General features: G+C 69.6%; 48 protein-coding genes (1 of these 48 running past the window's edge). 17 read left to right on the top strand and 31 right to left on the bottom strand.

What is annotated here, in order from left to right:
- The coding region (locus VF106_RS21345) for an MMPL family transporter (RefSeq protein WP_330841539.1) at positions 1-1756 on the top strand (1756 nt) is incomplete at its 5' end.
- Between the two features lie 112 nt (positions 1757-1868).
- Positions 1869-3560 (top strand): coiled-coil domain-containing protein, encoded by a 1692-nt coding sequence (locus VF106_RS21350; RefSeq protein WP_330841540.1) that lies wholly within the window; start codon positions 1869-1871, stop codon positions 3558-3560.
- 56 nt (positions 3561-3616) lie between these two features.
- On the opposite strand, the gene recG is transcribed toward VF106_RS21350, so the two are convergent.
- The 4 genes from recG to VF106_RS21370 all read right to left on the bottom strand — a co-directional run bounded on the left by recG (position 3617) and on the right by VF106_RS21370 (position 9187).
- Entirely contained in the window at positions 3617-5782 is a 2166-nt protein-coding gene (recG, locus tag VF106_RS21355; protein WP_330841541.1) for an ATP-dependent DNA helicase RecG, read from the bottom strand.
- 48 nt (positions 5783-5830) lie between these two features.
- Positions 5831-6151 (bottom strand): thioredoxin, encoded by a 321-nt coding sequence (trxA, locus tag VF106_RS21360; RefSeq protein ID WP_330841542.1) that lies wholly within the window; start codon positions 6149-6151, stop codon positions 5831-5833.
- Positions 6152-6155: 4 nt separating this feature from the next.
- The gene (locus VF106_RS21365; protein WP_330841543.1) at positions 6156-6527 is read right to left on the bottom strand and encodes a MerR family transcriptional regulator; all 372 of its coding nucleotides are present in this window, start codon (positions 6525-6527) and stop codon (positions 6156-6158) included.
- Between the two features lie 212 nt (positions 6528-6739).
- Positions 6740-9187, bottom strand: a complete 2448-nt coding sequence (locus tag VF106_RS21370) for a DAK2 domain-containing protein (RefSeq protein ID WP_330841544.1) — start codon at positions 9185-9187, stop codon at positions 6740-6742.
- A gap of 188 nt (positions 9188-9375) precedes the next feature.
- Here VF106_RS21370 and rpmB point away from each other — a divergent pair, with 188 nt between their 5' ends.
- Positions 9376-9567, top strand: a complete 192-nt coding sequence (gene rpmB / locus VF106_RS21375; protein WP_075124203.1) for a 50S ribosomal protein L28 — start codon at positions 9376-9378, stop codon at positions 9565-9567.
- A gap of 64 nt (positions 9568-9631) precedes the next feature.
- Here the strand turns inward: rpmB and VF106_RS21380 are convergent, their stop codons facing one another.
- The 5 genes from VF106_RS21380 to VF106_RS21400 form a co-directional block, all read right to left on the bottom strand.
- Entirely contained in the window at positions 9632-9778 is a 147-nt protein-coding gene (locus tag VF106_RS21380; RefSeq protein WP_330841545.1) for a hypothetical protein, read from the bottom strand.
- 818 nt (positions 9779-10596) lie between these two features.
- On the bottom strand, positions 10597-11274 hold the full coding sequence (locus tag VF106_RS21385; RefSeq protein ID WP_330841546.1) for a uracil-DNA glycosylase: 678 nt from the start codon (positions 11272-11274) through the stop codon (positions 10597-10599).
- Between the two features lie 23 nt (positions 11275-11297).
- Positions 11298-11819: a gamma carbonic anhydrase family protein gene (locus VF106_RS21390; protein WP_330841547.1), complete on the bottom strand. Its 522-nt coding sequence runs from the start codon at positions 11817-11819 to the stop codon at positions 11298-11300.
- The gene (locus VF106_RS21395; protein ID WP_330841548.1) at positions 11801-12271 is read right to left on the bottom strand and encodes a GNAT family N-acetyltransferase; all 471 of its coding nucleotides are present in this window, start codon (positions 12269-12271) and stop codon (positions 11801-11803) included. The genes VF106_RS21390 and VF106_RS21395 overlap by 19 nt, the downstream gene beginning before the upstream one ends.
- 7 nt (positions 12272-12278) lie before the next feature.
- Positions 12279-13256 carry a thiamine-phosphate kinase gene (locus tag VF106_RS21400; protein ID WP_330841549.1) on the bottom strand — a complete coding sequence of 326 codons (978 nt, stop codon included), beginning with the start codon at positions 13254-13256 and terminating at the stop codon, positions 12279-12281.
- A gap of 102 nt (positions 13257-13358) precedes the next feature.
- Between VF106_RS21400 and VF106_RS21405 the strand changes: the two genes are divergently transcribed.
- Together VF106_RS21405 and VF106_RS21410 are read left to right on the top strand one after the other, a co-directional pair.
- Positions 13359-13592, top strand: coding sequence for an Lrp/AsnC ligand binding domain-containing protein (locus tag VF106_RS21405; RefSeq protein ID WP_330841550.1), 234 nt, complete (start codon positions 13359-13361; stop codon positions 13590-13592).
- A 19-nt stretch (positions 13593-13611) separates the two neighbouring features.
- Entirely contained in the window at positions 13612-14178 is a 567-nt protein-coding gene (locus VF106_RS21410; protein ID WP_330841551.1) for a DUF3515 domain-containing protein, read from the top strand.
- Positions 14179-14187: 9 nt separating this feature from the next.
- On the opposite strand, the gene VF106_RS21415 is transcribed toward VF106_RS21410, so the two are convergent.
- A complete protein-coding gene (locus tag VF106_RS21415; RefSeq protein ID WP_330841552.1) occupies positions 14188-15288 on the bottom strand; it encodes a D-alanine--D-alanine ligase family protein in 1101 nt (366 codons plus the stop codon).
- A gap of 11 nt (positions 15289-15299) precedes the next feature.
- Positions 15300-16781: an aminotransferase-like domain-containing protein gene (locus VF106_RS21420; protein WP_330841670.1), complete on the bottom strand. Its 1482-nt coding sequence runs from the start codon at positions 16779-16781 to the stop codon at positions 15300-15302.
- 30 nt (positions 16782-16811) lie between these two features.
- Between VF106_RS21420 and VF106_RS21425 the strand changes: the two genes are divergently transcribed.
- Entirely contained in the window at positions 16812-17486 is a 675-nt protein-coding gene (locus VF106_RS21425) for a pyridoxamine 5'-phosphate oxidase family protein (RefSeq protein ID WP_330841553.1), read from the top strand.
- On the opposite strand, the gene VF106_RS21430 is transcribed toward VF106_RS21425, so the two are convergent.
- Positions 17452-17901, bottom strand: a complete 450-nt coding sequence (locus tag VF106_RS21430; RefSeq protein ID WP_330841554.1) for a cysteine dioxygenase — start codon at positions 17899-17901, stop codon at positions 17452-17454. The genes VF106_RS21425 and VF106_RS21430 overlap by 35 nt on opposite strands.
- Positions 17902-18154: 253 nt before the next feature.
- On the opposite strand from VF106_RS21430, the gene VF106_RS21435 reads away from it, so the two are divergent.
- Together VF106_RS21435 and VF106_RS21440 are read left to right on the top strand one after the other, a co-directional pair.
- Positions 18155-18748 (top strand): ECF RNA polymerase sigma factor SigK, encoded by a 594-nt coding sequence (locus VF106_RS21435; protein ID WP_330841555.1) that lies wholly within the window; start codon positions 18155-18157, stop codon positions 18746-18748.
- Positions 18748-19470, top strand: a complete 723-nt coding sequence (locus VF106_RS21440) for an anti-sigma factor (RefSeq protein WP_330841556.1) — start codon at positions 18748-18750, stop codon at positions 19468-19470. Before VF106_RS21435 ends, VF106_RS21440 begins: the two co-directional genes overlap by 1 nt.
- A 1-nt stretch (position 19471) precedes the next feature.
- On the opposite strand, the gene VF106_RS21445 is transcribed toward VF106_RS21440, so the two are convergent.
- A complete protein-coding gene (locus VF106_RS21445; RefSeq protein WP_330841557.1) occupies positions 19472-20470 on the bottom strand; it encodes an NAD(P)H-dependent glycerol-3-phosphate dehydrogenase in 999 nt (332 codons plus the stop codon).
- Positions 20471-21148, bottom strand: coding sequence for a lysophospholipid acyltransferase family protein (locus VF106_RS21450; protein WP_330841671.1), 678 nt, complete (start codon positions 21146-21148; stop codon positions 20471-20473). It lies immediately after the preceding gene.
- Between the two features lie 162 nt (positions 21149-21310).
- On the opposite strand from VF106_RS21450, the gene cofC reads away from it, so the two are divergent.
- The 3 genes from cofC to VF106_RS21465 are packed head-to-tail and all read left to right on the top strand — an operon-like array spanning position 21311 to position 24969.
- A complete protein-coding gene (gene cofC, locus VF106_RS21455; protein WP_414639040.1) occupies positions 21311-21886 on the top strand; it encodes a 2-phospho-L-lactate guanylyltransferase in 576 nt (191 codons plus the stop codon).
- A 7-nt stretch (positions 21887-21893) separates the two neighbouring features.
- On the top strand, positions 21894-24095 hold the full coding sequence (locus VF106_RS21460; RefSeq protein ID WP_330841559.1) for an RNA degradosome polyphosphate kinase: 2202 nt from the start codon (positions 21894-21896) through the stop codon (positions 24093-24095).
- Positions 24082-24969 carry an NUDIX hydrolase gene (locus VF106_RS21465; RefSeq protein WP_330841560.1) on the top strand — a complete coding sequence of 296 codons (888 nt, stop codon included), beginning with the start codon at positions 24082-24084 and terminating at the stop codon, positions 24967-24969. Before VF106_RS21460 ends, VF106_RS21465 begins: the two co-directional genes overlap by 14 nt.
- Before the next feature lie 630 nt (positions 24970-25599).
- Here the strand turns inward: VF106_RS21465 and VF106_RS21470 are convergent.
- The 3 genes from VF106_RS21470 to leuC all read right to left on the bottom strand — a co-directional run bounded on the left by VF106_RS21470 (position 25600) and on the right by leuC (position 28436).
- Complete coding sequence (locus tag VF106_RS21470) at positions 25600-26232, bottom strand: HU family DNA-binding protein (protein ID WP_330841561.1); 633 nt, start codon at positions 26230-26232, stop codon at positions 25600-25602.
- 153 nt (positions 26233-26385) lie between these two features.
- On the bottom strand, positions 26386-26985 hold the full coding sequence (leuD, locus tag VF106_RS21475; protein ID WP_330841562.1) for a 3-isopropylmalate dehydratase small subunit: 600 nt from the start codon (positions 26983-26985) through the stop codon (positions 26386-26388).
- Between the two features lie 2 nt (positions 26986-26987).
- The gene (leuC, locus tag VF106_RS21480; RefSeq protein WP_330841563.1) at positions 26988-28436 is read right to left on the bottom strand and encodes a 3-isopropylmalate dehydratase large subunit; all 1449 of its coding nucleotides are present in this window, start codon (positions 28434-28436) and stop codon (positions 26988-26990) included.
- An 87-nt stretch (positions 28437-28523) separates the two neighbouring features.
- Between leuC and VF106_RS21485 the strand changes: the two genes are divergently transcribed.
- The 3 genes from VF106_RS21485 (at position 28524) to VF106_RS21495 (ending at position 32508) form a co-directional block, all read left to right on the top strand.
- Positions 28524-29225, top strand: a complete 702-nt coding sequence (locus tag VF106_RS21485; RefSeq protein WP_330841564.1) for an IclR family transcriptional regulator — start codon at positions 28524-28526, stop codon at positions 29223-29225.
- Positions 29226-29349: 124 nt separating this feature from the next.
- Positions 29350-31212, top strand: a complete 1863-nt coding sequence (locus tag VF106_RS21490) for a Calx-beta domain-containing protein (RefSeq protein ID WP_330841565.1) — start codon at positions 29350-29352, stop codon at positions 31210-31212.
- 21 nt (positions 31213-31233) lie between these two features.
- Positions 31234-32508, top strand: coding sequence for a DUF5919 domain-containing protein (locus VF106_RS21495; protein WP_330841566.1), 1275 nt, complete (start codon positions 31234-31236; stop codon positions 32506-32508).
- 1 nt (position 32509) lies between these two features.
- Here the strand turns inward: VF106_RS21495 and VF106_RS21500 are convergent, their stop codons facing one another.
- From VF106_RS21500 to VF106_RS21515, 4 genes are all read right to left on the bottom strand, one after another.
- Entirely contained in the window at positions 32510-34033 is a 1524-nt protein-coding gene (locus VF106_RS21500) for a hypothetical protein (RefSeq protein WP_330841567.1), read from the bottom strand.
- A complete protein-coding gene (locus tag VF106_RS21505) occupies positions 34026-36110 on the bottom strand; it encodes a hypothetical protein (protein WP_330841568.1) in 2085 nt (694 codons plus the stop codon). The genes VF106_RS21500 and VF106_RS21505 overlap by 8 nt, the downstream gene beginning before the upstream one ends.
- Positions 36111-36492: 382 nt before the next feature.
- Positions 36493-37431: a sporulation protein gene (locus tag VF106_RS21510; RefSeq protein ID WP_330841569.1), complete on the bottom strand. Its 939-nt coding sequence runs from the start codon at positions 37429-37431 to the stop codon at positions 36493-36495.
- A 594-nt stretch (positions 37432-38025) separates the two neighbouring features.
- Positions 38026-40368: an SGNH/GDSL hydrolase family protein gene (locus tag VF106_RS21515; protein WP_330841570.1), complete on the bottom strand. Its 2343-nt coding sequence runs from the start codon at positions 40366-40368 to the stop codon at positions 38026-38028.
- A gap of 163 nt (positions 40369-40531) precedes the next feature.
- On the opposite strand from VF106_RS21515, the gene VF106_RS21520 reads away from it, so the two are divergent.
- The 3 genes from VF106_RS21520 (at position 40532) to VF106_RS21530 (ending at position 44123) form a co-directional block, all read left to right on the top strand.
- The gene (locus VF106_RS21520; protein WP_330841571.1) at positions 40532-41989 is read left to right on the top strand and encodes a phospholipase D-like domain-containing protein; all 1458 of its coding nucleotides are present in this window, start codon (positions 40532-40534) and stop codon (positions 41987-41989) included.
- A gap of 319 nt (positions 41990-42308) precedes the next feature.
- Positions 42309-42575, top strand: coding sequence for a hypothetical protein (locus VF106_RS21525; RefSeq protein WP_330841572.1), 267 nt, complete (start codon positions 42309-42311; stop codon positions 42573-42575).
- Between the two features lie 21 nt (positions 42576-42596).
- Positions 42597-44123 carry a carboxylesterase/lipase family protein gene (locus VF106_RS21530; RefSeq protein ID WP_330841573.1) on the top strand — a complete coding sequence of 509 codons (1527 nt, stop codon included), beginning with the start codon at positions 42597-42599 and terminating at the stop codon, positions 44121-44123.
- 1 nt (position 44124) lies between these two features.
- On the opposite strand, the gene VF106_RS21535 is transcribed toward VF106_RS21530, so the two are convergent.
- The 10 genes from VF106_RS21535 to VF106_RS21580 form a co-directional block, all read right to left on the bottom strand.
- Positions 44125-44799, bottom strand: coding sequence for a hypothetical protein (locus VF106_RS21535; protein ID WP_330841575.1), 675 nt, complete (start codon positions 44797-44799; stop codon positions 44125-44127).
- Between the two features lie 56 nt (positions 44800-44855).
- The gene (locus tag VF106_RS21540) at positions 44856-45347 is read right to left on the bottom strand and encodes a cupin domain-containing protein (RefSeq protein WP_330841576.1); all 492 of its coding nucleotides are present in this window, start codon (positions 45345-45347) and stop codon (positions 44856-44858) included.
- Between the two features lie 7 nt (positions 45348-45354).
- Positions 45355-46299 (bottom strand): cysteine synthase A, encoded by a 945-nt coding sequence (cysK, locus tag VF106_RS21545; RefSeq protein WP_330841577.1) that lies wholly within the window; start codon positions 46297-46299, stop codon positions 45355-45357.
- A 21-nt stretch (positions 46300-46320) separates the two neighbouring features.
- Entirely contained in the window at positions 46321-46932 is a 612-nt protein-coding gene (gene epsC / locus VF106_RS21550) for a serine O-acetyltransferase EpsC (RefSeq protein ID WP_330841578.1), read from the bottom strand.
- Positions 46929-47840, bottom strand: coding sequence for a DMT family transporter (locus VF106_RS21555; protein WP_330841579.1), 912 nt, complete (start codon positions 47838-47840; stop codon positions 46929-46931). The genes epsC and VF106_RS21555 overlap by 4 nt, the downstream gene beginning before the upstream one ends.
- A gap of 16 nt (positions 47841-47856) precedes the next feature.
- Positions 47857-51855: an amino acid adenylation domain-containing protein gene (locus VF106_RS21560; protein ID WP_330841672.1), complete on the bottom strand. Its 3999-nt coding sequence runs from the start codon at positions 51853-51855 to the stop codon at positions 47857-47859.
- A 913-nt stretch (positions 51856-52768) separates the two neighbouring features.
- Positions 52769-53944: an MFS transporter gene (locus VF106_RS21565; protein ID WP_330841580.1), complete on the bottom strand. Its 1176-nt coding sequence runs from the start codon at positions 53942-53944 to the stop codon at positions 52769-52771.
- An 8-nt stretch (positions 53945-53952) separates the two neighbouring features.
- On the bottom strand, positions 53953-55626 hold the full coding sequence (tsrT, locus tag VF106_RS21570) for a tryptophan 2-C-methyltransferase (protein WP_330841581.1): 1674 nt from the start codon (positions 55624-55626) through the stop codon (positions 53953-53955).
- 138 nt (positions 55627-55764) lie between these two features.
- Entirely contained in the window at positions 55765-57408 is a 1644-nt protein-coding gene (mdlC, locus tag VF106_RS21575; RefSeq protein WP_330841582.1) for a benzoylformate decarboxylase, read from the bottom strand.
- 158 nt (positions 57409-57566) lie between these two features.
- Positions 57567-57671, bottom strand: partial view of a hypothetical protein gene (locus VF106_RS21580; protein WP_330841583.1) — the 3' portion only. It continues 192 nt past the right edge of the window; 105 of the gene's 297 nt are visible here — the last part of the coding sequence; its start codon lies beyond the right edge, outside the window; the stop codon is at positions 57567-57569.

The following is a 57671-nucleotide window of genomic DNA, read 5'->3' on the forward strand; positions in this document are numbered from 1 at the left end:
ACACCCCGACCTGCTCGTCGAGCAGGTCGGCGGCCGGTCGATCGGCAAGGGCATCAACGACCAGGTCGCGAGCGACCTCGCCAAGGCCGAGTTCATCAGCCTGCCGGTCACCCTCGTGATCATGCTGATCGCGTTCGGCGCGATCATCGCCGCCGGCGTGCCGGTGCTGCTCGCGATGTCCGCGGTCGGCGCGGCGTTCGGGTTGTCGGCGCTCGCGTCCCACTTCGTGCCGTCCGTCGAGTCGATCGGCAGCGTCATCCTGCTGATGGGCATGGCGGTCGGCGTCGACTACTCCCTCTTCTATCTGAAACGTGAGCGCGAGGAACGCCAGCGCGGCGCCTCACACACCCGCGCGGTCGAGATCGCGGCCGCCACCTCCGGACATTCCGTTGTGGTGTCCGGAGTCGCGGTGATCATCTCGATGGCGGGGCTGTACCTCGCGAACGACGCGGTGTTCGCCTCGCTCGCGACCGGCTCGGTGATCGTGGTCGCGGTCGCGGTGCTCGGCTCCCTGACCGTGCTGCCTGCCCTGCTCGCGAAGCTCGGCAAGCGGGTGGACCGGCCGCGCGTGCCGCTGCTGTGGCGGCTGACCAACCGCACCGGTCCGCCGCGGGTGTGGCCGAAGTTGTTGCGTCCCGCGCTGCGTTTTCCGCTGGCCACGCTCCTGATCTCGGTCGCGGCACTCGGCGCGCTCGCGCTTCCGGCGCTGGACATGAAGCTGAAGTCGACCGGCGAGGAGGACCTGCCGCGCAGCATCCCGGTGATGCGGTCCTATGACCGACTGACCGACGCGTTCCCGAGTGAGGGCACCAACCACGTCGTGGCGGTGCGTGCCGAGCCGGGGCAGGCCGGGCAGGTCAGGGAAGAGCTGACCGAGCTGTCCAGCCGGACACAGGACAACCCGCTGTTCGCGAACGTCACCGCACCCGTCATCGAGGTCTCGAAGGACCAACGGGTGACCACACTCCAGATCCCGACCCCGCACGCCGCGGGCACCGCGGACGGAAAGCGTTCGCTCGCCGAGCTTCGCGGCACGCTGGTGCCGGCGACCATCGGCACGGTGGGCGGCGCCGAGTACGCGGTCGGCGGCGACATCGCCGGCAACGAGGACTACGCGGCGAACCTGTCTGACCGGATGCCGGTCGTGATCGGTTTCGTGCTGCTGCTGACGTTCCTGATCATGGCGTGGACGTTCCGGTCGCTGGTCGTGGCGGCCACCGCGTTGCTGTTGAACTCGCTGTCCGCGGCGGCCGCGTTCGGAGCCGTCACACTCGTGTTCCAGCACAGCTGGGCGGAGGGCATCCTCGACTTCCAGTCCAACGGCGCGCTCGTCGCGTGGATCCCGCTGTTCCTGTTCGTGGTCCTGTTCGGCCTTTCGATGGACTACCACGTCTTCGTGGTGAGCCGGATCCGCGAGGCCGCGCGGGCCGGGGCGTCCACCAGGGACGCCGTCGCGTTCGGCATCAGCCGCTCGGCCGGTGTCGTCACGTCCGCCGCGATCCTCATGGTCTCCGTTTTCGCAATCTTCGCGACGCTGTCGATGAACGAGATGAAACAAATGGGTGTCGGGCTCGCGGTCGCGGTGTTCATCGACGCGATGGTCATACGTGTGCTCGTGCTGCCGTCGCTGATGGCTCTGCTCGGGAAGGCGAACTGGTGGCCGGGCAAAATCCAGCGCGACGCCGCGTCACCAGCACCTCTAATTGATGATCACCCGACCGAGCGGCTGCCGGCGGTGGTTTCACCAAGCTCCTGATTAGTCGGACCGAAGGCCTTCCCACCACTCATCGACGGTGGAGTGGCCTTCGGCCGCTTATCACCCGCCTGCCGGAGTGACCTGGGCGGGGGACCATCTAAAGTGTGGCACCATGCCCGAAGGCGAGTCCGACGCGAATCTGCGCGTTCCACGTTTTGACACCGTCCTGCGCGGTTACAACCCGCGTCAGGTCAACGAGCGTGTCACACGACTCTCGTTCGACCTGAGCCATGTGACGAAGAGCCGCGATGAGGCGGTCGCGAAGGTAGCGGAGCTGACGAAGGCGCTCGGCAGCTCTTCCCAGCAGCTACAGGACTCCAGAGAGCAGCTGCACCGCATCACCGTGAACCCGACCTCGACCGAGGCGATGTCGGAGCGGCAGCGGTTGATGTGGCAGCTCGCCGAGGAAGAGATCGCCGAGTTCAAGCGCGACGCCGACAACTACGACCGGTCGACGAGAGCTGACGCGGACGAGTACTCGCACTCCACGAGGGCAAAGGCCGACGCCCATGCCTCCGCCACCAGGGAGGAGGCCGACAACTACGCGGCCCAGACCCGGCGCGAGGCCGACCAGCACGCGGCCGAGATCCGCAAGAACGCCGACGCGTACACGGCCAAGACGAAGGCGGCGGCCGACGAGTACGCCACCGGCGTGAAGGCCGAAGCCAAGGCGTACGCGGCGGACCAGAAGGCCAAGCACGACGCGATCACCGCCGAGCTGACCGAGCGGCGCAAGCAGCTCGAGGCGGAGTACGCGAAGAACCACGCCACGCTCGAGAACGAGTACGAGCAGCTCAGGGCACGCAACGCCACCGAACACGAGCACCTGATGGCGGAGGCTCGCACGGAGATCGAGCGTGCGACGAAGGCCAACGAGACCCGGATCGCGCAACTGGACGGGGAGGCGAGGCAGCGCCGCGAGCAGCGCGACGCCGAGGCCCTCAAGCAGCGCGAGCTCATGGACGCGAAGGCCGCCGAGAAGCGGTCCTCGCTGGAGCAGGAGACCGAGGCCGCGTTGAACCAGCGCCGCGCGGAGCTGGAACGCGAGCTGACCGAGCGCGCCGCGGTGGCCAAGGACCGCGCGACGAAGATCGTGGGCGACGCGGAACGCGAGGCGACGAAGCTGCGCGAGACAGTGGCCGCCGAGCGCGCGGACGCCGAGCAGCAGATCGCGCAACGCGTGGCCGACGCGAAGGCCAGGGCGGCCAAGATCGTGGGCGACGCCGAGATCGAGGCCAACCGCATCCGCGAGACCGTCGCGGCGGAACAGGCTGAGGCGGAGAAGCAGATCACCGCCCGCACGCAGTCCGCTCAGCAGCAGGCCGCGAGGATCATCGAAGAGGCCAAGAAGCGCACCGACGATGCGGAACGCGCCCTGGCGGAGAAGAAGGCCTCGGTCGAGAGCAACCTGGTCGAGCTGGAGGCCATGGCGCAGCAGCAGGCGGAGAAGACGGTGGCGGACGCCGAGGCCCGCAGCCTGGCCACGGACAAGGCCATCGCCGCCAAGCGCAGCCAGGTCGAGCAGGAACTGAACGAGCAGCAGGCGAACGCGAAGATCCGCGCGGCGAAGATCGTCGAGGACGCCGAGCAGCGCCTGGCCGAAGCGGCGGACCGCATCCGTCAGGCGGACGATTTCGAACGCAAGGTGGCAGACCACGTGAACACGACGTTCTCCATCCTGGAGGACGCGAAACGCCACTTCGCGGCGGCGTCGAAGGCAACGGCACCAGCCGCGGCCAGCGCTCAGCCCCGTCCGGTACAGCCCCACCCGCACCCGGAGAAGGTGCGGGCCAACGGCAAGTAGCTCAAGGGTCGAGAGTCCCCGTCAGCCCCCGGCTGACGGGGACTTTTCGTCTCCGATCAAGCCTTCTCGAGATACTCCGCCTTCGTGTCGGTGACCAGCGACGCGACCATGCTCGCCAACCCGGGAAACTCCGCCAGATCCGGCGACCGGGAAACGAGTTCCTGAGCCTCGTCGCGCGCCTCGGCGATCACGTCCTCGTCGCGAAGCAACGACAGCAACCTCAGCCCGGACCGCTTCCCGGACTGTGTGGCCCCCAGAATGTCGCCCTCGCGGCGCATTTCGAGGTCCACCCGAGCCAGCTCGAAACCATCCAAGGTGGCCGCCACCGCGTCCAACCGCTCCCGGGTGGCCGTGCCCGCGAGGGCTTCCGTCACCAGCAGGCACACGCCGGCCGCCTTTCCCCGACCCACGCGCCCACGCAACTGGTGCAGCTGGGACACCCCGAACCGGTCGGCATCCATGATCACCATGGCCGTCGCGTTGGGCACGTCGACGCCCACCTCGACAACGGTCGTCGCCACGAGCACGTTCACCTCGCCGGCCGCGAACGCACGCATCACCGCGTCCTTCTCGTCCGCCGGTAAGCGACCATGCAGCACCTCCACCCGCAAACCCCGCAACGGCCCCGCGACCAACCCCTCCGCGACCTCCAGCACCGCGAGCGGCGGACGCCGGCCGTCGTCGCCCCCCGCGACGTCGTCCGACGACTCCTGGTCACCGATGCGCGGGCACACCACGTACGCCTGGTGGCCCTCCTTCACCTCTTCACGGATCCGCTGCCACGCCCGGTCCAACCACGCCGGCTTCTCCGCCGCCGGCACGACCGCCGTGTTGATCGGGGACCGCCCCGCCGGTAACTCACGCAGGGACGAGGTCTCCAGGTCGCCGTACACCGTCATCGCGACCGTGCGCGGGATGGGCGTCGCGGTCATCACCAGCACGTGTGGGCTGACGTTCTCCCCGGCCCGCGTGCGAAGCACGTCCCGCTGCTCGACACCGAACCGGTGCTGCTCGTCGACCACGACGAAGCCCAGATCGGCGAACTGCACGGTGTCCTGGATGAGGGCGTGCGTGCCGACCACGATGCCCGCCGCACCGCTCGCCACGTCCAGCAACGCCTGCTTGCGCAGTGCCGCCGGGAGGGAACCGGTCAGCAACGCGATCCGGGTCGCCTCCTCCGCCGCGCCCAGCTCACCGGCCTGCGCGAGGTCACCCAGCATGGCCGCCAGGGACCGCGCGTGCTGCGCGGCGAGCACCTCCGTCGGCGCCAGTATCGCGGCCTGCCGGCCCGCGTCGACGACCTGCAGCATCGCCCGCAGCGCGACGATCGTCTTGCCGCTGCCGACCTCGCCCTGCAGCAGGCGGTTCATCGGGTGGGCGTGTTCGAGATCGGCCGCGATCTTCTCACCGACCTCCTGCTGGCCGGCGGTCAGCGTGAACGGGAGCCGGCTGTCGAACGCGGCACGTAAACCGTCGTCCCGGCGCTTGCACTCCGGGGCAGGACGGTCGATCGCCCGGTGCCGGCGCTGCGCGAGGGCGAGTTGGACGGCCATCGCCTCGTCCCACTTCAGCCGCGCCCGCGCGGCCTGCACCGTCGGCCAGTCGATACCGGTGTGGATCTTGCGAACGGCGTCGTCGTAGTTCGCGAGACCTCGCCGCTCCCGCACCTCCTGCGGCATCGGGTCCTCGATGACGTCGAGCATCGACAGGACCTGCTTGACGCACTTCGCGATCTGCCACGACTGGATCGACGCGGCGGCCGGGTAGACCGGGATGAGGCCGGTGAACTGCTCGACGGTGTCGTCGTCGCTCTCCTCGTTGAGCAGCTGGTAGTCCGGGTTGGTGAGCTGCAGCTTGTTCCGGAAACGCGACACCTTGCCGGCGAACAGCGCGCTGATGCCCGGCGTCAGCGCCCGCTTGTGGTGCCGCTGGTTGAAGAACGTGCAGTCCAGCGTGCGGCTCCCGTCGGTGATCACCACCTCGCTGATCCAGCCCTGCTTCGTTCTCATCCGCCGCTCGTTGAACGTCAGCACACGCGCCATGACGGTCACGTGCTCACCGATCTCCAGCCCGGCGATGTCGGTGAGCTCGCCGCGTTCGGCGTAGCGACGGGGGACGTACCGGACCAGGTCCCCGACCGTGTGCAGGTCGAGGGCGCCGGCCAGTGCCTTGGCCGACTTGGCGCCCACTGCCGCCTCGAGTTTGCTGTCCATGGAGACCATCGAGGCGATTATGTCGCGCCCCACCGACAATCGTGGGACGGCCGCCGGTCAGGTTGTGCGCAACGCCTCGTCGAGTTCGTCCAGCAGGCGGGCCTTCGGCTTGGCGCCGACGATCGTGCGCACCGGTTCACCGTCGCGGAACAGCAGCATCGTCGGCAGGCCCATCACGCCGTACCGCTGGCCGACGGCGGGTTCCTCGTCGTAGTTGAGCTTCACGACCTCCAGGTCCGGCCGCTCCTGCGCGATCTGTTCGAGCACCGGCGCGACCATGCGGCACGGGCCGCACCACGTCGCCCAGAACTCGACCAGCACCGGCTTGTCCCGCGCGAGCACGCGCGTGCCGAACGTTTCCTCGGTGACCGACTCCATGTCCTCAGTTCTCCCCTGCGTTTCGGCGGGTCAGCGCGGCGTCCAGCTTGGCCCGCAGTTCGTCGCGCACCACGTTCAACTGCCGTAGGTAGGCCTCCACCTCGGCGATCTTGCGGCGGTACACGGCCACCGAGTCCGGGCACGCGTCACCCTCGTCGTGCCCGGCGCGCAGGCACTCCACGAACGGACGGGTGTCCTCGAGCGCGAACCCGACCTCCTGCAGCGTCTGAATCTCCCGGACCACCCGAAGGTGTGACTCGTCGTAGTCCCGGTAACCGTTCGTGCGCCGCGGGGCGTCGAGCAACCCACGTTCCTCGTAGTAACGCAACGCTTTCGTGGTAACGCCCGCGCAGCTCGCTAACTCGCTGATCCGCATGCGACCGACTCTAAACATTGCCCCCGACGGCAACGCCACTCGATCTGTCGGTGCCCCCTGACACGCTCCTCCCATGCACACGACACCTCGCATGCACCGGCCGACTGTTCCCCCGACGTTCGAGCCGCTCCTGCCTCACCTGCTCCGCAGCGCGGTGTGGCTCCTCCGCTTCTCGATCGCCCTCGACGGTGCCCTGCCCGGCAAGGCTCCGGTTACTCCACGCCGAGCACCAGCACCGCGTTGTGCTGTCCGCCCTGGTAGACGACCAGTTCCGTCTCCGGGTGCTCACGCCGGAGGAAGTCCTCGAGCTCCGTAGCCAGCTCGTCCGGTGCTTCGGCCCCGAGCAGGGCGGTGACCAGCTCACCGCCCACGGCCAGCATGCGCTCGACCACCCCGCACGCGGCACGGTCGAGCGCGGCGAGGTCGGCCGGGCCGGGCTCGATCAACATCACCTCACCGTCGGCGAACCCGAGCACGTCGCCGGCGTCGCAGGCGCCGATCCAGGTGATGGCGGCCTCGGTCGCCACCACGACCTCGCCACGCCTGGTGGCCGCGGCCGCCTCGGCCATCGCGACCACGTCGTCTCCAGCCCGACGGCGCGGATCGTGCACGGCCACGGCGGCCAGCACCTGCACCGACGAGGCACACGGCACCACGACCACGTCCTGCCCAGCGGCAACGGCGCGGATCGACGCCTCGTCGGCGGCCTCGACCAGTCCGGGGTCGGCGGGCAGCACGGTGACATGCGCGGCGGCGGTGCCGGTGATGGTCTCGAGCATGCGGTAGGCGAGCGACCCACCACGCTCGTCGTCCGGCTCGACGTGCACGACGGTGACACCTTCGCTGATCAGCAGGTCAGCGAACTCGCTACTACGGGAGGGCACGACGACAGCACGATCCTTGACGAACCGACTCGCCTCCGGCGAAGCCGCGTCGGCGAATCGAGCCACCCGGATCTGACGTGGCCGTCCCACGTCGATACCGGCCTCGATCGCGGCCCCGATGTCATTGCAGTGGACATGCACGCTCCACAGGCCGGCACCGTCACCGACGACGGACACCGAGTCACCGAGCCCGACGAGCGTGTCCCGCAACCGCTCGATGGCACTCCGGCCAACGCCGCCACCCCGGCCTCCCCCGGAACCGCCGCGATCGTCGACACCACGGTGATCCACCTCGCCGTGGTCGGCGCCACCGGACTCGTCGGCCGCGTCCTCGTCGCCGGCAGCGTCGCCGGCAGCGTCGCCGGCAGCGGCAGCGTCGTGGCTGGCAGCGGTCACGCCTGCCTCGGCGACGCCGGTGACGTTGGCAACCGGGATCACATGGGCGACACCAGTCACGGGAGCGGCACCAGTAACGGAGGTGATACCAGCAGCAGCGTCGCCTGCGGAGGCGGCGCCAACCGTCGCGGTTGTGGGTCGGGCATCCACAGGCCAGGCAGTGCCACCTGTGTCAGAAACGGCATGGCCTGCGGCCACCCGTCCACCGACGGCGTCCATGCTGCCTGCGGCGTCCCCACCATCGGGGGCACCTCCACCGCCGAGAACGTCGCCGCCACCGCCGAGAGCGTCCTCGCCACCGGCGGGAACGCCGCCGCCACCGCCGAGAGCGTCCTCGGCACCGGCGGGAGCGTCCTCGGCAGCGGCGGAGGCGTCGGCAGCGGGCGGCGCGGCCAAGGGCGGCGCGTCCGCGTCGGCTCCGGCTGAGTGCGCCGCACTCGCGCCGGGGGCGGTGCGGCCGACGCTGGTGCCCCGGGCGCCGTCGGTCGCGTCGTGGGCAGCGGCTGCGGTGTCCCGTGCAGCACTGGTGGTGGCGGCATGGCCGGCGGGGCCGTTCTCGGCGTCGGCGGCATCGTCGCCCGGCACGTGGACACCGGTGTCGGCATCGTTGTCCACAACCTGCTCCAGCAGGTACATGACCTCGTACGCGAAGGCGTCCGAGCCTGACTCACGGGAGGTGTAGAGGGAGCTTTCCTGGCCGCCGGTCGATGGCCGAATGGCTCGTTCAGCGGTGGCGCGCTGGGCGGCGGCGAGCGCGGCCGGTTGTCCGGTGACAACTGAAACCAGGGCGTCGAACAGCACGACGACGCCGCGACCGCCCGCGTCCACGACGCCGGCGTTGGCGAGGACCGCGAGTTGGCTCGGGGTCTTGTCGAGGGCTGCCGCCGCCTCGGTGGCGGCGGCCATGACCACGTCCTGCAGTGCGTCGGACGGCTCGTTCCGCGCGGCGGTGGCGGCCGCGTCGAGAACGGTCACCATCGTGCCGGGGGCCGGCTCGGCCATGGCCGCGTTGGCCAGTTCTGCGCCGCGGGTGAGTGCCGCGCGCAGTTGTGGGCCGAGCACGGCGTCGGCGTTGGCGAGGGCGTCGGCCGCGCCGCGGAGGAACTGCGAGACGATCACGCCGGAGTTGCCGCGCGCGCCGGTCAGCGCGCCGCGGGCCAGCGCGGCGAGGGCCGTCCCGGCGGTGGCTCGTGCCCTGGTCGGGGCGCGCAGGAGCGCGTCGAGCGCCGCGCGCATGGTGTGCAGCAGGTTCGACCCGGTGTCGCCGTCCGGGACCGGGTATACGTTGATGCTGTCGATGGCCTCGCGGTGCGCGTCGAGGGACTGCACGCAGGCCACGGCCCACCGGCGGACCTGGGCGGCGTCGAGCGCCTGGAGCATCGCGCCTCCACGGGCCGAACGAGTGGACATGCGGCAGACTAGTGGGCCGGTGTCGAGAGCCTCAGCGGGAGCCGTTACCCTGTGTTTGCTTGCCTGGCGCGAGCCGGGTCTTGCTGCCTGGCGCGGGCCAGGCCGTGAGCTTGCTGGCTGTTCGGCCAGTTTCCGTTGTGAAGAAAGGAGTGCCTGACGTGGCTGCCGTTTGCGACGTCTGTGGCAAGGGGCCAGGCTTCGGCAAGTCGGTCTCGCACTCCCACCGGCGCACCAGCCGCCGGTGGAACCCCAACATTCAGACCGTGCACGCGAAGATCGGTGTCTCGCAGCGCAAGCGTCTGAACGTGTGCACCTCCTGCCTGAAGGCGGGCAAGGTCACCCGCGGGTAGGACCGAAGCCAAGAACACACGAACCGGGCCCTGGCATCGCCAGTGGCCCGGTTTGTTGCGTCCGTCACTCGATGATCCTGGCCAGCTCGCGCCGTAGCACGTCGGCCGGACGCGGACGAACGTGCTGCTGGACGATCGTGCCGAGCAGCCACGACACGACCTGGTGCGCGGTCTCGTCCGGGTCCCGCACGTCCAGTACCTCGACAAGCAACAGCGTGCACCTCGTCGAGCATCCCGGCGGCCGCGTCGAGCGACGACCGTCGACTCGCGACCACCCGGTACTCGAACCACAGGAACGCCGCGTACGGCCGCTCGGCGAAGGTGGCGAGGTAGGCCTCGACCACCCGCCACAGCCGCTCGTCAGGTCGACGTGGTCGTCGACGGCCCGGCGCAGGATCGCGAGCATGGCATCCACGTGTCCCGCCACTGCTCGTCGACGATCTCGTTGATGTTGGACCTGCCGCAAGGCTCAGTCACCGTGATCGAAGACCCAACAGGCGCAACCCTCACCCTGTGGGAACCCCAAAACGCCCTAAAGGAAAGCCGCGTGGCCTCCGGCCCCCGTTTTCCAGCCTACGGCACAGCACCGACACTTCCGGCCGACGAACGTCCCCCTGTCCACAACCCCGCGTGTCCAACGCTCCAGACCCGCGTGTCCAACGCTCCAGACCCGCGTGTCCAACGTTCCGGACCGCCGAGTTCAACAAACGCGTCGCCCGTACGGCGACAGTCCGGCACCTGGGCACGTCGCTGACCGCCCCCGGGCATGTGAACTCAGCGGTCGTCCGAGACCCGCGTGATGCTCCAACCAACGGGACCGCCGAGTTCAGCAAACGCGTCGCCCTACAGCGCCAGTCCGGCGGCACGCCGTTGACCGCCCTCCGACTGTTGAACTCAGCTGTCCAGATTGTTGGACACGCGTGTCTGGAACGTTGGACACGCGCTGTCCACAGGTGGGTCGTGAGTGGACCGGAAATGTCGGGGGTCGCCGGTAGGCTGGAAAACGGGGGCCGGAGGCCGGCCCTCGAGTTACGGCAGCTTCCAGTCGATCGGGGTGCCGCCCTGCTTTTCCAGTAGCTCGTTCGCTCGGCTGAAGGGGCGGGAGCCGAAGAAGCCGTTGTGGGCGGACAGTGGGCTGGGGTGTGCCGACTCGATGCACGGCACCGGGTCCAGCAAGGGCTTCAGGTTGCGGGCGTTGCGGCCCCACAGGATGGCCACCAGCGGGCCGCCGCGCGCGGCCAGTGCGCGGATCGCCTGCTCGGTGACCTCCTCCCATCCCTTGCCCTGGTGGGAGTTCGGCCGGCCCGGCTGCACGGTCAACGCCCTGTTCAACAACAGCACACCGTGTTCGGTCCACGGGCCGAGGTCGCCGTTGGACGGAGCCGGGTGGCCGAGGTCCGCGCTGTATTCCTTGTAGATGTTCACCAGGCTCTTCGGCAGCGGGCGCACGTCCGGCGCCACCGAGAAGCACAAACCAATGGGGTGGCCCGGCGTCGGGTACGGGTCCTGGCCGACGATCAGCACCCGCACGTCGGCGAAAGGCTGTTTGAACGCGCGCAGCACGTTCTCACCGGACGGCAGATACTCCCGGCCCGCGGCGATTTCCGCGCGCAGGAACTCACCCATTGCGGCAATGCGGTCGGCGGCGGGCGCGAGCGCTTCCGCCCAGCCGGCCTCGACGATCTCGTGCAGCGGTCGTGCGGTCACCGGCGAGACTCTAGCCAACCCGGCTACGACAGCTTTCGCAGCCCTGCTTTGTAAACCGCGATCCGCTTTACGTAGTTCTCGACGATTCCCGACACCATGTCCGGAGGCACCGCATAACCCTCGCGCAGTTTTGCCGGTACACCCAGAGCCATGCGTCCCGCGGGCAGGTGGCCGTTGAACGACATCACGGCGCCCGCGCCGAGCACCGCGCCGTCCTCCACCACCGAACCGTTCAGCAGCACCGAACCGGACGCGATCATGCAACGTGCACCCACGGTGGCACCCTCGATGTGCGCGTTGTGGCCGACGACCGACTCCGGGCCGATGACCGTGTCGTGCCACTCGGTGCAGTGCACGACGGTTCCGTCCTGGACGGACGTGCGTTCACCGACCCGGATGGCACCCGACTCGCCACGCAGCACGGCCTGTGGCCACACGGACGCGAACGCGCCGATGGTGACGTCGCCGATCACCGTGGCGTCGGGGTGCACATAGGCGTCCGGGTGGATGTCCGGCTCGCGGTCGCCTAGCGCGTAGATGGGCATTCGACCTCCACCAGCTTTCCCAGGTGCACCGCCTCCGGCGCGCTCGCGTAGTACCCGAAGCTCGGCACCGGCTCGTAACCCGCCGACGTGTACAACGCGATCGCCTCGGGCTGCCGCTGGCCCGTCTCCAGGATGACCCGGCGGTACCCGGCCGCGAGCGCGGTCTGCTCCAGTTCGGCGAGCACGGCACGCGCCAGGCCGCGACCGCGGAACTCCGGTTTCACGAACATCCGTTTCAGTTCGACGTCCGTCTCGTACGCACGCCAGCCGCCACATGCGGCCGGCACGTCGTCGACGTACGCGATCAGGAACAACCCCCGCGGTGGCGCGAACTGCGCCGGGTCGACCGGCGTCAGGTCCTGTCCGCCGTAGCGCACCACGTACTCCTGCTGCACCTCGGCGATCAACGCCACTGCGTGGGGGTGGTCATAGGCCGTCACGTCGATCCGCAAGAAAACCTCACCGAAAATGCTGCCAACCAGTGCCGCCCTCGTACGGGCCGCCGTTGACGGTAACAGCACTTCCCCTGGTCACCGCACCGATCGTGCGCCAACCCGGCGGCACCGCCGCAGGATCGGGGAACGTCGCGGCGAGAGCGTGGTCCTCCCCGCCGGTCAGCACCCAGTGCACGGGGTCGGCGCCGAGCGCGGTGCCGACGTCGACGAGGCGCTGCGGCACCTCGATGAGATCGGTCCGCACGTCAATGGCCACATTGGACGCGACGCAGATGTGCCCGAGGTCGGCGAGCAGGCCGTCGGACACGTCGATCATCGACGTCGCGCCGGCCAGCGCGGCCTGCGGGCCGGCCTCGTACGGCGGCTCCGGCACCCGGTAGGCGCCGACCACCTGGACCGGCGACCGGAAGCCGCGGCCCAGTACGGCGAGCCCGGCCGCGGACCAGCCGAGGCGGCCGCACACCGCGACCACGTCGCCCGGCATGGCGCCACCTCTCGTGACGGGCGTGCGGCCCTGCATGTCACCGAGAGCCGTGACTGATATCACGATTTCCTTCGCGGTGACCACGTCGCCGCCGACCAGCCCGGCCCCGACGCTGACAGCCTCCTGCCACATGCCGGCGGCCAGTCCCTCCGCCACCTCCGCCCTGGTCGTACGTGGACAGGCGAGCCCCACGAGCAGCGCGGTCGGCACAGCACCCATCGCCGCGAGATCGGCCATGTTGACCGCGATCGCTTTGCGCCCAACGTGTTCCGGCGTGGACCAGTCGAGCCGGAAGTGAACGTTCTCGACGAGGACGTCGGTGCTGGCGACCACCCGGCCGTCGGCCGCGGCCACGAGCGCGGCGTCGTCACCGGGCCCGATGAGTGTGGTCGCCGGCTGTCGCCGTCCGGCCGTCACTCGGTGGATGAGACCAAACTCGCCGACATCCGCGACGGTCTCGGGTGGATCATGAGCTGGGCCTACTCTATTGTCGGCCACGACACCTCCGATAGTCGGATCCCCAAACGATCCAGAAGTGCGGTAATTTTTGCTGCTCACGTTCCTACCTCTTGAGGCCAGCTAGAGACGAAGGGGCACGCCGTGGTCCACGCATACATCCTGATTCAGACCGAGGTCGGCCAGGCCGCCGCGGTCGCCGGGAAGATCGCTCAGATTGAGGGCGTGACTACCGCTGAGGATGTCACGGGTCCCTACGACGTGATCGTCCGCGCCGAGGCGGAGAACGTCGACCTGCTCGGACAGCTGGTCGTGGCCCGGATCCAGAACGTGGACGGGATCACCCGAACGCTCACCTGCCCGGTGGTCCACCTCTGAGGCATGGTCTAGTGGGGGCGTGTCGGAGCAGCCCCTGTCACGTGTGACGTTGTTCGTGGCCGTCGGCCTTACCGCGGTGCTCGTGCTCGGTGTGATCATCTTGAGCCAGGTGCTGGGCGGCGACGAGTCCGAGGAGGCCGCGTCCACCACCCTGCCACCGCGCCCCACGGGCCCGATCGCGCTGGTCGGGGTCGACGCGCCGGACGCGAGCAACCCGGCCTGCGCGAGCCTGGTCGACGCGCTGCCGGCTGAACTGCCGAGCAAGGACGCGACGCTGAAGCGGCAACCCCTCGCGGAACCTGCTCCACCGGCCGCTGCCGCGTGGGCGGGTGACCGGGGTGAGCCGGTGGTGCTGCGGTGCGGACTCGCCAAGCCGGACGAGCTGCGGCCGACCGCGGTGCTGAAGAAGGTCTCGGAAGTGAACTGGCTGCCGATCGAGGGCGCGGGCGCGTGGACCTGGTACACAGTGGACCGACCGGTGTACATCGCGGTGACCATCCCGGAGGACACCGGCACGGGCGTGGTGCAGGAACTGTCGGAGACGATCGCGAAGGCCGTCCCGGCGACTGACCCCGAGGCGAAGTGAAGGTGCCCTTCAGCGGAGGCCGGTTCCTCGGGCTATGGCTGTGTCGACCAGGGTGGACAGCAGGGTTCGGTAGTCGACGCCCGTGACCGCCCACATCTTCGGGTACGCGGAGGTGGGGGTGAAGCCGGGCATCGTGTTCAGTTCGTTGATGATGACCGAGCCGTCCGGTGCTACGAAGAAGTCCACGCGGGCCAGGCCCTGGCAGTCGACGGCGTGGAAGGCCTTGACGGCCAGGGTGCGGACACGCTCGGTGAGGTCGTCGTCGAGTTTGGCTGGGATGTCCAGCTCGGCGCCCTCGTCGATGTACTTCGTCGCGAAGTCGTAGAACTCCAGGTTCTCGTCGACGATGCGGATCTCCGCCGGTAGGGACGACTCCACGTGGCCGTCGGGGAACTCCAGGACCCCGCATTCGACCTCTCGGCCGACGACCATGGCCTCTACCAGTACCTTCGGGTCGATCTCCCGGGCTGTGGCGATGGCCTCGTCCAGTTTGGACCAGTCGGTGACCTTGGTGATGCCGGTCGACGAGCCGGCTCTGGCCGGCTTCACGAACACCGGCAGGCCCAGGTGGTCCTTCTGCGTGTCCGTCAGTGTTGGCTCGCCGCGGTGCAGTACCTCGTAGGCACCCACCGGCAGGCCCTCGGCACGCAGCAGCTTCTTCGTGAACTCCTTGTCCATGACGACAGCGCTGGCCAGCACGCCGGCCCCCACGTACGGCAGGCCGACCATCTCCAGCAGGCCCTGGATCGTGCCGTCCTCGCCGAACGCGCCGTGCAGCACCGGGAACACCACGTCGACGGCCGACAGGATCTCGCCCTCACGGCCGCGTTCCAGCACGACCAGGTTCGCCGAGGTCGGGTCGGCTGGCAGGGTCAGCGCGGTGCCGGACGTGATGGTCGGCAGGCCGCTTCGGTCCTCGATCGCGAGGGTCGACGGGTCGGCGGGGCCGAGCACCCACGAGCCCTGCGGCGTGATGCCCACGGGCAGCACCTCGAACCGCTCGGGGTCGAGGTTGGCGAGCACGCTCGCCGCGGACACACAGGACACCGCGTGCTCCGTGCTCTGTCCGCCGAACACGACTGCCACGCGGATTCGCTCTTGGCTGGCCATGGGCCCCGACCCTACCCGGCCGGTGATCCCACCAGCTCAACCAGCACGGGCAGGGCTCGCTTCAACTGTTCGCGTGAACACGCGGCGTAGCCGAGGGCGATGCCGAACCAGCGGGCCTTGCCGACGTGGTGGCGGGCCAGCCCGTCGAGCAGGAGCCCTCGCTCGGTGGCCGCCCGGACCAGCACGCGTTCCGCCTCCGCCGACTCGACCGGCACCACGACGTGTGCGCCCGCGTCGTCGCCGAGTACCTGGACACCGCCGCGCACCAGCGTCTCCACCACGAGCGAGCGGCGTTCGGACAGTTCGCGGCGCAGCCGGCGCAGGTGGCGGCCGAGGTCGCCGTTGCGGGCCAGCTCCACCACCACGAGCTGCCCGGCGGGCGCGGGGCCGAGGCCCGTGGCGTCTCGGTGCGCCAGGACCGCGGTCACCACCGGTGGCGGGGCGACCAGCCAGCCGATGCCCAGCGTCGGGGTGAGGATCTTGCTGGTCGTGCCGAGGTGTACGACGACGTCCGGGGCCAGCGCGGCGAGCAGCGGCAGCGGGGCCACGTCGTAGCGCAGCTCGCCGTCGTAGTCGTCCTCGATCACGAGCCAGCCCTGCTCGCGGGCACGCTCCACCAGCGCGACCCGCCGGCCCGCCGACATGCGCCCGCCGAGTGGGTACTGGTGGGCCGGCGAGCAGTACACCGCACGCACCGAGGGTGGGATCGCGTCGACCAGCAGGCCGTCGGCGTCGACCGTGGCCGGCACGACTCGCAGGCCGGCGGCCCGCATCGCGCCGACGGCCCGCTGATAGCCGGGTTCCTCGACCGCCACCACGTCGCCGGGGCGCAGCACCGCACGGCCCAGCTCCGCGACCGCCGAGCTGGTGCCGCCCGTGGCCAGGAGCACGTCGATGGGCTCGGTCGGCGCGCCGTCGAAGTGGTGTGTCGTTCCTCGGGACCTGGTGTGACCACCGTCGCCCACGCGGAGGCCGCGGTGTCGCAGCAGGTGCTCGGCCACGGCCGCGCGGTACTCCGGGAGCCCGGCGCGGTTGGGTCGCACCATCGGCGGCACGTGGGCGGCCGCCCGCCACGCCCGTCGCCATGCGGCCTGCTCGATGCCGCCTGCCCACGGCGAGCCGGGCGTGAGGTCCACGGCGGTGTCCAGCGCGGTGTCGCGGCGGGCCGGTTTGGGGGTGGCCGGCAGCGAACCGGGTGGCGCGGTCGTGATGTAGGTGCCGGAGCCGTGCCGGCCCGCGATCCAGCCCTCGGCGTGCAGCTGCTCGTAGGCGGCGGCGGTGACCGTGCGGCTGACGCCCAGCTCACCGGCGAGCGCGCGGGTCGAGGGCAACCGGTCGCCGCTGCGCAGCCGACCGTCACCGGCGGCGGCGCGGAGCTGTTCGGCCAGCTGGACGGCGAGCGGGGTCGTGGACTCGCGGTCCAGCGTCACCGGGAGCGCGGGCGTCTCGGGCACGAAGTGGCCTTCCAGAATCGCGGGGTCGTGGCCCTTCAATGATGCCACTTTGCGAGCGAGGGTGGTCATATGAGTCTTTCGCCGACGCCGCGCAGCACCGTCCAACGCGGCAAGAAGAGGGCCGTGACCGACCGGGCCGCGCTCGCGCGGGTGCTCGACGCCGGGCTCATCTGCCATCTCGCCTACGTCGCGGACGACGGCACGCCGCGGGTGCTCCCGACCGGCTACGGATACGAGGACAACACGCTGTACGTGCACGGCTCGACCGGCGCGGCGAGCCTACGGGCCGGTGCGGGCGCGGAGGTGTGTGTGAACGTGACGCTGCTCGACGGCGTGATCTACAGCCGCGCGGTGTTCCACCACTCGGTGAACTACCGCTCCGCCACGATCCACGGCGTGGCCCGGCAGGTGACCGACCCGGACGCGAAGCTGCACGCCCTGCACGTGATCACCGAACACCTCGCACCCGGTGCGTGGGACCACGCCCGCGGCCCGAGCCCGCAGGAGTTCGCGAAGACCGCCGTGCTCGCGCTCGACCTCACGGAGGCGGCCGTGAAGATCCGCACGGGTGGGCCCGGTGAGGAGCCGGAGGACCTGACACCTGAACGGATCGGCGCGAACTGGGCAGGCGTGCTGCCGTTGGTCCGGAACTGGGGCACGCCGGAAGCGTGCGAGCACCTGCCGGAGCACGTGGAACTGCCGGAGTACGTCAGCCGGCGAGCTCCTCAGGCTGGGCCGCAATAACCCGCATTGCCCGCGCCGACCGGTAGACGTGGATGCTGATCGCCGGGTCCGGGCCGTCGTTGCGGACCCGGTGCGCGTAGCCGGGACCGAACACCCGGGACTGTCCCGCTGTCAGGGAAAGCGCGGTGCCCCGGTGCAGCACGTGCTCGGTGAGCGTGCCGGACACGATCGTGAACCCACCAATGGCGACGCCGTGGTCGTGCACGTCGGTTTCCTGCCCGGGGAGCCAACTCATGAGCCAGATCTCCTGCCCATCCGTGTAGTCGACGCGAGTGGCGAACCGCTCGTCGGGGTCGTAACGGAGCAGGCGCGCCCACCGGGAACGGTCGGCCGCATAGGCACGGGAGATCAGAGCGGGGTGAACGGTGGGCGCGACGGACGCGGACGCGATGGTGTTGGCAGGCACAGCGAACATGGGCGTGTTGACTTTCTCGGGAGCTGCAGGGCTGGTAGCAGGAAACTCACCGAGAGTGACACAGCGCGCTAGCGACTCGACGGAGCTGGAGATAGCCCCGTCGAAGGTTCGGCACGCGCATCAACACAGGGCAAAGGAAACCATTTTTCCCATCCGGCCACAAACGCGTCCAACCCGTGGGATCCTCTACCCCGCAATCGCCGGCAATCCGGGGTGTCGTCGGCTCCGAAGCACTGCCATGGGAGATGTGGTCATGGGCGATTGGGCCCGACGGTTGCGGTCCACGCGTGCCGAAACCCCCGTGAACGAACTGGGCCCGGACCTCATCGCGCGGGTCGCCCGCGGCGACGAAGCCGCGTTCTCGCAGCTGTACGACCTGCTCGTCGGCCCGATCTTCGGACTGGTGCGGCGAATCGTGCGTGATCCGGCGCAGTCCGAGGAGGTCGTCCAGGAGGTGATGGTCGAGCTGTGGCGGTCGGCGGCCAAGTACTCGCCGGAACGCGGCAGCGCGACGACCTGGGCCATGACGCTGGCACACCGCCGGGCCGTCGACCGCGTGCGGTCCGCGCAGGCCGCCGCCGACCGGGACGACATGGTCGGGCGGCGCGAGACCAGCCGGCCGTTCGACGAGGTGTCCGAGCAGGTCACCACGCGGCTGGAACAGGAACAGGTGCGCAGGTGCCTCGGCACCCTCACCGACCTGCAGCGAGAGTCGGTGGTCCTCGCGTACTACGGCGGACGGACGTACCGTGAGGTGGGCGAGCTGCTGAGCACACCACTGGGAACGATCAAGACTCGACTGCGGGACGGGCTCATCCGGCTGCGCGACTGCTTGGGAGTGGCCTGATGACTACTGCTGACATCCACGCGTTGACGGGGGCGTACGCGCTCGACGCCGTGTCGGGCGTCGAGCGGATGGAGTTCGAGCGCCACCTCGCCGAGTGTGACTCGTGCGCCCAGGAGGTCATGGAGCTGCAGGAGACCGCGTCCCGGCTCGCGCTCGCGGCTTCCGCTCCCCCACCGCCCGCGCTGAAGGCACGGGTGATGGACGAGATCCGGGCCACGCGCCAGGCGCCACCGGTGACGGAGCCGGTGCCACTGCGGCGCCGTTCCCTCGCCACGCGGCTGTCCACGGTGGCGGCGGCGGTGTTCTTCGTCGCGGCGGCCGGGCTCGGCGTGGTCGTCTTCCAGCAGAACCAGCAGATCGACGACACCCAGGCACAGATCGCGCAGATGGAGCAGATCCTGAGCGCGGACGACGCCAAGTTGGTGCCGATGGCGAACCCCGACGGCGGCAGCGTGAACGTGGCGGTGTCCTCGTCGCAGGACCGGATGATGCTGTTCAGCGAGGACCTGGCGAGCGCACCAGCGGGCAAGACATATCAGGTCTGGACGATCGCCGATGGCAATCCCCGCTCAATGGGCTTCCTTGAGCCGAACAACGGCAACGCGGTTCTGGCGGTGAGTGGCCTCAGCGACGCGGGCGCGGTCGCGGTCACGATCGAGCCTGACGGCGGTTCACCGCAGCCGACCAGTGATCCGATCATGTCGGGCTCGCTCACGTCCTGATTCAACGTTCCGGTTTGGTTTTGCGGCCGATCAGTTCGCCGGCCATCTCGCGGGGGTCGAAGCCGTCGTGGCAGACGCGGTGTACGACCTCCGTGATGGGCATCTCGACGCCGTGGCGCATGGCCAGTTCGCGGATGGAGGAGCACGACTTGACGCCCTCCGCGACCTGGCCGTGCGCGGCGGCCTGGGCCCGTGCCACGGTCTCGCCGCGGCCGAGGCGCTCGCCGAAGGACCGGTTGCGGGACAGCGGTGAGGAGCACGTCGCCACCAGGTCGCCCAGCCCGGCCAGCCCGGCGAACGTCATCGGGTCCGCGCCCAGTGTCGCGCCGAGCCTGGCGGTCTCCGCGAGCCCTCGGGTGATGAGTGTCGCGAGGGTGTTGTCACCGAAGCCAAGTCCGGCGGCCATCCCACAGGACAGCGCGATCACGTTCTTGCACGCGCCACCCAGCTCGCAGCCGACGACGTCGGTGTTGGTGTAGGGCCGGAAGTACCCGGTGGTGCACGCCTTCTGCACCGCGACAGCCCGGTCGTGGTCCGTGCACGCGATGACGGAGGCGGTGGGCTGCTCGGCGGCGATCTCCTTGGCGAGGTTCGGACCCGACACCACGGCGACCTGGTGCTCTGGCACGCCCATCACCTCGACGACGACCTCGCTCATCCGCTTGAGCGTGCCCAGCTCGACGCCCTTCGCGAGGCTGATCAGCGTGGACGACGGGTCGATCAGGCCGCGCCACGCGGTGAGGTTGTGCCGCAGGCTCTGGCTGGGCACGGCCAGCACCACGTCGGTGGCACCGTCCAGCGCCACCCTGGGGTCCGAAGTGGACGTGAGGTTGACCGGCAGTGGCACGCCCGGCAGGTAGTCCGGGTTCTCGCGCCGCTGCTCGATGGCCTCGGCCACCTCGCGGCGCCGTGACCACAGCACGACGTCCGTGCCCGCGTCGGCGAGCACCTTGGCGAACGTGGTGCCCCACGAGCCGGCACCGAAGACCGCGAACCGCATCTACTTCTTCTTCTTGGCGGACGGCACGTAGAAACCCGAAGGCGCCGGCTCGTCGCGGAGCCCGGCGAGCTGGTCACGCACGCGGCCCATGAGCAAGTCGGTCACCTCGCGCAGCAGCTCGTTGTTGACCTCCCGACCCTTGAACTCGGACAGGTCGACCGGCTCGGACACCTCGAAGGTGATCTTCTTGCGCGGGAACGGCCGGAACTTCTTCGTGTAGCCGTTGAGGATGTCCCTGGTCCCCCACCGGGCGACGGTGACCACGGGCACGCCATCGGCCAGGCAGTCGAGCGCGAGCCGCGCGACGCCGGTCCGCGACCGCATCGGCCAGCCGTCGGGGTCCCTGGTGATGGTGCCCTCCGGGTAAATCACCACGAGCTTGCCGTTGCGCAGCGCCTCGGTGGCGGCAACGAGACTTTCACCCGCGCTGGCGCTCCCCCGGTACACCGGGATGCTGCCGGCGCCGCCGATCAGGTACTTGAACACCGGCATGCGGAACAGGCTGTCCTTGGCGAGGAACCGGGGCACCCGGCCGTTGCGGTGCACGAACACCGCGTCGACGGGCGGGTCGATGTGGGAGATGTGGTTCATCACCAGCAGGACGCCGCCTTCGCGCCGGATGTTCTCCGCGCCGTTGACCCTGGTCCTGCCGAGCCAGGCGATGGGATAGAAGATCATCGCCGTCACCAACACCCAGAACCCGCTCTTCTCCAGTCGCGCCGGCACCAGTCCTCCTCCTCAGGCGTTTCGCAAGAGTATGCCCCGGCAGCGGCGCCCGGCTTCGAAGTCCTGCACGATGGTCGTGTGGAGCGTGGAGTTGACCTGGTCGTCCCGATCAAGATGCTGGACAGGGCGAAGACGCGGCTGCGTGGTGCCGTGCCGGCGAGTGAGCATCCCGAGCTCGTGCTGGCCCTGCTCCTCGACACGGTGACCGCGGCCGCCGGCGCGGACGGGGTGCGTCGGGTGCTCGTGGTCTGTGAGGACAAGCGGATCCCGGACGCGCTCGCCGGCACGGGGGTCGAGTGTGTCGACGAGCGAGGGCTGCCGGGGTTGAACGCGGCCCTCGCCTTCGGGGCGGAGCGTTTACTCGAGCCGGGCGGCACCGTCGGCGCGCTCCAGGCCGACCTGCCGGCGCTGCGTCCCACCGAGCTGTCCGCCGCGATCGCGGAAGCCGCCGGGCGACGGGCGTACTGCGCGGACCGGCCGGGCACGGGCACCACGCTGCTGCTGGCCGCTCCCGAACGTCCACTCGATCCGCGTTTCGGGCCGGGGTCCTCGGACGCGCACGCGGCCAGTGGCGCGGTCCGGGTCGGCGCCGCACTGGCTTCGCTGCGTTGCGATGTGGACACAAAGGACGATCTCGCGGTGGCGGCTGGCCTGGGCCTGCGAAAGTTCACCAGCTCGTTCGCCCAATAGCGTAAATATGCTGGACAATGGGGCCGTGAGCACCGACACGCGCCCTGAGAACAGCCCGGAGACAACCACAGCACCCGAGTCGTCCGATCAGGTGCCGGAGCCACGAGCGGTGCCGTCCTCCCCGCCCGCGGTGACACAGTCGGCCGCCGTCACCGACCTGCCCGACGATCGGTACTTCAACCGGGAACTGTCCTGGCTGGACTTCAACGCGAGAGTGCTCGCGCTGGCCGAGGACGAATCGCAGCCGCTGCTCGAGCGCGCGAAGTTCCTCGCGATCTTCGCCTCGAACCTCGACGAGTTCTACATGGTCCGCGTCGCCGGGTTGAAACGCCGCGACGAGACCGGCCTGTCCGTGCGCAGCGCCGACGGCCTGACCCCGCGCGAACAGTTGGCCTACATCTCCAAGCGCAACCAGGAGCTGGTCGAACAACACGCGGCCGCGTGGGAGAAGCGTCTGCGGCCGGCTCTCGCCGAGCACGACATCCGCATCGCGCGGTGGTCCGAACTCGACGACGACCAGCGGGGACGGCTCTCGAAGTACTTCAACGAGCAGATCTTCCCGGTGCTCACGCCACTCGCGGTCGATCCCGCGCACCCGTTCCCCTACATCTCGGGGCTGTCGCTGAACCTCGCGGTCACCGTGCGCGACCCGAACGGCGGTGGTGAGCGGTTCGCCCGTGTGAAGGTGCCGGACAACGTGTCCCGCCTGGTGCCGATCAACAACCAGCGAAACGACCGCAGTGCCTTGTTCCTCCCGCTGGAGGAGCTGATCGCGGCGCACCGGGACAACCTGTTCACCGGCATGCAGGTGACGGAGGTGCACGCGTTCCGCGTCACCCGCAACGCCGACCTCGAGGTCGAGGAGGACCAGGACGAGGACCTGCTGAAGGCACTGGAGCGAGAGCTGGCGCAGCGCCGGTTCGGCCCGCCCGTGCGGCTCGAGGTCGCCGACGACATGAGCGAGCACATGATGGAGCTGTTGCTGCGGGAGTTGGAGGTCGACCCGCACGACGTGGTGGTGGTGCCGGGGTTGCTCGACCTGTCCTGCCTGTGGCAGCTGATCGCGGTGGACCGCACCGACCTGAAGGACACGCCGTTCGTGCCGGCGACGCATCCGGCGTTCGGTGAGCGGGAGACGCCCAAGAGCGTGTTCGCGACCCTGCGCGAGGGCGACGTGCTCGTGCACCACCCGTACGACTCGTTCTCCACGAGTGTGCAGCGGTTCATCGAGCAGGCGGCAGCCGACCCGAAGGTGCTGGCCATCAAACAGACGCTGTACCGCACCTCCGGTGACTCCCCGATCGTGGACGCGCTGATCGACGCGGCGGAGGCCGGCAAGCAGGTCGTGGCGCTGGTGGAGATCAAGGCGCGGTTCGACGAGCAGGCCAACATCAAGTGGGCGCGGACGCTGGAGAAGGCGGGCGTGCACGTGGTGTACGGCATGGTGGGGCTGAAGACCCACTGCAAGACCGCGCTCGTGGTGCGGCAGGAGGGGTCGGTGATCCGGCGCTACTGCCACATCGGCACCGGCAACTACAACCCGAAGACCGCGCGCCTGTACGAGGACGTCGGCCTGCTGACCGCGGAACCGGCGATCGGCGCGGACCTCACGGACCTGTTCAACGTGCTGACCGGCTACGCGCGGCAGGACGAGTACCGCTCGTTGATGGTGGCGCCGTACGGGATCCGGCGCGGCATCGTCGAGATGATCGAGCGGGAGATCGAGCACCTGCGTGCCGGGCGCGCGGCCGGCGTCCGGATGAAGATAAACAGTCTCGTCGACGAGCAGGTGATCGACGCGTTGTACCGGGCCTCGCAGGCCGGTGTTCCGGTGGACATCGTGGTGCGGGGGATCTGCGCGCTGAAGCCGGGCATCGCGGAGCTGTCGGAGAACATCCAGGTGCGGTCGATCCTCGGCCGGTTCCTGGAGCACTCAAGGCTGTTCCACTTCGTCGGGTCTGACGAGCACTGGATCGGCAGCGCGGACATGATGCACCGCAACCTCGACCGCCGCGTGGAGGTCCAGGTGCGCATCACCGACCCGAAGCTGACCGCACAGCTGAACGCCATCTTCTCGTCGGCGCTGGACCCGCAGACGCGGTGCTGGGTGCTCGAGCAGAACGGCGACTGGGCGGCGTCCCCGGCGGACGGTTCGTCGGTGCGCGACCACCAGACCCAGATGCTCCTTGGCCACCGTGCGGTTGGCTAGCCGGGAGATCGCCGCGGCCGGCGCCGTGGTGTGGCGGGAACACGATGGTGTCGTGGAGGTGGCGGTGGTGCACCGCCAGCGCTACGACGACTGGAGCCTGCCGAAGGGAAAGCTGGATCGCGACGAGTCCGCCCGCCTCGCGGCGTGGCGGGAGGTGCACGAGGAGACGGGCGCACGAGTGGCGCTGGGCCGTTACCTCGGCAGAACTCGCTACCGGGTCCGGGCGGACCGCAAGGTGGTGGACTACTTCGCCGCGAAGTACCTGTCGGGTTCGTTCGTCCCCTCCGACGAGGTGGACTCGATGCGTTGGCTGCCGGTGACGTCCGCGGAAGCACTGCTGACCTACGACCACGACCGCACGGTGCTCGCGGCGCTCACGGCACTGCCGGTCGCGCTCACGACACTGGTGGTGGTGCGGCACGCGAAGGCGGGCAGCAGAGCGGAGTGGACCGACGTGGACGAGCTGCGCCCCCTGTCCCACAACGGTGAGAAGCAGGTGCCCCCGATCCGCAGGCTGGCATCGGTGTACGGCGTGGACCGGGTGTACTCGGCGCCGCTCGTGCGTTGTGTGAAGACGGTGCAGCCGGTGGCGGACGACCTCGGGGAGAAAGTGCTCGAGGAGGAGCTGCTGGCGGAGAAGTCCTACGCGGGCATGGAAGAGGCCACCCTCCGCCGGGCGCTCGAGATCGTGGCGCAGGGCGGGGTGCCGCTGCTGTGCAGTCAGGGCGGGGTGATCCCGGACCTGGTGTCGCGCCTGGCGAACCACTCCGGGGTGGAGCTGACGAAGCGGGTGGAGGCCAAGAAGGGCAGCGTGTGGGCCCTGTTCTTCTCGGGTACGGAGTTGGTGGCCGGGGACTACGTCGCGGTCCCCTGAACCCACTGCCGGGTAGGCGATTCGCACGTGTGTCCGATGTGGCCGGCCCCAAGATCGCCGCATGCCAAGGGATCTCGGCGCCCCGTTTCTCCGTGGCCGGACCGGTCGGAACCTGTTGCGGCGGGGTGGATCGGGCCGCCCTCACCGGAGGCCCGGAAACGGGCCCATTCGGGCCGTTCCCGCGCCGCGGCGGCTTCGCCGGGACACGGGAGCGCTCGGCGCCCGGCAGGACGGCACAGAGGCGTTGAAACGCCCGTACGGTCGGTTCATCGGAAGCCCCCGAAAACGCCACTCAGGACACTCGACGGCTCGAACGGGGCCGTCCCGGGGCGTGCCCTTGGGAGGTCGGGAGCGCCCACGTGCCATTCCGGCCGCGTGCCCAAACCGATATGCGGCCCTCGACGCGGAAAACCGGACTCGGGGTTTGTTCGGGCCCGGTCAGTCCAGCTCGATGCCATCCGGGGCCATCCGGTTGGCAGCCCGTTCGTGGCCGTCCGGCGATTCTCGTGAACCGGCGCGGGCGCCGGGACGTGAATAAACGGCCGGCTCAGATGTCCTGTGTGTCCGGTCCCAACATGCCGGAAGGCCGCCACCCTGGCTGGGTGGCGGCCTTCCGTGTACTGCCTTGAGCTACTTCTTCTTCGCGGCCGTGGTCCGCTTGGCGGCGGTCGTCGTCTTCTTCGCCGGCGTCGCCTTGGCGGCCGTGGTGGCCTTGGCGGCGGTCGTCCGCTTCGCGGTCGTCGCCTTGGCCGGGGTAGCCGCCTTCTTGGCGGTGGTGGCCTTGGCCGGGGTGGCCTTGGCCGCCGTCGTCTTGGCGGCGGTCGTGCGCGTGGTGGCCGGCTTCGCGGCCGTGGTGCGCGTGCTGCGCGTCGTGGTGGCCGTGGCGCGCGAGGTCGGGCGCGCAGCCGCGGTCCGCGTGGTCGCCGCGGTGCCACGGGTGGCCGACGCCGCCGCCGTCTTCTTCGGGGCCGCCACCTTCGGCAGCTTCTTCGCGCCGCTCACCACGTCCTTGAAGGTGGTGCCGGCACGGAACGCGGGCACGTTGGTCTTCTTGACCTTCACCGTCTCACCCGTGCGCGGGTTGCGCGCGGTGCGAGCGGCACGGGCACGCTTCTCGAACACACCGAAGCCGGTGATGTTCACCTTCTCGCCCTTGTTGACCGTGCGGACGATCACATCGACGAGACCATCGACCGCAGCGCCTGCGGCCTTCTTGTCGCCGAGACGGTCAGAGAGCGCCTCGATGAGTTGGGCCTTGTTCACCCTTCAGTCCTCCGTTGACCACACTTCGTTCTCGGCCAAACCGGCCGACTTCTTGGCCACCGTATGCCTAACTCGGCAATTTTTCCACGCGACTCGCCCATTTTCCCTACGAAGGGGGTCGGATTTTGTTGCGTGGACGCTCTTTCGACGGCCTCAGGAGGAGAGTGTAGTAGTAGTTGGCTTCCAGGGTTCCCTTGACTCCTCGAAAGACCCGATCGCGTCCTCGTGCCGGAGGGTGAGAGCGATGTCGTCGAGCCCCTCCAGCAGCCGCCAACGGGTGTAGTCGTCGATCTGGAACGGCGCCGAGAAGTCCTTGGCACGCACGGTCTTGTCCCGGAGGTCGACGGTCACCTCGGTGCCCGGCTCGGCTTCCAGGAGCTTCCACAGGAGCTCGACGTCCGACTGGGTGCACTCGGCCGCCAGCAGGCCCGCCTTGCCCGCGTTGCCACGGAAGATGTCCGCGAACCGGGACGAGACGACCACCCGGAAGCCGTAGTCGGACAGCGCCCAGACGGCGTGCTCCCGGGAGGACCCGGTGCCGAAGTCCGGGCCTGCGACCAGGACGCTGCCACCCCGGAAGGGTGCCAGGTTCAGCACGAACTGGTCGTCGGCACGCCAGGCCGCGAACAGTCCGTCCTCGAACCCGGTTCGACTCACCCGCTTGAGGTACACGGCGGGGATGATCTGGTCGGTGTCCACGTTGGACCTGCGCAGAGGCACGCCGACCCCGGTGTGGGTGGTGAACGGTTCCATCGTCAGTGCCCCTTTCCGGCCAGGTCGCCGGTGTTGGAACCCGCCCCGACGAGCAGGTCTTCTGGAGAGGAGAGGGTGCCGCGCACCGCCGTGGCCGCGGCGACGAGCGGCGAGACCAGGTGGGTCCGCCCGCCCTTGCCCTGCCGGCCCTCGAAGTTGCGGTTCGATGTGGACGCACTGCGCTCCCCCGGCTTGAGCTGGTCGGGGTTCATGCCGAGGCACATGGAGCAGCCGGCCTGCCGCCATTCCGCGCCGGCGTCGAGGAACACCTGGTGCAGGCCCTCGGCCTCGGCCGCCACCTTGACCTTCATCGAACCGGGGACCACGAGCATCCGGACCCCGTCGGCCACCTTGTGGCCCCGCAACACGTCGGCTGCGGCCCTGAGGTCCTCGATCCGGCCGTTGGTGCATGAACCGAGGAACACCGTGTCGACGTGTATGTCACGCAGCGGCGTGCCCGGCGTCAGGTCCATGTAGGCGAGTGCCTTCTCGGCGGCGGCACGCTCGTTCTCGTCACCGATCTGCTCGGGGTCGGGAACGCGTTCGGACAGCGGCAAACCCTGGCCGGGGTTCGTGCCCCACGTCACGTACGGCGTCAGCGCGGACGCGTCGATGCGCACCTCGGCGTCGAACGTGGCGTCGTCGTCGGTGCGCAACGCCAGCCACGACTCGACCGCACCGTCCCACGACTCACCGACCGGGGCGTGCGGACGGCCCTTCAGGTAGGCGAAGGTGGTCTCGTCGGGGGCGATCATGCCGGCGCGGGCGCCGGCCTCGATGGACATGTTGCAGATGGTCATCCGCGCCTCCATCGACAGCTTCTCGATGGCCGCGCCGCGGTACTCCAGCACGTACCCCTGTCCGCCGCCGGTGCCGATCTTCGCGATGACCGCCAGGATGACGTCCTTCGCCGTCACGCCGGCCGACAGCTCGCCGTCGACGTTGATCGCCATCGTCTTGAAGGGACGCAACGGCAGTGTCTGCGTGGCGAGCACGTGCTCCACCTCGGAGGTGCCGATGCCGAACGCGAGCGCGCCGAACGCGCCGTGCGTCGAGGTGTGGCTGTCGCCGCACACCACCGTCATCCCGGGCTGTGTCAGACCGAGCTGCGGTCCGACGACGTGCACGATGCCCTGTTCCGCGTCGCCCATCGGGTGCAGGCGGACGCCGAACTCCGCGCAGTTCTTGCGGAGCGTCTCGACCTGTGTGCGGGACACGGGGTCCGCGATCGGCAGCTCGATGTCGATCGTCGGGACGTTGTGGTCCTCCGTGGCGATGGTGAGGTCGGGGCGGCGCACCGGGCGGCCCGCGAGTCGTAGACCATCAAACGCCTGCGGGCTCGTCACCTCATGGATGAGGTGGAGGTCGATGTAGAGGAGATCCGGCTCGGCGCCTGACCCCCGCCGGACGACGTGTTGATCCCATACCTTCTCGGCAAGTGTCTTTCCCATGCCTTCTCACCCACCTGCTTCGGCAGTTCGGGTTCCCACGATCTGAAATACTGGACATCCCATATAGCGGGAACATAATATCGAGACGTGGGACAGCATAGCGGCATCGGTGTACTGGACAAGGCAATGGCCGTGCTTCAGGCAGTGGCGAAGGAGCCCTGTGGGCTGGCCGAGCTGTGCACGCGCACCGGCCTCCCCCGCGCGACCGCGCACCGGCTCGCGGTGGGCCTCGAAGTGCATCGCTTGCTGCGCAGGGGAAGCGACGGACGGTGGCGGCCGGGCGCCGCGCTGGCCGAGTTGGCGGGCGGTGCCGTCGATCCTTTACTCGACGCGGCGAGCTCCGTTCTACCCCGTCTGCGCGACCGCACGGGCGAGAGCGTCCAGCTCTACCGCCGCGACGGCGTGCACCGCGTCTGCATCTCCACCGCGGAACCGCCGAGTGGCCTGCGCGACACCGTTCCCGTCGGCGCCCGCCTCCCGATGACGGCCGGCTCCGGGGCGAAGGTCCTTGCGGCGTGGACCGATCCGACGACCCAGCGCGCGCTGCTGGCGGACGCGGTCTTCGGCGAGCGCGCGTTGCTCGAGGTGCGCAGGCGCGGCTGGGCGCAGAGCGTCGCCGAGCGGGAACCAGGCGTGGCAAGCGTCTCCGCCCCCGTCCGCGACGCGAGCGGCGCCGTGGTGGCGGCGGTTTCGGTGTCCGGGCCCATCGACCGCATGGGCCGCCGGCCGGGCGCCCGCTGGGCCGCGGACCTGCTGGCGGCCGCGGACGCCCTCCAGTCCCGGCTCTGATCGTCCACAGTGGCCCTGGCAGGGGGTCTGATGTGGATTCGGGCCCGGCCTAGGTAGCTGAGTCGGTTTATCTGGGCAGTCGTCACCGATGCGGCTGGTACGCCCGCGTTCCTACCGTCGACGGATGTCACTCAGAACCAGGACCACGGCACTCGCCGTGGTCACCCTCACCGCGATGGTCCTCGTTCCCCAGCAGGCCTCGGCGACGCAGACCGGCGCGAACGGGCGCATCGCCTTCTCCCTGTTCCAGGCCGGCGACGAGATCTACTCGACGAACCCCGACGGCTCGGACCTGCGGCAGCTCACCAGCACGCCGGGCGACAACTTCGCCCCGGCGTGGTCCCCGAGCACCGGCAGGATCGCGTTCAGCAGCACCAGGGATCCCGACAGCCTCAACGTCTACACGATGAACGCCGACGGCACGAACCAGGTGCGGCTCACGGGACCCGCCGGCGTGCACACGGACCCGGAATGGTCCCCGGACGGCGGGCGCATCGTCTACGTCACGGGACAGAACACGATCTCGGTCATGAACGCGGACGGCACGAACAAACAGCACATCCTCGCCACCGCCAACTTCGTCAGCCGCCCGGACTGGTCGCCGACCGGCACGAGCATCGCGTTCAGCATGCACGCGGGCGCAAACACCGACATCTACCGGATCAACGCCGACGGCACCGGACTGACGAGGCTGACCGACCATCCCGAACTGGACCAGACACCGTCCTGGTCCCCCGACGGCACGAAGCTCGCGTTCGGCACGTGGCGGGACGGTCACAGCATGATCTACTCGATGAACGCGGACGGGAGCGCGGAAACCCGGCTCACCAACGACCCGGTCCCGGACTACGAACCGGAGTGGTCCCCGGACGGCAAGAAGATCGCGTTCCGCCGGGCCGGCGGTGGCGGCGTGTGGGACATGTGGGTCATGAACCCCAACGGTTCCGGCCAGACGATGTTCTCCACGCTTGCCGGTAGCGGGCCGGCATGGCAGTCGGTGCCGACGCTGACCGTGCCGGGTGTCTCGGCCGCCGAAGGCACCACCGCGACCGTCACCGTTGCGCTCAACCGCAAGCTGGCCCAGGCCCTCACCGTGACCGTCACCACGAACGGCGGCACGGCGGACGCGGGCCTCGACTACCAGACCGTCACCGTGACAAGGACGTTCAGCCCGCAGTCCACGACGGTCACGGTGACCGTGCAGCTGCTCGACGACGCCGTCGACGAGCAGAACGAGACCATCGGCGTCACGGTGTTCGGCGCGACCGTGGCGCCAGCAGGCGGCACGGTCACGATCGTGGACAACGACCCGCCGCCGCAGATCTCCGTCCAGGACGTCACCGCTGCCGAGACCGGCAACGCGAACGTGCTCGTCCGTCTCGACCGGCCGTCCACCCGGCCGGTGACGGTGACCATGGCAACCGTTGGCGGCACGGCCACTCCGGGCGTCGACTACCAACCGATCGAGATCACGTGGACGTTCCCGCCACTCGGCACCACCAACCCGGCGCAGGTGCCGATCGTCGGGGACACCGCGCCGGAACCGGACGAGACCATCGGCGTCACGCTGTCGAACCCGGTGAACGCGACGATCGGCGACGGCACGGGCACCGTCACGATCGCCGACGACGACACCCCACGCATCTCCGTCGACGACGTGACGGTGGGGAACCTGGCGCCGGGCATCCCCGCCACCGCGGTGGTCACGGTCCGCCTGAACAAGCCGGCCACCCAACCGGTCACGGTGGACTACGAGACCGCGGACGACACCGCGACGGGCGGCGTCGACTACGTACGTACCCGCGGGCGGCTGACGTTCCCGCAGGGCGCGCAGACCGCGACGGTCGAGGTGCGGGTGACGAGCGACGGCGACGCGGCCCTGGTGGAGCGGTTCCTCGTCGGCCTGTCCGATCCGGTCGGCGGTGTTCTCGCCGACACACAGGGAACGGTGACCCTGCAAGACTGCGTCACAGTCTGCGAGGCGTAGCCGGAACTGAGGAGCTGGGGAATGGCGAACGGGCAGGGACGGGTCAGGCGGGCGCTGGTGCGCGTGGTCAACGACGACAACCTCGACCTGTACCTGCTCGGCACCGTGGCGATGGTGTTCACGGTGCTCGGGATCACCGGCATCTCCGACGCGAAGACGACCTCCGCGGTCGTGGTGGCGCTGCTGGCCCTGCTGGCCTTCTCACAGATCCGGTCGCGACGGCTGATGGAACAGATCCGCAACGAGGGCCGCGGCGGCGCCGCGGCCCTGTTCTCCCGGGAGTTCCCGCCCGACCTGATTCCCCGCCGCTCGCAGGTGCACGACCTTCTCCTCGTCGGGCTGGCGATGTCGCGGACCGTGCACGGCATGCGACCCGAGCTACCCGGGATCCTCGCCGCCGGCGGCCGGATCCGGGTGCTCGTCCTGGATCCGACCGACGAGTCGCTCATCGAGACGGCGGAACGGCTCGTCGCCGACACCTTCGGGCCGGGCAAGCTCCGCGCCCGGATCATGACGACGCTCGACGACCTGACCGCCACCCGCGAACGCATCGGTGGCCGTTTGGAGATCCGGGTGTCCTCGGTCATCCCGTCCGCCGGGTTCAACTGCCTCGACACGAAGGGCCCACGCGGGCTCGTGTGTGTCCAGCACTACGAGTTCCGCCCGAAGGGCGAGGCGTCGCCGATGTTCACGCTGGAACCCGGCGACGGCGGGTGGTACCAGCACTTCATCGACGAGGCGGAGCGGTTGTGGGAGGCCGGCGCGGAATGGCCGCTGTCCCCGTCGGCCGCCGCGGCACGGGCACGGCGGCCGACGTTCAGCGACGAGTTCGGGCCGGAGCACGACGAGGCGATCGACGAGGCGACCGACCTGTACGTCACGGGTGTCGCCAGGAACATCATGGTGCACGGCAAATACCGGCGGTTCGAGGAGAAGCTGCAGGCAGGTCACCGGATCCGTTTCCTGTGCGTCGACCCGGACAGCCCGGCGGTGGAGCTGGTCGCCAACCGCCGTCCGGGACGTACGGCGGAGGTCATCGCCGGACGGGTGCGGCAGGCGCTGCAGCTGCTGACGGAGCTGAAGGAAGCGACGGGCGGCGACCTGTCGGTGCGCCTGACGAGCCACCCGGTCGCGATGGGCACGGTCGTCACCGACGACGCGTTGTTCGTCCAGTACTACTCCTACCAGGAGCGCAGGGACCTGAAGTTCGTGCTGCCCGCGGGCGCCGGGGAGTACGGGCACTTCCGTGCCGAGGCGGAGCACCTGTGGGAGGACGCGAAGCCCTACGAGCCGTGAGTCACGCGACCGTGCCGGTGTGGCCCAGCCAGCGTTCCCGCCACGCGAGGCGCACGCGGACGGCGCCCAGCGGCAGGTCGTCGTCGAGAAGACGGGCCACCGACTCGCGCTGCGCCCACGCGCACAGCTCGCTCAGCAGCCGGGGGACGTCCGTCTCCGACAGGCCGTCCACGAGGGACACCGCGATCTTCGCGCGCCCGGTCACGTGCCCGTCCGCCAGCACGCGGGCCCGGTAGTAGTCGATCCGCGCGGCCGCCACCCGGTCGGTGGCGGCACGCAGCTGCGTCACCACCAGTTCGGCCACGTCCACGCGGCGCAGCGCGTCGGACAGCGGCATGCCCCACGACAGCCAGAGCGGGTGGTCGACCGTGGCTTCCTTGATGGGCGGGCGCATCGGACCCGTGCGCAGGACGCGGTAGTCGGTGGCCGCGGAGTCGGTGACCCGGCTCTTCGCCCGCACGCCGGTACGGCGGGTCAGACCGCACTCGCTCGCCGTCTGACCGAGACCGTCGGCGATCGACAGCGTCGTGCTCGACAGCCTGGCCCGGCCGATCCGCGCCGGTGCGAGCGGCACCACCATGTTGATGAACGCGATCTCCTGCATGGAGGACTCGGACACGGCGAGCATCCCGACGTTGCGGGACAGCAGGTCCGACGCGATCGCCGCCGACGAGCCGAGCCGGGCCGGGCCGACGAACGTGAGCAGCTGCACCGCCGGCGGGACGGAGTCAGGGGCCCAGCCGAACAGCTCGGCCTTCCGCGCCGCGTACCGCTTCGGATCGGGTGCCAGTACCGACCACCACTCGCCGCGGACCCGTCCGAGCCGGCGGTCGGCCACCTGCAGCCCGAACCCGTTCTCGGCGGCGAGCCCGGCCAGCGCGCACATCAACGCGATCCGCTTGCCGTGGTTGTCCTGCTCCAGCCCGACGAGCATGCGCAGCGCCATCCCGTTGGCGAGCCTGGGCGCCTCGCCGGAGCCGTCCACTCGGAACTGTCGGCCGGGATCGCGGAACGGCGCCACCGGCGACTGCAGGAACAGCACGGGTGCGCCGTGGTCGGCGGCGGCCGCCGCCGTCATCCCCTGGTACGCCAATGTGATCATCAGTGAGTCGGCGTAGGTCGGCCGCCACGGCTCGTGGCCGAGCGTGACCAGGATCTCGACGCTGTGGTCGGCGTCGTACAGGAAGTCGGGGTTGATCACGACGCTGCCGGCGAACATCCCGCGCGCGTGTCCGTTGGTCTCGTGCCGGCGCACCGCGATCCGGCTGGTCGTGACGCCGTCCTGCTGCTTGCTCGGGGTGACGGGGATCCAGGTGTGCACCTGGAAGCCGACCCCGGCGACGTGGAAGGCGAGCGTCTCGGCCGCGGTCCGGTCCGGTGCCGTCGGAGGGACGAGCTCCACCGCCGGCAAACCGGTTTCCGGCCCGTCGTGGGTGATGTCGAACAGCACCGAAGGGCTGCCGGCGGTCGCGGCGCGGGCGGCTACCGCGGCCAGCGTGGGGTGGCGCAAACCGGGGCTAGCCATCGAAGCCACCGTTGCCGTCCTCGATGCCGATCGTGGAGAACTCGGCACGGCAGCGTTTCCAGCGCCGCACCGGGCGCCGTCGGATCTCCTGCACCAGCCAGATCGGGCTGACCCGGTTGACCGGCACGCGGCGTCTGCGCTTCACCGCCTTGCCCATGCCGTCCAACCCAACGAGTAGGAACAGTAGGACCAACGCGCTCATCCCGACCTGGAACGGGCGGTCCAGCTTCTCCGACCGGCCGGACGCGACGAGCAGTGCGAGCGCGCCGGCGATGATCACCGAGGCGTACGCGACGTACCGAGGAAACAGCCGCAGCTGGCCGAGCACCGTCTTGTTCGACGGGATCTCCAACCGCGACAGCAGCAGACCGGGCACCAGCAGCAGCATGGTGACGATGGCGTCCGCCGACGAGATCGGGACGTCGTCGGCGACCGCGGGCCGGAACCACGCGCCGAGGCCGCTCAGCATGGGGATGCCCGAGAAGAGCTCGGGTTCCATCACCACGCCGAAACCGACGACCAGGATGAGCACGGCCAGCAACAGCTTGGACACGTTGGAGGCGAGCGACGGCGGCTCGTCGACCAGTGCCATGTAGACGGTGGAGGTGACCGGCTCGACCGAACCGGGGTCACCACCGAACGGACGCCGGTGCCACTGCGCGTGGCCCGCGTTCTCCCTCGGGTCGTTGTCGGTGTGGATGTCCTGGTCCACCTGGGTGGCCTCGAGCTCCGCCGCCAGCCGGCGCAGGGCATCCGGCGGCATGAGCCCGTCGGCCAGCTTGCGGAAGTAGTCGGCCTCGTACAGGTTGGCGAACCGTTCCAGCCTCGTGACGATCGGCTGGTCGAGGCCGAGTCCGGTGTCGCCGGTGGGTGTGGTGGTGTCGTGCCGCGTCGGGAAACGCGGCGACCGGCTCGCGAACGTCGCGTAGCGTTCCTCTATGTACGCGCGGAACGACTCGAGGTCGCGCTGGCGCCGCCGGCCGAACTCCGCGAGCCGGCTGGCGATGCCCTGCAGCTCCAGTTCGAGAAGCTTCGGCGCCACCTGCTGGAGGCTGGCGTAGTTGTCCGCCACCGCGCGCATGTCCGCGACGAGCGAGTGCAGCGCGGGCGAGTCGACGTCGGTGGTGAGGAAGAACCGGCGGACCTGGATCTCCGGCGGCACCTCGGCGGTCACGTGGTAGGAGTTGACGGCCCTCGGGATGAGCGTGGCGTACCGGACGGTGAACTCGTGCCGGAAACTCATCCAGCGCGCGAGCACGTTGCGGGGGCCGAGGTGTTTCGACCGTGCGGGGATGACCGGCGCCTCGTACTGGACGAACGCCTGCGCCTTGTGCGTCGGCATCTCCACGACCAGCAGGTACTCGGACGCGGCGATGTCGAGCAGCCGCAGGAACGGACTGTCCGGCGCGAACAGTTGGGTGACGGCGTCGGCGGCCTTGTCGCGGATGATCTCGGAGTCCGTCGGCCGCCCACTGTCCGCGGCCGGCGGCGGCAACGCGCCGACCCGCGGCCACCCACCGGTCACCAACGCGGCGATCGTGGCCTCGACGAGCCAGCGGGACCGGTTGAAACTATGGCGGATGCCGTGCAGGAGCTCCTTGGAGTCCTCGGTCCGCCGGTCCGAGGTGAGGAACATGCGAAAGGCACGGCACAGTCCGTGGACGAGTGCCCGCGCGGTCTCGACCTGCGTGGTGCGCGGCACGACGTTGCCCGCACTGTCCCGCACCACGAACGAGGCCTGGTCCGTGCGGGACTGCCGCGACACGGGCAGCCACACGGACTTCGGCCGCTCGACGCCCGGGTCCGTGCGCAGGGCCCACTTCTGCTCGGCGGTGAGCACGTTCATGTTGATGTCGATACTGACCGTGCGAGCCATGTGCGTGGAGTCGGCGAGGGTCAGCGACTCACTCATCCGGTCCACATGCGCCAGGCGCAACCCGAGCGCGAGAAGGTTCAGCCCGAGCGCCTCCTGATACCCGTCGTGCGGCGAAGGCGCGGTCGGGATGGGGGTTCTCCGCAACGCGAAGAGAAAGCGCTGTAGCCGGTCACCTTCCACGAGTTTCGATGTGCTCGTCACCGCGCGCTCCCAACCCCCGGCCGCCCTCGACATTACCGACTGTGTCCAAGAAACACACTCGGCCTAGCGAAGAACCACCCGAGCGGGGTGAGTATCGATGCCCGAAGGGGCATTTCGAGCGCATTGAGTCTTCATGCCACCGGAGGCGGGAAGCGCCGGCAGGCCGACCGCCTGTGAAAGGCGCGTTCGCCACACTGGCGCTGGTGTGAAGGCGCGCAGGGCTCGTTGAGCGCTGTGAACGCGGTGCCGTGTCAGCGCGTCCAGGGGCGTCCAGCTTGGATCGGCCGATCGTTTCGCCGAGCCGGGGCGCGGACGCGCCCCGGCGGGGCCGGGCCCGGTTCGCGGGCGGGCGACACCCGCCCGCGAAGGAAACTCCGGGCGGTTATTCCTCCTCGCCGCCGTCGAAGAGTTCGCCGTCCATCATGTCGCCCAGGATCATGCCGCCGACCAGGCCCGCGGCGGCGGCGCCCATCATGCCGCCCATGCCGGAGCCGCGGTGGCCGTGGTGGCCGTGCTTCTGGTGTCCGAAGGCGGGGTTTCCGTGGGAGGCGCGTTCCGCGGTGCGTGCCAGCCACTCGCCGAGCAGGGACGTCCAGTCGGCGCGCTCCGCGTCCTCGTGGGTCATGTGGAAGCGGCCGAACGAGTCGCCGCCCGCGCGGAAGAGACCGCCGCGCTTGTCGGCCTCCAGCACGACCCACAGGTCCCGGTGGCTGGCCACGAAGGTGAGCTCGACCTGGTTGAGCCGGCCGGCGAACTGGGGCGGCGGGAAGAACTCGATCTCCTGGTAGAAGCCGAGCTCCTGCGGCACCCCGACGATCCGGCCGACCTCGACGTCCGCCGAGCGGAAGGTGGCGCCCAGTTCCCCGAACGCTTCCAGCACCGCGTCCTGCGACCGCAGCGGGCGGACCGCGACCGGGTCGAGGTCGCCCTTGTCGGGTGCGCCCTTGATCACCAGCTCGGTGCGCACCCCGACGGTCACGCCGGGCAGGTGGACGTCGCCAACCGTGGTGACCGGTGTCTCCCACGGCAGCGACAGCTGGAAGGGGATGTCCAGGCGCGCGTTGGCGGCCACCCGGACGTCCCGCTGGACGACGACGCGGTGGAACTCGCCGATCCCACCGGCCTCCCCACCGGCGTGCTCGACCTCGACCCGCGTCACGAGCGAGAGCACGACCTGGTCGATGACGACGACGTCCTTCGACCCGCCCTGGATGCTGACCCGTCCGCGCAGCACCTCACCGGCACGTGCGGAGGACGAGTCAAGCACGGTGTCGACGGACGGCCCGCCGACACCGAAGGCGGAAAGCATTCTCTTGAACACGGACATCCCTTCCGGACAACGACATCGTGACCCCGAGAATACTGGCACGCACCTGAGAGAGTCGGACAATCCGGTCACCGACTCTCCCTTGGTGCTCCGGGCAGCTCGAGCGACCAGCAGATTGCCAACGCCTTCCTCGCCGAGAACGAGGACCGGGTGGGGGTGCTGTGACCGCGAAGGTTCGCGGGCCCTCGCTGTTCGCGCTGTGAAAGACGCGTTCACCACCCAACCGGTGTGGTGAACGGCGCTTTCATGGCGCTGACCCCAGATCCACTGATGGCCTTGGTGGCTTGCGGTGCGGCGGTGGCCCCGCTGCGCGGGTTCGGGCGCGAAGCGGCCGAACCCGCGCGTAGTCAGGGGCGGTCGCGTCTTCGGCCGGCGGCCATGCGAGGAAGGCGTCCTTCACCACACCGCTCACGTTGCGCTGGCCGCGCACGAATGGCGCGTTCACACCACGGGCAATGTCCCGAAAGACGCGCTCATGTCGTTGAACGTCCCCATCGCGTCTTTCAGGACACCAACCATGTCCCCAACGCGTCCTTCGCGGTGGGCGGCCTACCGGCGCGGCTGCGCGAGCCGGTCAACGTAATCCGTCTAGAGCACACGCAGGTCGACCGCTTCGCCCATGGCTCGGTAGCCGGCGTTCGACGGGTGCAGGTGGTCGCCCGAGTCGTACTCCGCGCGGATCTGTTGTGGGTCGGCCGGATCGCGGACCACCGCGTCGAAGTCGATGACCGCGTCGAACACGCCGCTGGTGCGGATGAAGTCGTTCACCGCCTGGCGCACGCTCTCCCGTTCCTCGTTGTAGGAGCGCCAGCCCTTGAACGGGGTGATGGTGGCGCCGATGATCCGCAGTCCCCGTGCGTGCGCCTGTGCGGCGATCTGCGTCAACGCGGCGTTCAGCACCGCGGGATCGGGGTGCGCGAGGTTGCCGATGTCGTTGATGCCCTCCAGGAAGATCACGGTGCGCGCGCCGGTGGGTGTCAGCATGTCCCTGGACAGGCGGGCGAACGCGTTCGGGCCGCCGATGCCCGTGCTGCTGTCCAGGATCCGGTTGCCGCTGATGCCGCTGTTGAGCACGCTCAGCCTCGTCGGCCCCGGCTGGGCGGCCAGGCGGTCCGCGAGGACGTCCGGCCACCGCAGGTTCGCGTTCACGGTCGACTTGTCGCCGTCGGTGATGGAGTCGCCGAAGGTGACCACCGCGCCGCGCACGGACGGGGCGTGGACCTCCACGGCCGTCAGGTAGTGCCACGCCGTGCTCTGCTGCGTGAACGCGGCGCCCTGCTCGTCAGCGGCGTGGTCGCCGTCCGCGGTGAGGAACGACGTCTGGTACGCCCGGGGGTGCACGGTCACCGGCCCGGACGGCTCCGGCGTGAACACGGTCACGAGTAGGTCGCGGTCCGCCGGCACCGCAAGGGAAACCGGGTCGCTCAACACTTCGGCGCCCACCGGCACGGTGATCGACGGCGCGCCGCCGAAGGTCACCTCCCGCATCGTGCCGGCGACGGCGTCCGGGGCGTCCGGTGCGGCAGCGACCGCCAGCGTCACCCGGCCCATCAACACCGGCGCCGTGCCGTACACATTGGACAGCCGGACGCGGGCCGCCCGGCCGCCGACGCTGGTGTGCACCACGTTGCGGATCGAGTGGTTCGGCAGGCCCTGTTCGGTGGTCCGCTGGGCCATGGCGGTCTGCCAGGTGCCCACCCAGTCACGGGCCGGGCGCCCGCCGAGGCGGTCGAGGCGCACGGCGGCCGCCATCGCCGCGTATCCGGCGTCCTTCGGGTGCAGGTGGTCACCCGAGTCGTACTCGGCCCGCAGCCGGTGCGGGTCGGCCGGGTCGCGCAGCGCGGCGTCGAAGTCGGCCACCTCGTCGAACGCCCCGCCGTGCCGGACGAAGTCGTTGACCGCGAGCCGCACGCCCTCCAGTTCCTCGGTGTAGTTGCTCGACCCGCCGAACGGCGTCAGTGTGCCGCCGACGACACGCAGCCCGCTCGCCTTCACCTGGGCCGCCACCTGCCCCAACGCCGCGATGATCGGTGCGGGGTCGCGGTGCTGGGGCTGGCCGCCGATGTCGTTGATGCCCAATAGCACAACCACCGACCGCGCCCCGGTCTCGGCCAGCACGTCCCGGTCCAACCTGGACAGTGCGTTCGGGTTCCAGGTGTTGGTGAGCAACCGGTTCGAGCTGATACCCGCGTTCAGCACACCGAGGCGGGTCGGCCCAGGCCGGGCGATCAGCCGGTCCGCGAGGTAGTCCGGCCAGCGGTGACCGGCGTCGCGGGTCGAGTTGTTCCCGTCGGTGATCGAGTCGCCGAGCACGACCACTGACCCGTCCGCACGCCCCTGCACGTCCACACTGCTGACGTACGGCCAGAAGGTGATCGCCTCGGTGAAGGCGGTGCCCGACTCCTCGGCGGCGTGGTCGCCTGCCGTGCTCAGGAACGAGGTCTGGTTGGCCACCTGGTGGTAGGTCACCGGTCCGGACGGCAGCGGGGTGAACACGCTCACCAGCAGGTCCCCGTCTTCTGGCACGGCAAGGGAAACCGGGTCGCTCCGCACCTCACCCCCGGCGGGGATGCTGATCGACGGCGAGCCGCCGAAGGTGAGTGGGCGCACCGTTCCCGGCACGGCGTCCGGCGTACCCGCCCGCACGGCGACCGCGACCGTCACCGCACCCATCACGACCGGCGCGGTGCCGAGCACATTGGTCAGACCGACCCGCACCCGCGTGCCGCCGACGCTGGTGTGCACGACGTTCCTGATGGTGCGGTCCGCGTAGCCGGTGTCGAGTTTCGGCACGGTGCCGGAAGCGGACGCCGCCCACGTGCCCACCCAGTGCCCGGGCGGCCCGGACGCCCCGCCCGGCACGGGAGACAACCCCAGCACAACGACCAAAGCCAAGCCGAGCACCAACGCGACCCTGCGGAGGTAGGACATGGGATCTCCTCGTCGTAGTGATCACCCACGTCCGAGTTGACCGGTCCTTGTTTCACGAGTCAAGAGATTGTCCGGTTTTCCCCCTTGATCACTCTCCGTACCGTGGTGAGCGCACTGTGGTTCTCGTTCAGCGAGCGCGGCGCACCTGTAGTGCCATGGAGGTGTGGACAGACTCAGGACCCTGCTGGACAAGGTGGACGAACGGGTCGGCGACGGCATCGAGCGTGTGCTGTGCGCGCACCACGAGCGCCGGTTGCGGCGGCTCGGGTGGGGTGACGTGCTCGAACCTCACGGCAACGGCGACCGGTTCCACGCCCACGCACCTGTACGCGCGGGTAACCAGATGGAGGTCCTGGTCGACGGCGAGGAGGCGCTGCCCGCGATCGAGGACGCGATCAGGAACGCGAAGTCGTCCGTGCACATCGCCAACTGGCACGCGAGCCCGGACTTCCGGCTGACCCGCGAGCCGGGCACGCCGACGCTGCGGGACCTGCTCGCCTCGACCGCGCAGCGTGGGGTGGCCGTGCGGCTGTTGCTGTGGGCCGGGCCGCCGGTGCCCGCGTTCCAGCCGACGCGCCGGCTCGTGCGCGCGCAGCAGAAGCGGTTCACCGCGCACACCGGGGTGCGGTGCGTGCTGGACGCGCGGGAACGCACCATGCACTGCCACCACGAGAAGCTCGTGGTCGTCGACGACACGACGGCGTTCGTCGGCGGGGTCGACTTCACCGCGCTGGAGGGCGACCGGCACGACAGCGCCGAACACCCGCCGACCCGGCCGATCTGCTGGCACGACCTGATGACCCGGATACGCGGACCGGTGGTGGCGGACGTGGCGAACCACTTCCGGCAGCGGTGGCAGGAGGTCGCGGGCGAGGTACTGCCCGTGCCGTCACCGCCCCCTCCGTCCGGCGCGAGCAACGTCCAACTGCTGCGCACCATCCCGGACAAGACGTACGACTTCGCGCCGAACGGCGAGTTCACCGTGCTCGACGGCTACCTGCGGGCCCTGCGTTCCGCGAAGAGGTTGGTGTACCTGGAGAACCAGTTCCTGTGGTCGCCGGAGATCACCGACGTGCTGCTCGACAAGCTCCGCGACCCGCCGGACGACCGGTTCCGGGTGGTCCTGCTGCTGCCACGCAAGCCGAGCAACGGCGCGGACACCACCCGAGGCCAGCTGAGCCGACTGCTCGAAGCCGACGACGGCAACCGGCGCCTGCTCGCGGTCACGATCAGCACCCACGACGGCCACGACTCCGCCCCCGTGTACGTGCACGCGAAGCTGGGCATCGTCGACGACGAGTGGATGACCATCGGCTCGGCGAACCTCAACGAGCACTCACTGTTCAACGACACCGAGGTGAACGTCGCCACCGACGACCGCAAGCTGATCCACACCACTCGCCTGCGCCTGTGGTCGGAACACCTGCGCCGCCCGGTCACCGACCTCGACACCGACCCGGCCGACGTGGTCGACGACCTGTGGCGCCCGATCGCCGAGGAACAGGCCCGCCGCGAACGCGCGGGCGAGCCCCGCACCCACCGACTCACACTGCTCCCGGACGTCTCCCGCCGAGCCGGCCGCCTACAGGGCCCACTACGCGGCCTACTGGTGGACGGCTGAGATTATCCATTGTGGAGGAATGGGCCTGGTGAGGCCGCTTCGCGGGCGCCGGGCGCGCAGCGCCGCGAAAGGCGCGTTCGGGACATGGCCGGTGCCCTGAAAGACGCGTTCGGGACGTCCAGTGAGATGAACGCGTCTTTCGGGACATCGTCCGTGGCGGCCCATGTGCCGGGGACAACACCGATGGTCTGGCCACTGAAAATCGGAGGCGGGTCACGGGGGTCCTGGGGGAGGATGGTTCTTCTGATCATCCAACGAAGGAGAATGCGTGACTTACGCTTCACAGGAAAACTCTTCAGCGCCACAGGGAGCGCGCGCGGTGGTGCGGGTATCACCGAATCCCACGACCGAGCGCGGTCAGCGGGTGACGATCACCGGGCATTGCGGTGGTGGCACCGGGCTGCGCGCCATCATCAGCGGCATCAACGACAATCCGGTCCTCGAGGACGTCACCATCACCGAAACCGGGCCGGAGCGGTTCGTGGCCACGGCACGGCTGCGGGAAACCGTCGGTAACGGCGTCGGGCCCGTTTTCGTCGACTGTGGCGGTGAGCTCGGCGTGACGCTTCTGGTCACGCACGTCTGATTCTCCACGTAAGCTGGTGGCATGCGTCTGCTACTGGGGGTAGCGCTCGCGGCCGCACTGATGCCCGCTGCGCCAACGGATCCGCTCGTCGTCCGCACCGAAACCGGCGTGGTGCAAGGGTTCTCGGACGGATCTGTCAACCGATTCCATGGGATCCCTTACGCCAAGCCGCCTATCGGTGACCTGCGTTGGGCGCCGCCGGAACGGCCCGAGCACTGGCAGGGGGTGCGGGACGCGACGCAGTTCGGCCCAGCGTGCCCGCAGGCCGCCACCGGACCGCTCGTGCCGGACCGGCGTGCCGAGGACTGCCTGTACCTGAACGTCACCACGCCGGCCCGTGGCGGCAAGGGAAAGCCGGTCATGGTGTGGCTCCACGGCGGCGGGTTCAACTCCGGCGCAGGCGAGCTGTACGACCCCGCCCGTATCGCCACCCACGGCGATGTCGTCGTGGTGACCGTCAACTACCGGCTCGGCGCGCTCGGGTTCCTCGCCCATCCTCGGCTTGGCGCGAACTTCGGGCTGCAGGACCAGGTCGCGGCTCTGCGCTGGGTACGGCAGAACGCACGCGGATTCGGCGGCAATCCCCGAAACGTCACCGTGTTCGGCCAGTCCGCGGGCGCCATGAGCGTCTGCGCGCTGACCAGGTCGCCGCAGGCGCGTGGCCTCGTCGACCGGGCCATCGTGCAGAGCGGGACCTGCTCGACGTACTGGCCGAAACACGGCGTCGCGCCGAATCTGGGGCCGACTCGTATTTTCGTGCCACGGTCGGACGCCGAGACGACCGGTGCGGCCGCGGTCGCCCACTTCGGCTGCGACCAGGTGCCGGACGAGTTGGCGTGCCTGCGGGGAACCGACGCGGAGGACTGGGTCGCGAGCCCGTTCAACAACCAGCTCAGCCTCGTCGCCTACGACACGGACTTCCTGCCCGAGGACCCGGCCACCGCCGCGCCCACCCGCATTCCCATGATCATCGGGAACACCCGCGACGAGATGCGACTGTTCGCGATCCTGCAGATGTCGTGGGGGTTCACCCTCGACGAGGCGTACTACCGGTTCGTGGTCGGCGACGCGTTCACCGACCCGGCGCCGATCCTGTCCACGTACCCCGTTGGCACGGAGCCGCACGCGGCCGCCCTGGCGTGGTCGGCGGTGATGACCGACGCGGGTTGGACGTGTCCGAGCATCGCCGACTCCTCGGCTCTGAACCGGCCCGGCCGCCCGCCGGTCTACGGGTACGTGTTCAACGACCGTGACGCGCCGCTCTACCTGGACGACGGTGCCATCCCGATCCCGACGGACTTTCCGACCGGCGCGCTCCACGGGGCCGAGCTACCGATCCTGTTCGTCGACGAGGTGCTCCCCCCGGCTCAGGAAACCCTGGCGCGACAGATGATCCGGTACTGGACGCGGTTCGCGTGGACTGGCGACCCGAACGGTCCCGGGCTCCCCCGCTGGGCGCCCAACCGCGACGGCCGGACCATGCTCGGTCTCGACACGGGAGCCATCGCGCCGGTCGACGTCGACGCCTACCACTGCGACCTGTGGTAGCTCACCAGTGCTCCATGCAGCACTCGATGTGCAGCTTGGACACGGGGTCGCGGCGGTCGGGGATCGTGTTCAGCCGGCCGATGAGGAGCTGGGCGCAGGTGTGTCTCGTCGAGTCCTCCGCGAGCCGCGCCGGGCTGTCCTCGGCCAACTCGCGCACTTGGTCGCCCTCGAGTTCGAAAGCCCGGCGGCTACCGATCAGGAAAAGCGTGTTGGCGGCGACCTTCCAGCGCAGGTGGTCCTGGTAGTCGTGGTAGCGGTACTTGGGCGTGTGGTCGGCGGGCGTGAGCTCCGGGAACGGTTGGGCGGGCAGCCGAACCGTGTGGGGGACCGCGTTCGCCAGCCGGGCGCGGACTTCCTTCCACCGGGACACCGGGAAACCGAGGCTGTGGTGCAGGAGAACCAGGTCGAGCCGGGGATCGCCGCAGTAGTCGCCACACGTGTGGTCGGTGGCACGCAGCGGCAGGTACACCATGCTGTGCCGGGACCTGGCCGCCAGCCACCACGCGGTGGCGAGGTCGATCGTCGCGGCCTTGTCCACGGTGAGCTGCGCGCCGAACAGGTCCTTGTACAGCGGCGCGTGCCTGATCGGCCGTGCCGGGCGGATCACCCGGTACTGCTTGCCGCCCAACCGGACCGTGCTGACGAGCGTCCGCCACTTCGTGCCTTGGAGCTTCACACGACAGAAGGGTAATCCCGGCAGCGTCGCGTGCTGCCGGGATTTACATCCTCGGGTCAGTGACGGCCCCAGCCGGGAACCGAGCCGTCCATGGACAGCTCGTACTGGTCATACCGGGTCATCAGGTCCAGCAGCTCGTCCTCCGTCGCCCTGCGACCGTCCGCGTACAGCTCGGCGAGGCCGCGGAAGTACTCCTCGCGGTTGATCGCGGGGGTGAAGAAGATGAGCATCGTGGCCCGCTCGTCGTACGGGTTGCGGAAACCGTGCGACATGTTCTCCGGGACGTTGACGAACGTGCCTTTCGGGGCGTCGAAGGTCTTCCCGTCGAGGTGCAGTTCGACCACACCGTCGAGGACGTAGAACGCTTCCAGCTGCTCCTTGTGGATGTGCGGCGACGCGCCGGGCGCGCCGGCGTCCATCCGGTGCTCGAACAGGCCGAACCGGTTCTCGGTCCAGTCGCCGACGGCCTTGAAGGTCGTCTGGGTCGTGGTGCCGATCTGCACCGCCTCGCCCTCGCCGGGCATCAGGATCTTGGGCAGCTGAGTCATCGTGAGCTCACTCCTCGGTGGTGTCGAACCATGACAGGTACCGCTCGCCGGTGTCGGGAAACACCGTCACGAGCGTCTTTCCGGCGTACTCGGGCCGCGTGGCGAGCACCCGGCACGCGTGTGCGGCCGCCCCGGAGGAGACGCCGACGAGCAGCCCGGCGGTGCGGGCGAGCTCGCGTGCGGTGGCGAAGGCGTCGTCGTTGGACACGGTCAGGATCTCGTCGATCACGTCCCGATCGGTCGTTGGCGCGACGAAACCGCCGTTGAGTCCGGGGATACGGTGGATGCCGCCCCATCCCTGGCTGAGGACCGGGGAATCCTCCGGCTCGACCGCCACCACGCGGATGTCCGGGTTCTGCTCCTTGAGGTAGCGACCGATGCCGCTGAGCGTGCCACCGGTGCCGATCCCGCAGACGAGGACGTCAACGCCGCCCTTGGTGTCGGCCCAGATCTCGGGGCCGGTGGTGGCGTAGTGCGCCTGCGTGTTGTCCGGGTTGTCGTGCTGGCAGGCGAACCACGAGCCGGGCCGCTCGCGGTGGATCTCCTCCGCCTTCTCGATCGCGGCCACGTAGCCATTCTCGTACGGTGTGAGCACGATCTCCGCCCCGAACGCACGCAGTAGCTGGATTCGTTCCCTGGTCGCGCTGTCCGGCAGAACGATCACACAGCGGTAGCCGCGCGCGGCGGCCAGGGCGGCCAGCGAGATGCCGGTGTTCCCCGACGACGCCTCCACGATCGTGCCGCCCGGTGCCAGGTCGCCGCGCTTCTCGGCGGCCTCGATCATGTAGAGCGCGGTGCGGTCCTTGACGCTCGACAGCGGGTTGGCCATCTCCAGCTTCGCGTAGACGGCGGTGTCAGACTCCCCGGCACCGAGGTCCAGCTTGACCATCGGAGTGCCGCCGATCAGGTCCTCCAGCGACTCGGCGAGCCGCTTCTCGGTCAGTGTCGACACGGGTGTCTCTCCGTTCTCAGGTCACCAGGCGGGGAAGTCGACCGGGGTGCCGACCACCGCCGCGAGGCGGTGCGGCCGGGACCCCTGTTTGCGGCGCGGTTCGGCAATCGGGGCCAGGACGCGGGAGCCGGGCGGCACGTCGTCGATGACGAGGGCCTGTGCGCCGACGACGCTGTCCGACCCGATCGTGACGGGACCGAGCACGGTGGCGTTGGCGCCGATCACGACCCGGTCGCCGACCACGGGGTGGCGGCGCGTGCCTACCGGGCGCTTCCGGTCGTGCCACCAGCCGACCGAACCGAGCGTCACCTGGTGGAAGATCGTCACGTCGTCGCCGATGACGGCGGTCTCGCCGATCACGACGCCTGCGCCGTGGTCGACGAAGAAGCCGCGCCCGATCCTCGCGCCGGGGTGGATCTCGATGCCGCCGGACAGCAGCCGGGCGACCACGGACACGAGGCGGGCGGTGCGGCGCAGGCCCTTGCGGTAGAGCCGGTGCGCGCCGCGGTAGGTCCAGACCGCCAGGACGGACGGGTGCAGCAGCGCCTCACCACGCGAGGTGATCGAGGGATCGCGGTCCCGGATCACGTCGAGGTCGGCCACCGCGGCGCGGTACCAGCTCCTCAGGCTCATCGCGTGCCCTCGGACACGGCGGCGGGCTCGCGGCGCGGCAGCTTGAGGCGGTTCTCGGCGTACCCGACGCCGAGCAGCACCACCAGGCCGCCGATCAGCAGGTTCCACGTGACCGGCTCGCCGAGCAACAGCACGCTGATCGCCACGGCGGCGACCGGGACCACGTAGTTGACCGCGGACGCGGTGGTCGCGCCGACGTCACCGATGAGCCGGAAGTACAGGATGTAGGCCAGGCCGGTGGACAGCAGGCCGAGGATCACGATGCTGACGGCCACCCGGCCGGTGAGCTCCGGGGTCTGCCAGGCCAGGAACGGCGTCACGACCGCCTGCAGCACGGCCGCGGCGGTGAGCTGCGACGCGGCGAGCGACATCGGGGGGAGGCCGTGCGGTGACAGGAACTTACGCACGTAGACGAACCCGACCGCGTAGCTGAGCGCCGCGCCGAGGCAGGCCAGCTGCCCGCCGAGCGAACCGAAGGCCTCCCGCCACGGACCGATCACCACGACCACGCCGACGAAGCCGACTACCAGACCGATCGCCTTGCGTGGAGTGGCGCGCTCGGCGGACAGGGCCACGGTGGCGATCGTGAGAGTCAGCAGCGGCGTACTCCCGATGAGCACTCCCGCGATACCGGCTCCGGTGGTCTGCTCTCCGTAGGACAGCAACAGGAACGGGATGACGTTGCCGAACAGGGCGGCTCCGGCCACATGGCCCCACAGACCGGCCCCGCGTGGCAGGCCGACCTTGCGCAGCCCGACGATCGCGAGCAGGACGGCGGCGCCGAGCACCAGCCGGGCGAGCACGAGCTGGCTGGGCGTCAGCCCCTCGAGGGACACCTTGATGAACGTGAAGCTGCTCCCCCACAGCGTGGCCAGTAGCAGGAAGCGAGCCAAGGACGCGTTGTTCATTTCTCTCCTCGACAACTCAGTAGTTCGGGGACTTGCGCAGCAGGTCTTTCCGGTTCACGATCTCGGGGATGTAGACCTGGTCGGTCCACCGCTCCTTTTCCACCGGCTCGAGCGCGATGGAAATGACTCCCTCGTCGCACTGGAAGGCACTCGTCACGGCCTTGGTGACGGCCGCGACCAGTTCTTCCTGGCGCTCCGCGCTGAGTGCGGTCGGGAAATGCTTGATACTCACGTGGGGCACCACGGTCTCCTTCGTGTCGACGGGCAGGCGTTGCTGAATTGAGCTGACCAGCTCGCCGAGCCCCGGCCCGGTGAGCAGTTCGTAGTGGTCGGCGTCGAGTTCCACGACGGCCGGCGGCTCGGCCGAATACCCGCTGCTGTTCTCGATGAACGAGTAGTCGTCGCCCTGTGCCTTGAAAATGGTGATCGGGGCGTTCACCTTCCGGCGGGCGAGCTCGTGGAACTCGTACCGGAAGCCGTAGGTGCGACGCACGACCCCGGTGATGCGGCGCACCAGGTCCGGGTCGAGGTCGAACGTGTCCGCGACGAAGCCGGTGAAGCTCTCGTCGTCCTCCGCGACCCGCAGGCACTCCGTGAGCGCGGGGTGGTCGATGCCGCCCGCGAAGACCGAGAACAGGATCGTCACGAACGCTCTGTCCTGATAGGACGGTTCGCCGCTGCCGGCCACGTCGAGGATCGGGGAGCCCGGCGCGATCAGGAACAGGTGTTCCACCCGCTCGCCGGCCTGCTCGAGCTGGTAGGCCGTCTCGAACGCGACCCTGGCCCCGAACGAGTACCCCCACAGCGTGTAGGGGCCGGTCGGCTGCACCCGCCGGATCGCCGCGACGTCGGCCGCGGCCATCTCCTCGATCGTGGCGTACGGCGTCTCGTCCTCGTTGACGCCGTGTGCCTGCACGCCGTAGAAGGGGCGGCCAAGGCCGTTGTGCGCGGCGAGCTGGCGCAGGTTCATGGTGAACCCGCCGAGGCCCGGCCAGCAGAACACGGGCCGCGCCGACTGCCCGGACGCCGCCAGCCGCACGAGGCGGGATGCCGACCCGCCGCGCTCGACGCGGCCGGCGAGCTTCTGGACGGTGGGCGCCGCGAACAGCACCTGCAGCGGCAGCGCGGTGCCGAACTCCTTGTTGACCCGGTTGACGAGCCCGACCGCGATCAGCGAGTTCCCGCCGGACTCGAAGAAGTCGTCCGTCACCGAAACGGTGTCCCGGCGCAGCAACTTCCCCCAGATGGCGGCGATCCGCACCTCGGTCGGCGTCGTGGGCGCGACGAACGGCCGGTCCCCGCGTCCCACGTCGGTCAGCGTGGACCGCTCCAGTGCCTGGACGTCGATCTTCCCGTTCGCGGTGAGCGGCAGCGCGTCCAGCACGACGACCTTGTTGGGCATCATGTAGTCCGGCAGGAAGGTCGCGAGATCGTCCTTGATCAGCTCGGTCGGGCCCTTCATGTGAACGGCGTCTTCCTTCATCCCGGTGCTGCGAAGCTGCTCCTCGCTCACCCGGCCGCCGACGAAGAAGTACGACGGCGCTGCCACACCGCCGAGAACGGCGTCGATCCGACGGTGCGACGGCAGGTCGTGGCCCGTCTTCGAGCTGTACCCCGACGACATGAACCCGAGCCCGCTGTCATTCATCATCAACCGCTGCAGCGTCCTGCCCAGATCGACATAACGAAGTGCCTCGCGCTGGTTACGGCTCAGCACGGTGACGCCGAAGCTGGACCGCTCGTACGCCTGCTGGTTGATCGCGATGACGTGCTTCCTGCTCACCAGCTCGGCCGAGACGAGCCGCAGGTCGCCGTTCTCGTACCGGTACTGGCCTGCGGGCAGGTCGACGATCCGGCCGGGGTGGGACTGGACGTAGATCTCGACGTTCTCGTCCGGCCGGTGGCCGGCGTTGGGCACCACGTCGAACGTGCCGAGGTAGTAGTCCTCGGCCGCGACCTCGAGACGGTCCATGATGGACGGTGCCGGCTCGGCGGCGGTGACGTCCATGCCGTACTCGGGGAGGATCTCCTCGAGCAACCCGACCAGGTGACCGGCCTCGATCTCGAGAACCTCCTGGATGTTGTTCTTGTAGACCGGCTCGATCGCGCTCTTCCTGCCGACGAGGTGCAGCCGTGCGCCGGACCGCCCCGGCGTGCCGGTCTTCGCGCGGATCAGGACCAGCTGGTGGCTCACCGGGTGGTAGTAGTAGAACCCGGACCGCAGGCCGGCGACACCGTCGAGCTCCAGGTACAGCTGGGTCGCGTACAGGGCGCCCGGCGAGGCGTAGCCGTACTTCGGCAGCAGCCGTTCGTCGCTGTGGAACTGCCCGAAGTACCGGATGATCTCGCCGAGCTCTTCGAGGTTCAGGTCGCCGGGCTCGCGGGCGCCGGTCGCCGGGACCTGCCGGGCGAGCAGCCGCAGGAGGTCCGACTTCGTCACGTCGCCGCCCTCGTAGAACCGGTAGGTCTTACGGGCGAACACCCGCTGCCGCTGCCGTTCGGTCGGCACCCGGCCGGGCAGGTCGAGCACGTGCCGGCCGCGGAGGTCGTCGCGGCAGCCCGGGTTCGACAGCTGGGCCTTGACCTGCAGGCGGCTCTGCTTGGACTGGTGGTGGGCGCCGTGGTTGCCCTGGTCCATCAGCGCGGCTTCCCTGGGGTTCAGCTCGACGCACGCGATGAGGTTCTGGAAGCCGGTGTGCGGGTCTCGCTTGACGACCACCGCCGCGTTCCGGACCCAGTCGTGTGCCTCGACCGCATGCCTGATCTCGTCCAGCTCGACACGGAAACCACGCAGCTTCACCTGGTTGTCGGCCCGCCCGGCGTACTGCACGGTGCCGTCGGCGTTCCAGTACACCCGGTCACCGGTGCGGTAGAGCCGGCCGGCGGTCGGGTGGTCGATGAACCGTTCGGCCGTCAGCTGCGGCTGGTTCAGGTAGCCGCGCGCGAGCTGGACCCCGCCGATGTACAGCTCACCGACCTCGCCGACGCCCACCGGCACGTGGTTCTCGTCGAGGATGTGGTACTCGGTGTCGGCCACCGGGGTACCGATCGAGATCGTGTCGGGCCCCTCAGCGAGCTGGTCCCGGTCGACGGTGAACGCCGACGAGTTGATGGTGCACTCGGTCGGGCCGTACAGGTTCACGAGCTCGGCGGACGGCAGCTCCGCCAGGGTCTGCTGCGCGAGCGTGCGGGAGAGCGCCTCCCCACCGCTGAAGATCCGGGTGAGGGACGTGCTGGTGTGCAGCCGTTCGGTGTCCACCAGTGCCTGCAGGAGGGTGGGCACGCACTGCAGGGTCGTGACGCCGTACTCGTTGACGGTGTCGATCACCAGCTCCGGGTCCCGATGGATTCCGGGAGCACCGACGACGACCCGACTGCCGAACGCCGGCGCGAGGATCTCCCACTGGGCGGCGTCGAAGCTCATCGGCGTCTTCAGCAGGATGGTGCTGTGCTCGTCGAGTTGGTAGGTGTCGGCCAGCCAACGCAGCTGGTTCACCACACTGCGATGCTCGACCAGCACGCCCTTCGGTTTTCCTGTGCTGCCGGAGGTGTAGACCACGTACGCCAGCCCGTCCGGCCGGGGTCCACCCACGACCGCCCCGCGCCCCGCCACGTCCCGCGGGGTGACGACCCGAGTGCCGGCCGGGGCGAGCTCCGCCAACCGTTCCACCAGGCCGTCCTGGGTGAGAATCACCTTCGGCCGGGCGTCCTCGACCATGTAGCGCAGCCGGTCCTCCGGATACTCCGGCGACAACGGCAAATAGGCACCACCGGCGGCCAACACACCCCAGGCACCCACCACGGTCTCGACCGACGGCTCGAGAAAGAGCCCGACGAAGTCGTCCTCGCCAACACCGAGGTCCTGTAAGTAGGAGGCTAATTCGGCTATTCTGGTTTCCAGTTCCAAGAATGTGAGACTTTCACCCCTGAAACTGACGGCGGTACGCTCTGGGTGCGCTCGAACCTGCTCACGGAGCAGATCGGGAAGGCATGCGTCACCGGAAAGGACAGCCATCGTCTTGGTGTGCTTCGTGGTGGGCAACTTCTCCTCTTTCGGCTCGGGTCATCACCAACGGCTGCTACACACAAGGCAAGAGTGGCGGCAATTAGTCCCCACGAGCAACGAAATCAGTTCAGTTTCCCGGATGCGTCTATCAGCATTCTTAATTCAGCGCACTGAATGCACATACAACCCTGAAGTCCATTAATTGTGACGCGCGCTACATCCCGAAGGACGATTTCGACAATCGGCCGATGTTTCAAGGGTGCTCTTCAGGACATCTGCGGAACCGGCCCTGGCCGAGTGAGGTGCGGTGAGGGAGCTTCCTCACGCCGGGCGTCACGAAGGACGCATCCTTCCTCGCACGGCCACCGACTCGAACCGCCCGCGAAACGGGCACTTCCCGCAGTCAAACCACGAAACCGCCGCCCGGGCTCAACGCCCCGACATCGCCCGAGACCGTTTCATGATCAACGCCAACACAGATGGTTGCGTAGGCATCCCCCACCCATACCCGGGGGGCCACCCCGAGGCCATCGTACCAACCCACAGAGACAAAACCCCAGGTCGCGGGCCCCTGTGGACAACTTTCGGTGGCCAATGCGAGCGAATGGGACACTCGTGCGCCAACCAGCCAACTGGCAGTCGCCGGTTCGGTGAGCGCGGCGGTAAGAGCGGGCGCTTCCGGGGTGCTGCGAACGGCGCGTTCAGGACGCTGTCGGTGTCCTCAAAGGCGCGATCGAGACGTTGAACGTCCCTATCGCGGCGTTCCAGACATCGTTGCGTGTCGCGAATGCTGCGCCTCACGGTCGGACAGGCGCGGCCCCGCGAAGCGGGGCGCGGCGATGCGTTGAAGGGCGCCTTCCACACCGGGTGCGTGAGAAAGGCGTCCTTCATCGCGTGGCTGCCGCGCCGAGCGGGGCAGGTACTAGGGAGTCCGTTCCGCGAAGCGTTGTCCCGCTGGGACGCCGAAGGCGACGAGGCAGACCATGGCCGCGACGACGCACATCGACGCCATGGCGAGAGGGAAACCCGCCTGGCTGGCGAGGAAGCCGAGTAGTGCGGGGCCGAGCAGCTCGCCGGCGCAGGAGGCCGACGCGGTTCGGCTGATCGCGGTGCCGCGTTCCTCGGTGCTCACGTGGCGGCCGATCAACCCGTACACGGTGGGGGTGGCGATCGAGATCGCGCCGCCGACGACGACGAAGGCCAGCAGGGCGTACGGGACCTCGGTGGTGAGGGCCAGCAGCAGGGCGCCCAGTGCGGACAGTGTGCCGGACACGAGGAGCACGACGCGTTCGGTGGTTCGGCACGTCAGCCAGTGCCCGCCCAGTCTGCCGGCCATCATCGACGCCGCGAACAGGCCAGGGGCCGCGCCGGACAGTGCTGGCGAGGCGGATGCCACCTCCGTCAGGTACACCGCGCTCCAGTACTGGACGCCGCTGGCGATGAGCATGGTCAGCCCGCACACCAGCCAGCACGCGATGATCGGGCGGACGGGGCGGCGGGGCGGCGGGGTCGAGACCGCCGGCCGTTCGGCGGGGCCGGCGGGCAGTGTCCCGCGTGCGGCGAACAGGCCGGCGACGACCGCCACCGCCACGAGAAGTGCCGGGTACCGAACGGACAGATCCGCGAGGCGCGCCGCTCCGGTGGCCAGGCTGGCGCCGACCACGGCCAGGCTGAACACGGCGTGGGCGCGGCTCATCAGCGGGTGGGCGTTCTCGCGCTCCACCGCCGACGCGAGGGTGAGCGCCGACACGTTGCACGCCCCGGAGCCGAATCCGAACAGGGTCACCGTCACGAACAGCGACGGCACCGAGTCCGCGAACATCGGTAGCGGTGCGATGATCGCGAACATCGCCACGGCGCCAACGGCGATCCGGGGACCCCGGCGGTCCACGAACCTGCCGACCGCGAACATGGCCGGGATCGACGCCACGGCGCCCGCGGCCATCACCGCGGTGAGCTGGCCGGTGGAGGCTGCCGACGCGACCAGGATGTCCGGGATGGACGCCAGGTAGGTGCCCCACAGTGTGCCGTAGACGGCGAACACCGTGAACACGAAACCCACGCGGAGGCGGACCCCACCGGTGGTGGACAAACTCATTGAGTCGGTCAGGCCACGAGTCCCACGAGGTTCGCCTCGTTCAGGATGCGCGCCCGGTCACGCCACCACGAGTAGTAGGCGCCCCGGTAGCCCAGTGCGACAGCCAGCCGGAGGTACGGGTTGTCCGCGTACCTGTTGTCGTCCTGGCCGCCCACCTCCATGGCGGGCAGCGCCACCCGGTAGTGCTCGGACTCCGGCACGTAGTCCCGGATCCAGCGGATCGTGTTGACCCATCGGCCGTCCGGCCGGGCGATCGTCTCGGGGTCCTCCGGCAGGTCCGGGGAGAAGTAGAACACCGGACGGACGCGACCGTCCTCGTCGAACCAGAACTGCCGCTCGTACTCGGCCATCGACGCGCACGCCGCCCGGGGTTTCAACAGGATCGGGCCGCGGGCCGAGTTCGACTGCAGGCCGGGGACGACGTGCCTGCCGTCGGACTGGGCGGCCATGCGGATGCCGAGCGGCGCGTGCGGGAAGACCTGCAGCCCGAGGGTGTATCCGACGACCGTGGTCGGCAGCGCGAGGGACTCGTCGACGGCCCGCCGGACCGTGTCGAGGTTCTCCCCCGGCAGGCCGAGCAGCAGTTCGGTGGTGATGAGGATGCCGCGGTCGGCGAGCATCCTGGTCACCCGGCGGACGTCGTCGATCGTGTAGGCCAGACCGGCCCGCCCGCTCGGCAGCGACCAGGACGCGAACTCCTCACGGCACATGTGCTCGGCCGACAGTGAGACGCCCTTGCAGCCCGCCTCGGCGAGCAGGTCCGCCAGCTCCTCGTCGAACGGCACCGGGTGCGCGTAGATCCACAGTCGGAGCTTGGCCAGCTCGCCGCGCCCCCGTTCCCGGCGGGCGATGATCTCGCGCAGGATCGCCTTTCCGTGTGATGGCTGGATGTTGAACTCGCTGTCAGTGGTGTGCACGTCGTGAATGCCTTGCGCGACAAGCACTTCGAGCTCGTCGACGACGACCTCCGGGGTTCGCCGCGACACCCGGGGGCCCTTGGCGTCGGGTTCGACGCAGTGGTTGCAGGCGAACGGGCACCCGTTCTTGGTGAGCAGGTTGCCGAGCCCGCCCCGGTCGTAGTACTCGCGGTTGTCGACTCGGTTGGCCAGCCCGGACCGCCGCCGGTACGGCATCACCATCTGCTTGCCGAGTGTCTCGCCCGCCACCGGATGCGCGCCTCCCGACGGCCGCACGCGCACACCGTCGTTGATCAGCAGGCCCGGCACGGTGTCCGCCGACCGGCCCTTCGCCAACGCGTCGGCCAGGTCGCACAGGATGATCTCACCGGGTCCCTTGACCCCGTATGGCACGCGGAAGTACTCCATGGCCGCGTACGGCATGGACGAGAACCCGGCGCCGCCCAGCACGATGGGCGCCCCGGTCTCCGCACGGATCGCGTCGAGCACCGCGAGGTGGTCCGGCAGGAACACCCGTTGTTCCTGCGGCTGCACGCTTCCCGCGTTCCGCAGCGTGACCCCGACGAGCAGTGGGTCGTGCTTGGCGAAGTACTCGGCGAGTCCCCAGTCGTCCCGCCGGAAGGTCAGGTCCAGGACGTCGACGTCGAACCCCGCGTACTCCAGGTGCGAGCACAGGATGTCCAGCGCGTAGGGCGTGACCCCTGGCAGGACGAAATTCGGGTTGACCAGCGCTACGAGACCTCGAGAATTCCGTGACGTCGCCATGGCCCCCATGAAATCAAGCCGGCCGGAACGATCTCAAAGATCCTGACTCCGCATTGTTCAGTGCACGCAGTACGAAATGGACCGAACCCGAGAATTGGGGGGCGGCCACGGCCACCCCCCAATTCCTGACGAGAATACTCAGAGCCGGAACAGGCCCGGGTCGTCGACCACCACGTCGAGCAGCATCGGGCCGTCCGCGGTGAGCGCGGCCTTCAGCGCGGCCCGCAGGCCGTCCGGGGACTCGATCCGCTCGGCCGGGCAGCCGAACCCTCTCGCGAGAGCCGCCATGTCCACTCCGGACAGGTCCCAGCCTGCCCGCCACGCCTCCTGGTCGGCCAGGTAGTACTTGAGCGACAGGTACCCGGCGTTGTTGGGGATGATGAACGTGACCGGCGCGTTCTGCTGCGCCGCCGTCCACAGCGCGTGCAGTGTGTACTGCGCCGACCCTTCACCGAGCACCGCGACCGCGCGCCGCTCCGGCCGGGCGATCGCGTAGCCCACCGCGCCGGCGAACGGGAAGCCGAGCGCGCCGCTCGCGGTCGCGTAGTAGCCGTTGGACGGTCCGAGCGGGACCTGCTCGTGGAAGTCGGCCCTGGCGATCGGCAGCTCCTCGAACAGCACCGCGTCCGCGGGGAGTTCCTGTGACAGCACGTGGAACAGGTAGGCCTGCGTGATCGGCGTCGACGGTTCCGGGACCGCCACCGCCTGCCTGGCCGGCGGGCGCTCCACCGGCTCGCGCTGCTCGGCCAGTGCCACCAGACCACGCACGGCCGCGCCCGGCTGGCACACGAAGGCAGCGTCGGCCATCGACCAGGCCGCCGCCTCCGGGTCGTCGGTGACGTGCAGGAACCGGGTGCCCTCCGGCAGCTTCGGGGTGTCCGACTGGTCAAGCTCGGCCGCGTCGGTCGAGAACAGGTCGGCGGCGGTGAACAGCGTGAACGTCGGGCTGCCGAGGACCGCCACCACGTCGTGCTCGGCGAGCTTCGCGGAGATCAGCTCCGGGATCGGCGGCAGCACGCCGGCGAACAGCGGGTGCGTCTCCGGGAAGCTGCTGCGCGGCCACACCGGGCTGCCCCACACCTTGGCCTGCAGCTTCTCCGCCAGCCGCACCAGGTCGAGGCGCGCGCCCTGCGCGTCGACGGTCGGGCCCGCGACGAGGCCGGGGCGCTCGGCCTTGTTCAGCTCCTCGGCGATGAGCGCCAGCACTTCCTGGTCCGGCACGGTCGCCGCCCGCACGGTCTTGGCCGGCACCGGGCTCGGGCCAGCCGGCCGTACCCAGTCGTCCTCGGGGACGGCGACGAACACCGGACCCTTCGGGTCCTGGTTGGCGATGTGGTAGGCCTTGGCGATGACCGCCGGCACGTCCTGTGGCCGGGCCGGCTCGCCGGCCCACTTGATGTAGGGCTTCGGCAGCTGGGTCGCGTCCCGCGCGTGCAGGAACGGCTCGCCGAGCAACATCTTCCGCGCCTGCTGCCCACCGAGGATCACCATCGGCGTGTGCGCGCTCGCGGCGGTGTAGATCCCGCCCATCGCGTTGCCGAGACCGGGACCGCCGTTGATGAGCACCAGTGCTGGCTGGCCGGTGGCCTGCGCGTAACCGTCGGCCATGCCGACCACCGACGCCTCCTGCAGACCCATCACGAAGCGCATGTCGTCGGGCCACGCCTCGAACAGCTTCATCTCCGTGTGGCTCGGATTGCTGAACATGGTGGTCAGGCCGAGCTGGCGGAAAAGTTCTAGGGTCGCTTCCCGCACAGTCCTGGCACTGGTTCCGTCCGTCATCGGTTGACTCACTCCTGGGTTGTTTCCGCCGTTTTTCCGGTTCGACTCTCCGCGAGTTCACAAGTCGCGGACAAGTCCGGCGGCCCGGTCCTGGAATACTTCGTCAGGTCCTCGAGGAAATACCGAGGAACCAGCCGCTTCACGCGCTGGGCGTTGGCTCAGTAGTCGACCAGCTCGTACCGTCCAGAAGAGACGGTCGACTTGTCCACCGCGGCGAGGAACTCCTGGGTCTCCGGCGCGCCGAAGAACGCCGCGATGGTGGC

The sequence above is a fragment of the Actinophytocola sp. genome (genome assembly GCF_036378875.1).
GTDB lineage: Bacteria > Actinomycetota > Actinomycetes > Mycobacteriales > Pseudonocardiaceae > Actinophytocola.

Coding starts and splice junctions, on each gene's coding strand:
- VF106_RS21350 (WP_330841540.1), top strand. CDS start 1,869: ATGCCCGAAGGCGAGTCCGACGCGAATCTGCGCGTTCCACGTTTTGAC.
- recG (WP_330841541.1), bottom strand. CDS start 5,782: ATGGTCTCCATGGACAGCAAACTCGAGGCGGCAGTGGGCGCCAAGTCG.
- trxA (WP_330841542.1), bottom strand. CDS start 6,151: ATGGAGTCGGTCACCGAGGAAACGTTCGGCACGCGCGTGCTCGCGCGG.
- VF106_RS21365 (WP_330841543.1), bottom strand. CDS start 6,527: ATGCGGATCAGCGAGTTAGCGAGCTGCGCGGGCGTTACCACGAAAGCG.
- VF106_RS21370 (WP_330841544.1), bottom strand. CDS start 9,187: ATGCTCCAGGCGCTCGACGCCGCCCAGGTCCGCCGGTGGGCCGTGGCC.
- VF106_RS21390 (WP_330841547.1), bottom strand. CDS start 11,819: ATGCCCATCTACGCGCTAGGCGACCGCGAGCCGGACATCCACCCGGAC.
- VF106_RS21415 (WP_330841552.1), bottom strand. CDS start 15,288: ATGGCCAGCCAAGAGCGAATCCGCGTGGCAGTCGTGTTCGGCGGACAG.
- VF106_RS21425 (WP_330841553.1), top strand. CDS start 16,812: ATGAGTCTTTCGCCGACGCCGCGCAGCACCGTCCAACGCGGCAAGAAG.
- VF106_RS21430 (WP_330841554.1), bottom strand. CDS start 17,901: ATGTTCGCTGTGCCTGCCAACACCATCGCGTCCGCGTCCGTCGCGCCC.
- VF106_RS21435 (WP_330841555.1), top strand. CDS start 18,155: ATGGGCGATTGGGCCCGACGGTTGCGGTCCACGCGTGCCGAAACCCCC.
- VF106_RS21440 (WP_330841556.1), top strand. CDS start 18,748: ATGACTACTGCTGACATCCACGCGTTGACGGGGGCGTACGCGCTCGAC.
- VF106_RS21445 (WP_330841557.1), bottom strand. CDS start 20,470: ATGCGGTTCGCGGTCTTCGGTGCCGGCTCGTGGGGCACCACGTTCGCC.
- VF106_RS21450 (WP_330841671.1), bottom strand. CDS start 21,148: ATGATCTTCTATCCCATCGCCTGGCTCGGCAGGACCAGGGTCAACGGC.
- cofC (WP_414639040.1), top strand. CDS start 21,311: ATGCTGGACAGGGCGAAGACGCGGCTGCGTGGTGCCGTGCCGGCGAGT.
- VF106_RS21460 (WP_330841559.1), top strand. CDS start 21,894: ATGCTGGACAATGGGGCCGTGAGCACCGACACGCGCCCTGAGAACAGC.
- leuD (WP_330841562.1), bottom strand. CDS start 26,985: ATGGAACCGTTCACCACCCACACCGGGGTCGGCGTGCCTCTGCGCAGG.
- leuC (WP_330841563.1), bottom strand. CDS start 28,436: ATGGGAAAGACACTTGCCGAGAAGGTATGGGATCAACACGTCGTCCGG.
- VF106_RS21490 (WP_330841565.1), top strand. CDS start 29,350: ATGTCACTCAGAACCAGGACCACGGCACTCGCCGTGGTCACCCTCACC.
- VF106_RS21495 (WP_330841566.1), top strand. CDS start 31,234: ATGGCGAACGGGCAGGGACGGGTCAGGCGGGCGCTGGTGCGCGTGGTC.
- VF106_RS21500 (WP_330841567.1), bottom strand. CDS start 34,033: ATGGCTAGCCCCGGTTTGCGCCACCCCACGCTGGCCGCGGTAGCCGCC.
- VF106_RS21515 (WP_330841570.1), bottom strand. CDS start 40,368: ATGTCCTACCTCCGCAGGGTCGCGTTGGTGCTCGGCTTGGCTTTGGTC.
- VF106_RS21530 (WP_330841573.1), top strand. CDS start 42,597: ATGCGTCTGCTACTGGGGGTAGCGCTCGCGGCCGCACTGATGCCCGCT.
- VF106_RS21540 (WP_330841576.1), bottom strand. CDS start 45,347: ATGACTCAGCTGCCCAAGATCCTGATGCCCGGCGAGGGCGAGGCGGTG.
- epsC (WP_330841578.1), bottom strand. CDS start 46,932: ATGAGCCTGAGGAGCTGGTACCGCGCCGCGGTGGCCGACCTCGACGTG.
- VF106_RS21555 (WP_330841579.1), bottom strand. CDS start 47,840: ATGAACAACGCGTCCTTGGCTCGCTTCCTGCTACTGGCCACGCTGTGG.
- VF106_RS21560 (WP_330841672.1), bottom strand. CDS start 51,855: ATGGCTGTCCTTTCCGGTGACGCATGCCTTCCCGATCTGCTCCGTGAG.
- VF106_RS21565 (WP_330841580.1), bottom strand. CDS start 53,944: ATGAGTTTGTCCACCACCGGTGGGGTCCGCCTCCGCGTGGGTTTCGTG.
- tsrT (WP_330841581.1), bottom strand. CDS start 55,626: ATGGCGACGTCACGGAATTCTCGAGGTCTCGTAGCGCTGGTCAACCCG.
- mdlC (WP_330841582.1), bottom strand. CDS start 57,408: ATGACGGACGGAACCAGTGCCAGGACTGTGCGGGAAGCGACCCTAGAA.